Annotated in this window: 56 protein-coding genes (1 of these 56 running past the window's edge); 18 read left to right on the top strand and 38 right to left on the bottom strand. The window is 40.1% G+C overall.

Annotated features, from left to right (window positions below; all coding sequences use genetic code 11):
- Positions 1–159: 159 nt before the first annotated feature.
- A complete protein-coding gene (locus J1G40_RS14905; RefSeq protein ID WP_265243455.1) occupies positions 160–708 on the bottom strand; it encodes a YybH family protein in 549 nt (182 codons plus the stop codon).
- A 118-nt stretch (positions 709–826) separates the two neighbouring features.
- Here J1G40_RS14905 and J1G40_RS14910 point away from each other — a divergent pair, with 118 nt between their 5' ends.
- Positions 827–1,012, top strand: a complete 186-nt coding sequence (locus tag J1G40_RS14910) for a hypothetical protein (protein WP_265243456.1) — start codon at positions 827–829, stop codon at positions 1,010–1,012.
- A 117-nt stretch (positions 1,013–1,129) separates the two neighbouring features.
- Here the strand turns inward: J1G40_RS14910 and J1G40_RS14915 are convergent, their stop codons facing one another.
- The 6 genes from J1G40_RS14915 to J1G40_RS14940 all read right to left on the bottom strand — a co-directional run bounded on the left by J1G40_RS14915 (position 1,130) and on the right by J1G40_RS14940 (position 7,637).
- Positions 1,130–2,278, bottom strand: coding sequence for a tyrosine-type recombinase/integrase (locus J1G40_RS14915; RefSeq protein ID WP_265243457.1), 1,149 nt, complete (start codon positions 2,276–2,278; stop codon positions 1,130–1,132).
- A gap of 128 nt (positions 2,279–2,406) precedes the next feature.
- A complete protein-coding gene (gene guaB, locus J1G40_RS14920; RefSeq protein ID WP_265243458.1) occupies positions 2,407–3,879 on the bottom strand; it encodes an IMP dehydrogenase in 1,473 nt (490 codons plus the stop codon).
- 64 nt (positions 3,880–3,943) lie between these two features.
- Positions 3,944–4,447: a hypothetical protein gene (locus J1G40_RS14925; protein ID WP_265243459.1), complete on the bottom strand. Its 504-nt coding sequence runs from the start codon at positions 4,445–4,447 to the stop codon at positions 3,944–3,946.
- A complete protein-coding gene (locus J1G40_RS14930) occupies positions 4,447–4,983 on the bottom strand; it encodes an FMN-binding protein (protein ID WP_265243460.1) in 537 nt (178 codons plus the stop codon). The genes J1G40_RS14925 and J1G40_RS14930 overlap by 1 nt, the downstream gene beginning before the upstream one ends.
- 430 nt (positions 4,984–5,413) lie before the next feature.
- A complete protein-coding gene (locus tag J1G40_RS14935) occupies positions 5,414–6,592 on the bottom strand; it encodes a porin (RefSeq protein ID WP_265243461.1) in 1,179 nt (392 codons plus the stop codon).
- Between the two features lie 178 nt (positions 6,593–6,770).
- A complete protein-coding gene (locus tag J1G40_RS14940) occupies positions 6,771–7,637 on the bottom strand; it encodes a hydroxymethylglutaryl-CoA lyase (protein ID WP_265243462.1) in 867 nt (288 codons plus the stop codon).
- A 171-nt stretch (positions 7,638–7,808) separates the two neighbouring features.
- On the opposite strand from J1G40_RS14940, the gene J1G40_RS14945 reads away from it, so the two are divergent.
- On the top strand, positions 7,809–8,231 hold the full coding sequence (locus J1G40_RS14945; protein WP_265243463.1) for a Dabb family protein: 423 nt from the start codon (positions 7,809–7,811) through the stop codon (positions 8,229–8,231).
- A 243-nt stretch (positions 8,232–8,474) separates the two neighbouring features.
- Here the strand turns inward: J1G40_RS14945 and J1G40_RS14950 are convergent, their stop codons facing one another.
- The 4 genes from J1G40_RS14950 to J1G40_RS14965 all read right to left on the bottom strand — a co-directional run bounded on the left by J1G40_RS14950 (position 8,475) and on the right by J1G40_RS14965 (position 14,308).
- On the bottom strand, positions 8,475–9,515 hold the full coding sequence (locus J1G40_RS14950) for a quinone-dependent dihydroorotate dehydrogenase (RefSeq protein WP_265243464.1): 1,041 nt from the start codon (positions 9,513–9,515) through the stop codon (positions 8,475–8,477).
- Between the two features lie 77 nt (positions 9,516–9,592).
- Positions 9,593–10,048 (bottom strand): hypothetical protein, encoded by a 456-nt coding sequence (locus J1G40_RS14955; RefSeq protein WP_265243465.1) that lies wholly within the window; start codon positions 10,046–10,048, stop codon positions 9,593–9,595.
- An 83-nt stretch (positions 10,049–10,131) separates the two neighbouring features.
- Entirely contained in the window at positions 10,132–11,361 is a 1,230-nt protein-coding gene (locus J1G40_RS14960) for a pyridoxal phosphate-dependent aminotransferase (protein WP_265243466.1), read from the bottom strand.
- A gap of 88 nt (positions 11,362–11,449) precedes the next feature.
- Positions 11,450–14,308, bottom strand: a complete 2,859-nt coding sequence (locus tag J1G40_RS14965; RefSeq protein ID WP_265243467.1) for a TonB-dependent receptor — start codon at positions 14,306–14,308, stop codon at positions 11,450–11,452.
- Positions 14,309–14,447: 139 nt separating this feature from the next.
- Here J1G40_RS14965 and pepT point away from each other — a divergent pair, with 139 nt between their 5' ends.
- Both pepT and J1G40_RS14975 read left to right on the top strand, forming a co-directional pair.
- The gene (gene pepT, locus J1G40_RS14970) at positions 14,448–15,683 is read left to right on the top strand and encodes a peptidase T (protein ID WP_265243468.1); all 1,236 of its coding nucleotides are present in this window, start codon (positions 14,448–14,450) and stop codon (positions 15,681–15,683) included.
- Positions 15,680–16,276, top strand: a complete 597-nt coding sequence (locus J1G40_RS14975) for a YdeI/OmpD-associated family protein (RefSeq protein WP_265243469.1) — start codon at positions 15,680–15,682, stop codon at positions 16,274–16,276. The genes pepT and J1G40_RS14975 overlap by 4 nt, the downstream gene beginning before the upstream one ends.
- 130 nt (positions 16,277–16,406) lie before the next feature.
- Here J1G40_RS14975 and J1G40_RS14980 read toward each other — a convergent pair whose 3' ends face one another.
- The 5 genes from J1G40_RS14980 to nusB all read right to left on the bottom strand — a co-directional run bounded on the left by J1G40_RS14980 (position 16,407) and on the right by nusB (position 20,307).
- Positions 16,407–17,027 (bottom strand): hypothetical protein, encoded by a 621-nt coding sequence (locus J1G40_RS14980; RefSeq protein WP_265243470.1) that lies wholly within the window; start codon positions 17,025–17,027, stop codon positions 16,407–16,409.
- Positions 17,028–17,072: 45 nt separating this feature from the next.
- Positions 17,073–18,419, bottom strand: coding sequence for a Gfo/Idh/MocA family protein (locus tag J1G40_RS14985; protein ID WP_265243471.1), 1,347 nt, complete (start codon positions 18,417–18,419; stop codon positions 17,073–17,075).
- 101 nt (positions 18,420–18,520) lie between these two features.
- Entirely contained in the window at positions 18,521–18,808 is a 288-nt protein-coding gene (yajC, locus tag J1G40_RS14990; protein WP_265243472.1) for a preprotein translocase subunit YajC, read from the bottom strand.
- A 21-nt stretch (positions 18,809–18,829) separates the two neighbouring features.
- Positions 18,830–19,312: a DUF1573 domain-containing protein gene (locus J1G40_RS14995; RefSeq protein ID WP_265243473.1), complete on the bottom strand. Its 483-nt coding sequence runs from the start codon at positions 19,310–19,312 to the stop codon at positions 18,830–18,832.
- Positions 19,313–19,359: 47 nt separating this feature from the next.
- On the bottom strand, positions 19,360–20,307 hold the full coding sequence (gene nusB, locus J1G40_RS15000; RefSeq protein ID WP_265243474.1) for a transcription antitermination factor NusB: 948 nt from the start codon (positions 20,305–20,307) through the stop codon (positions 19,360–19,362).
- A 179-nt stretch (positions 20,308–20,486) separates the two neighbouring features.
- Here nusB and J1G40_RS15005 point away from each other — a divergent pair, with 179 nt between their 5' ends.
- From J1G40_RS15005 to J1G40_RS15015, 3 genes are all read left to right on the top strand, one after another.
- Positions 20,487–22,241, top strand: a complete 1,755-nt coding sequence (locus J1G40_RS15005; RefSeq protein ID WP_265243475.1) for an ABC transporter ATP-binding protein — start codon at positions 20,487–20,489, stop codon at positions 22,239–22,241.
- Between the two features lie 77 nt (positions 22,242–22,318).
- Positions 22,319–22,690 (top strand): PUR family DNA/RNA-binding protein, encoded by a 372-nt coding sequence (locus J1G40_RS15010; protein ID WP_265243476.1) that lies wholly within the window; start codon positions 22,319–22,321, stop codon positions 22,688–22,690.
- A gap of 163 nt (positions 22,691–22,853) precedes the next feature.
- On the top strand, positions 22,854–25,376 hold the full coding sequence (locus tag J1G40_RS15015) for a M14 family metallopeptidase (RefSeq protein WP_265243477.1): 2,523 nt from the start codon (positions 22,854–22,856) through the stop codon (positions 25,374–25,376).
- A 22-nt stretch (positions 25,377–25,398) separates the two neighbouring features.
- On the opposite strand, the gene J1G40_RS15020 is transcribed toward J1G40_RS15015, so the two are convergent.
- On the bottom strand, positions 25,399–26,367 hold the full coding sequence (locus J1G40_RS15020) for a 1-acyl-sn-glycerol-3-phosphate acyltransferase (protein ID WP_265243478.1): 969 nt from the start codon (positions 26,365–26,367) through the stop codon (positions 25,399–25,401).
- A 71-nt stretch (positions 26,368–26,438) separates the two neighbouring features.
- Positions 26,439–27,380, bottom strand: coding sequence for a bile acid:sodium symporter family protein (locus tag J1G40_RS15025; protein ID WP_265243479.1), 942 nt, complete (start codon positions 27,378–27,380; stop codon positions 26,439–26,441).
- Positions 27,381–27,498: 118 nt separating this feature from the next.
- Here J1G40_RS15025 and J1G40_RS15030 point away from each other — a divergent pair, with 118 nt between their 5' ends.
- Positions 27,499–28,056 (top strand): thioredoxin family protein, encoded by a 558-nt coding sequence (locus J1G40_RS15030; RefSeq protein WP_265243480.1) that lies wholly within the window; start codon positions 27,499–27,501, stop codon positions 28,054–28,056.
- A gap of 218 nt (positions 28,057–28,274) precedes the next feature.
- Here J1G40_RS15030 and J1G40_RS15035 read toward each other — a convergent pair whose 3' ends face one another.
- Positions 28,275–28,820 (bottom strand): YfiT family bacillithiol transferase, encoded by a 546-nt coding sequence (locus tag J1G40_RS15035; RefSeq protein WP_265243481.1) that lies wholly within the window; start codon positions 28,818–28,820, stop codon positions 28,275–28,277.
- A 135-nt stretch (positions 28,821–28,955) separates the two neighbouring features.
- Between J1G40_RS15035 and J1G40_RS15040 the strand changes: the two genes are divergently transcribed.
- A complete protein-coding gene (locus tag J1G40_RS15040) occupies positions 28,956–29,594 on the top strand; it encodes a peroxiredoxin (protein ID WP_265243482.1) in 639 nt (212 codons plus the stop codon).
- Between the two features lie 51 nt (positions 29,595–29,645).
- Here the strand turns inward: J1G40_RS15040 and J1G40_RS15045 are convergent, their stop codons facing one another.
- The gene (locus tag J1G40_RS15045; protein WP_265243483.1) at positions 29,646–30,473 is read right to left on the bottom strand and encodes a hypothetical protein; all 828 of its coding nucleotides are present in this window, start codon (positions 30,471–30,473) and stop codon (positions 29,646–29,648) included.
- Between the two features lie 374 nt (positions 30,474–30,847).
- Here J1G40_RS15045 and J1G40_RS15050 point away from each other — a divergent pair, with 374 nt between their 5' ends.
- Complete coding sequence (locus J1G40_RS15050; RefSeq protein WP_265243484.1) at positions 30,848–31,042, top strand: cold-shock protein; 195 nt, start codon at positions 30,848–30,850, stop codon at positions 31,040–31,042.
- Positions 31,043–31,597: 555 nt separating this feature from the next.
- On the opposite strand, the gene J1G40_RS15055 is transcribed toward J1G40_RS15050, so the two are convergent.
- The 3 genes from J1G40_RS15055 to J1G40_RS15065 form a co-directional block, all read right to left on the bottom strand.
- A complete protein-coding gene (locus tag J1G40_RS15055; protein WP_265243485.1) occupies positions 31,598–32,530 on the bottom strand; it encodes a peptidylprolyl isomerase in 933 nt (310 codons plus the stop codon).
- Positions 32,531–32,684: 154 nt separating this feature from the next.
- Complete coding sequence (locus J1G40_RS15060; RefSeq protein ID WP_265243486.1) at positions 32,685–34,079, bottom strand: M20/M25/M40 family metallo-hydrolase; 1,395 nt, start codon at positions 34,077–34,079, stop codon at positions 32,685–32,687.
- 2 nt (positions 34,080–34,081) lie between these two features.
- Positions 34,082–34,960, bottom strand: coding sequence for a PPK2 family polyphosphate kinase (locus tag J1G40_RS15065; protein WP_265243487.1), 879 nt, complete (start codon positions 34,958–34,960; stop codon positions 34,082–34,084).
- A gap of 191 nt (positions 34,961–35,151) precedes the next feature.
- On the opposite strand from J1G40_RS15065, the gene J1G40_RS15070 reads away from it, so the two are divergent.
- A complete protein-coding gene (locus J1G40_RS15070; protein ID WP_265243488.1) occupies positions 35,152–35,847 on the top strand; it encodes a hypothetical protein in 696 nt (231 codons plus the stop codon).
- Positions 35,848–35,885: 38 nt separating this feature from the next.
- On the opposite strand, the gene J1G40_RS15075 is transcribed toward J1G40_RS15070, so the two are convergent.
- The 10 genes from J1G40_RS15075 to J1G40_RS15120 all read right to left on the bottom strand — a co-directional run bounded on the left by J1G40_RS15075 (position 35,886) and on the right by J1G40_RS15120 (position 45,536).
- Positions 35,886–37,049 carry a sigma-54-dependent transcriptional regulator gene (locus J1G40_RS15075; protein WP_265243489.1) on the bottom strand — a complete coding sequence of 388 codons (1,164 nt, stop codon included), beginning with the start codon at positions 37,047–37,049 and terminating at the stop codon, positions 35,886–35,888.
- Between the two features lie 10 nt (positions 37,050–37,059).
- Positions 37,060–37,932 (bottom strand): DUF6268 family outer membrane beta-barrel protein, encoded by an 873-nt coding sequence (locus tag J1G40_RS15080; RefSeq protein WP_265243490.1) that lies wholly within the window; start codon positions 37,930–37,932, stop codon positions 37,060–37,062.
- A gap of 1 nt (position 37,933) precedes the next feature.
- Positions 37,934–38,830, bottom strand: a complete 897-nt coding sequence (locus J1G40_RS15085) for a mechanosensitive ion channel family protein (RefSeq protein WP_265243491.1) — start codon at positions 38,828–38,830, stop codon at positions 37,934–37,936.
- Between the two features lies 1 nt (position 38,831).
- Positions 38,832–40,169 (bottom strand): ABC transporter permease, encoded by a 1,338-nt coding sequence (locus J1G40_RS15090; protein WP_265243492.1) that lies wholly within the window; start codon positions 40,167–40,169, stop codon positions 38,832–38,834.
- Positions 40,162–41,097: an ABC transporter ATP-binding protein gene (locus tag J1G40_RS15095; protein ID WP_265243493.1), complete on the bottom strand. Its 936-nt coding sequence runs from the start codon at positions 41,095–41,097 to the stop codon at positions 40,162–40,164. The genes J1G40_RS15090 and J1G40_RS15095 overlap by 8 nt, the downstream gene beginning before the upstream one ends.
- Positions 41,098–41,461: 364 nt before the next feature.
- Entirely contained in the window at positions 41,462–42,577 is a 1,116-nt protein-coding gene (gene dnaJ / locus J1G40_RS15100; RefSeq protein ID WP_265243494.1) for a molecular chaperone DnaJ, read from the bottom strand.
- A 9-nt stretch (positions 42,578–42,586) separates the two neighbouring features.
- Positions 42,587–43,156: a nucleotide exchange factor GrpE gene (locus J1G40_RS15105; RefSeq protein WP_265243495.1), complete on the bottom strand. Its 570-nt coding sequence runs from the start codon at positions 43,154–43,156 to the stop codon at positions 42,587–42,589.
- A 150-nt stretch (positions 43,157–43,306) separates the two neighbouring features.
- Positions 43,307–44,254 (bottom strand): TIGR01777 family oxidoreductase, encoded by a 948-nt coding sequence (locus J1G40_RS15110; RefSeq protein ID WP_265243496.1) that lies wholly within the window; start codon positions 44,252–44,254, stop codon positions 43,307–43,309.
- A 115-nt stretch (positions 44,255–44,369) separates the two neighbouring features.
- Positions 44,370–45,032, bottom strand: a complete 663-nt coding sequence (gene mnmD, locus J1G40_RS15115) for a tRNA (5-methylaminomethyl-2-thiouridine)(34)-methyltransferase MnmD (RefSeq protein ID WP_265243497.1) — start codon at positions 45,030–45,032, stop codon at positions 44,370–44,372.
- Positions 45,033–45,536: a DUF4920 domain-containing protein gene (locus J1G40_RS15120; RefSeq protein WP_265243498.1), complete on the bottom strand. Its 504-nt coding sequence runs from the start codon at positions 45,534–45,536 to the stop codon at positions 45,033–45,035.
- A 108-nt stretch (positions 45,537–45,644) separates the two neighbouring features.
- On the opposite strand from J1G40_RS15120, the gene J1G40_RS15125 reads away from it, so the two are divergent.
- Positions 45,645–46,709, top strand: a complete 1,065-nt coding sequence (locus J1G40_RS15125) for a branched-chain amino acid aminotransferase (protein WP_265243499.1) — start codon at positions 45,645–45,647, stop codon at positions 46,707–46,709.
- A gap of 38 nt (positions 46,710–46,747) precedes the next feature.
- Here the strand turns inward: J1G40_RS15125 and J1G40_RS15130 are convergent, their stop codons facing one another.
- Positions 46,748–47,134, bottom strand: a complete 387-nt coding sequence (locus tag J1G40_RS15130) for a nucleoside triphosphate pyrophosphohydrolase family protein (protein ID WP_265243500.1) — start codon at positions 47,132–47,134, stop codon at positions 46,748–46,750.
- 648 nt (positions 47,135–47,782) lie between these two features.
- Between J1G40_RS15130 and crcB the strand changes: the two genes are divergently transcribed.
- The 4 genes from crcB (at position 47,783) to J1G40_RS15155 (ending at position 51,210) form a co-directional block, all read left to right on the top strand.
- Positions 47,783–48,154 carry a fluoride efflux transporter CrcB gene (gene crcB / locus J1G40_RS15140; RefSeq protein ID WP_265243502.1) on the top strand — a complete coding sequence of 124 codons (372 nt, stop codon included), beginning with the start codon at positions 47,783–47,785 and terminating at the stop codon, positions 48,152–48,154.
- 278 nt (positions 48,155–48,432) lie between these two features.
- Positions 48,433–48,771, top strand: a complete 339-nt coding sequence (locus J1G40_RS15145) for a P-II family nitrogen regulator (protein WP_265243503.1) — start codon at positions 48,433–48,435, stop codon at positions 48,769–48,771.
- Positions 48,772–48,798: 27 nt separating this feature from the next.
- Positions 48,799–50,049 carry an ammonium transporter gene (locus J1G40_RS15150; RefSeq protein WP_265243504.1) on the top strand — a complete coding sequence of 417 codons (1,251 nt, stop codon included), beginning with the start codon at positions 48,799–48,801 and terminating at the stop codon, positions 50,047–50,049.
- A gap of 111 nt (positions 50,050–50,160) precedes the next feature.
- Positions 50,161–51,210, top strand: coding sequence for a porin (locus tag J1G40_RS15155; protein WP_265243505.1), 1,050 nt, complete (start codon positions 50,161–50,163; stop codon positions 51,208–51,210).
- A gap of 77 nt (positions 51,211–51,287) precedes the next feature.
- Here the strand turns inward: J1G40_RS15155 and J1G40_RS15160 are convergent, their stop codons facing one another.
- Entirely contained in the window at positions 51,288–51,941 is a 654-nt protein-coding gene (locus J1G40_RS15160; protein ID WP_265243506.1) for a DUF1684 domain-containing protein, read from the bottom strand.
- 163 nt (positions 51,942–52,104) lie between these two features.
- Between J1G40_RS15160 and J1G40_RS15165 the strand changes: the two genes are divergently transcribed.
- Positions 52,105–52,857, top strand: a complete 753-nt coding sequence (locus J1G40_RS15165) for a DJ-1/PfpI family protein (protein ID WP_265243507.1) — start codon at positions 52,105–52,107, stop codon at positions 52,855–52,857.
- Here J1G40_RS15165 and J1G40_RS15170 read toward each other — a convergent pair.
- Complete coding sequence (locus J1G40_RS15170; protein WP_265243508.1) at positions 52,844–54,265, bottom strand: alpha/beta hydrolase; 1,422 nt, start codon at positions 54,263–54,265, stop codon at positions 52,844–52,846. The two genes, J1G40_RS15165 and J1G40_RS15170, sit on opposite strands and share 14 nt — an antisense overlap.
- 143 nt (positions 54,266–54,408) lie before the next feature.
- A complete protein-coding gene (locus J1G40_RS15175) occupies positions 54,409–54,861 on the bottom strand; it encodes an Lrp/AsnC family transcriptional regulator (protein WP_265243509.1) in 453 nt (150 codons plus the stop codon).
- A gap of 177 nt (positions 54,862–55,038) precedes the next feature.
- Here J1G40_RS15175 and J1G40_RS15180 point away from each other — a divergent pair, with 177 nt between their 5' ends.
- Positions 55,039–55,416, top strand: a complete 378-nt coding sequence (locus J1G40_RS15180; RefSeq protein ID WP_321160202.1) for a hypothetical protein — start codon at positions 55,039–55,041, stop codon at positions 55,414–55,416.
- Positions 55,417–55,556: 140 nt separating this feature from the next.
- Here the strand turns inward: J1G40_RS15180 and J1G40_RS15185 are convergent, their stop codons facing one another.
- On the bottom strand, positions 55,557–57,671 hold the 3' portion of the coding sequence (locus J1G40_RS15185; RefSeq protein ID WP_265243511.1) for a methylmalonyl-CoA mutase family protein. 1,344 nt of this gene lie beyond the right edge of the window; 2,115 of the gene's 3,459 nt are visible here — the last part of the coding sequence; the start codon falls outside the window, past its right edge — the gene reads right to left on this strand; its stop codon occupies positions 55,557–55,559.

A 57,671-nucleotide genomic window follows, 5' to 3' on the forward strand; every position in this document is an offset into this window, starting at 1 on the left:
CTCCTGTAAAACCTAGAGTACCTAAAGATATTTGCGCAAGAGTATTTAGTAAATCAGAATATTCCATTACATAATTTAGTTTATGACCTACAACGTCTCGTGTATGGTGCGTATCCCGAAGGGTATGCACTATACACATTGTTGTACCACGTATTTTTTTCAGTCATTTACTTGAACTAACTTTCCTTCTGGCATACTCATATCTCGATGTCCGCCAATTACAAGCCACTTGCCATTTTGCTTTACCATAAAATCACTCCATCTTAAAGTCCCTCTAAAGGTATTTCCCTTTGTTGGTCCATCAGGCATATCCTCACCATAATAAGTGAATGTTTCAGTATGTGTATAGTGTGCAATAGCTGATTTACCACCATCTAGTATTTCAATTTCTATGGGGGTAACCTCCATTTCTAAACACTCTTCTTCCGCCTTCATAATTTCCCAAAATTTGGCCATTCCTTCCTTTGTTGTCAATTCATTTTTTCTTGACTCCCATTTCTTCCAATCGGGATGGTGATAAGCCATATAAGTTTCAAAATCATTGTCCTTCCACGATTTAAATCTACCTTCAATTGCATCCCATACCTCTTTTTCAAGCTGTTCTTGACTTAACTCTTGGCTGTTGGTGGTATCTGATGTCTTTTCGGTTTCATTGCATGAATACAATAAAACAATCGGAATAATGATAAAGGAAAATAAATATCTCATGTTTCTATTTTTATGTGGTACAACGGTATTGTATATAAAAAGTGCGTCTTTTTAACGCACAATATTTTCAGTCGTGACTGATTGTTAAAAATAGGGGAGATCTCAAAGGTAGCGAAATTTGACGCATTTTTTATATGCTTTGTTACCCAATGGGGCGTTGCGATACCCTCGGGTTGAGGTATTGCCAACCCAGGCTGCCCCCACACAAACACGAGCCCCATCCCACCAGGTAAGGGAAGATGACCGCTGGCACCTGACAATAAGAACGGTTGACGAGCTCACAGCAATGACCAAACTCCCATAAACGGAATTTTCCGAGTAGTGATATTTTTCAGATAGCAATTATTGGATGGATTAGTTCGGAACAGAAAACGCCCTCGTGGGTAACTTGTTATATGCGCACTAAAATAGCACTTATCCCTTAGAAGTTTTGGGATAAGCGGATGTTTTTATTCTCTTTTTGGTTTTGTGTTATATCTTTTAAAACAAGGTCTAATGGGCTTTCTATTTGCAAAAGGTCTTTCTTACACACATGCGTATAGATCATAGTGGTTTCTGGTTTGGCATGACCAAGCAATTCTTGTATATAGCGTAAATCTATCCCCCGTTCCATCAAATGCGTGGCATAAGAATGCCTCAAAGTATGAGGTGTTACTTTTTTAGTGATTTTAGCTTGTCTGCAACTGCGTTTTAAGAAGGCTCTGATGCTGCTTGCACTATAGTTCTGCCCCTTTGCACCCTCTACAAAATACTTCTGTGGCCTGTAGCTGATTAAATAATTTTGTAAAAGTGGTATAAAACTTTTGGCCATAACCACATTTCTATCTTTCCTCCCTTTTGCATTTCTTATCAACACCTGGCCCCTGTCTACATCTATATGTCCTAGTTCTAATTGCAACAACTCCCCTATACGCAAACCACAGGAGTACATTAATGCAAGAACTGCACGGTGCTTTAGATTAGTAGTACTTCTTAGCAGGTCTATTATTTGTTGGGCACTAAGTACCTCGGGCAACTTTTTACTCTTTTTAGGGCGTGTTAGTTCATCGCCATTTATACTACACATAGGATAAAAAACCGCCAAATGTTTTAAGGAACTTATCAATTGCCGGTGTGTACTGATAGCAATTCTTTTGGTCTTTACAGTATATTGCACAAATAAACGTACCTCATAGTTTGTCACTACATCAAGGGGTTTCGGATGAATAAATTTTAAAAACTGCCAAACAAATCCCCCATAAACACTTATGGTGCTATGGCTATAACGTTTACCTCCCAGATAATCTCTGTAGGAAGTATTTAATAGAAGAGCGTCTTTTGAAGGGAATGCTAATTCTTGTTTTGACGTAAACTCCTCTTTAAAAGCCACATCATACCCCTCTTTTTTTAGATAAGCACTTAAGGCGACCTCAGAATGGCTTGAAAATGCAATATAAAATGCCCGATGTGTTCGGCTCCACTTAACACCAGGATATTTTTTTATGTACTCCTTTAGCTTATATGAATAATCAAAAACAATTTTGAGCTGCTCGGTCTTCCTGTGCTGAAATCGTTCAAAAGAAATAGTCATGGTCAAAAGAATTAACCAGACAAAATAGGGCGGTCCACTGCAATGAATCTGCAGTATTGATACTGTTTACTGCTCACTGTTTACTGCTAACTGATTATTGTTTATTGCTAATTGCTTATTGATTATTGTTAGCGGCTATAATTCGGAGATTCCTTGGTAATGGTAACATCGTGAGGGTGGCTCTCATTAATGCCACTTGCAGTGATTTTTACAAAGCGTCCGCCCTCCTGAAGGCTTGCAATATCCTTGGCCCCACAATAGCCCATCCCGGCACGCAGGCCTCCAACAAATTGGTGGATGCTTTCATAGAGTTCGCCCTTATAAGGTACCCGGCCCACTATCCCTTCAGGGACCAGTTTTTTAATGTCGTCTTCAACATCCTGAAAATAGCGGTCTTTACTCCCCTCTTTCATGGCCTCTACAGAGCCCATTCCGCGGTACGACTTAAACTTTCTGCCTTCGTAAATAATGGTTTCACCCGGAGATTCTTTGGTCCCTGCAAGCAAAGACCCCAGCATTACTGTATCTGCCCCGGCAGCTATGGCTTTTGGGATATCACCTGTATAACGGATCCCGCCATCTGCAATTACCGGAACCCCACTGCCTTTAATGGCCGCAGCAACTTCTAGCACGGCAGAAAACTGCGGAAACCCTACCCCGGCTACTACCCGGGTGGTACAGATAGAGCCTGGCCCTATACCTACTTTTACGGCATCAGCACCCGCATCTACAAGGTATTTGGCCGCTTCGCCAGTGGCAATATTACCTACTATTACCTCTAGCTCAGGAAACTTCTTTTTTACTTCTTTTAAAACAGCTACCACACCCTTGGTGTGCCCATGAGCAGTATCTATTACTATGGCATCTACTCCTGCCGTAACCAATGCCGAGGCCCTGTCTATTGCATCTGGGGTAACCCCTATTGCCGCTGCCACTCTAAGGCGGCCGTAGGTATCTTTACTAGCAATTGGTTTTTGGGTAAGCTTGGTAATATCTCTAAAAGTGATCAGGCCAACCAGCACATTGTCTTTGTTGACCACCGGTAATTTTTCGATTTTATTTTCCTGTAGAATGTCTTCGGCCTCCCCAAGTGAAGTGCCCTCTGCTACAGTTACCAGGTTAGCAGAGGTCATCACCTCCGCAATGGGCCGTTCATTATTCTTCTCGAACCTCAGGTCCCTGTTGGTTACTATGCCCAGTAATTTCTGCTGGTCATCAACAATAGGAATTCCTCCTATGCTAAATTCCTTCATATTGGCCTTGGCATCCCTTACTACTGAATCTAATGGCAGGGTTACCGGATCTATGATCATCCCGCTTTCTGCCCTTTTTACCTTACGCACCTTCATAGCCTGGCCCTCTATGCTCATATTTTTATGCAAGACCCCTATACCCCCTTCCTGGGCCATGGCAATGGCCATCTGAGATTCTGTCACCGTATCCATAGCCGCTGAAACAATGGGTACATTGATGGTAATATTGCGTGTAAATTTTGTTGCTATTCGAACTTCTCTGGGTAGTACTTCGGAGAAGGCCGGCACAAGGAGTACGTCATCATAAGTGAGACCTTCTCCCAGAATTTTGTTTAGGTGGGCTTCCATGGCAATTAAGGATTAATTGCGTGCAAATATAGTACTTTTTAAGGCAAGTACGGCACGTTATACATTAAGGTGTTTTAAGCGCAGATTTCTTCATCAGCTCTAACACTACCAGTAGCGTGGCAACGGCAAATGTAATGGTCATCAAAAACCCTGAAAAAATCACTACATACTTCATCCACAACATCCCCGTCCAGAGCAAATAGATGCCCCCGAATGTAAACACCACAGAAAAAAATGGTTCCAGTGTCAGGAACAATTTTACTTTTTTGGGCAGCTTTGTGAGCCATACCAGTATGCCTAACAGGAAAAAGATAAAAGACATAGACAAGATGTGGGTATGGATAATGGTGAGCATTTCCCTTTCACTCTTTTTAAATTTCATTACCGCGGCCTCTTCGTCTTCCTCGTTACCCAAATAATTCTCTTCTATGCCCTGGACGTCCGTAGAACTGGTCTGACTAACAAATAATAAGCCGGTATAAAAACCAATAGAAAGTACAATAACAAAGGCCCCAATAAACAACTTAATCCCTTTGGGGAAAGTCTGAAGCAGGCCGTCGTATTCCATTAAATTACCTTGTTTTCGTGAAGTATGCCCACGGTCTGAAGCAGCTTATCCATAGAAATGGTCATGGACCTGACAGAAATAGTAGCCCCGCTAATAGCATCTATATTGGTTTCGTGGTCTACCCGGTCTCCCCCGGTTTTTCCAAGGAATTGTTTTAACCATCTTTTGCTGCCAATTTCTCCTCCGTATTCCTCCCTGTAGATTAAAACTTTAGAATGAATTACTTTGAGTTCCGCATCAAATATCACCAGGTAATCAAACTGTGCAGTCTTACTGGGGGCTTTGTCTACAAAGGCATAGCCCAATAACCGATCCTCTTCGGATAATCTGAAGAAATTGTCTTCATTAATTTTTGAAGGGAGCTGATTATTTAGACTAACGGGTACTGTTACAGCTTCCATTGCCACAGTGGTAGTCTCAAATACCTTGGCTATCTCCTTATTTACTTTTTTCTGAATATTCTTAGGCAATCCAAACCCAAAAAAAAGCAAACTAAGCAGTACTAAAGCGATTGATATTTGGTTTCTCTGCCGCATGAAGCAAATGTATTAATTTAGATTAAATCTTAATAAGGAAAAGTTACTTTTTTTGTCATTTCCATGTCCTCGTGTTCCGATAAAAGCCTTATGGCATCAATACAAGAAAAAAGTCAAATACAAACTACCCATTTTTATTGACGCCAAGAGACTATACAATACTAGTTGGCTCATCGAGGTTTGTTTAAAATGCTACCAAAAATATGCCTGTTGTCAAAGACTTCAATTGCGGTAAAACCTTTTTCCGAAGGCAGGGAACAAGAGCGTTAAGAATTATTGAAGCCTTGGACGCCATTGATTTTAAAGGTACGGTGTACCTTTAAAATTATGGGCGAGATGATGCGGCAGACTCCATTAACAAAGTGCTCAAAGAATTTATTCTTTTCTTTTTTGGTGGACATTGCAAAAAAAGAAGAATCTCGGCAACTACCTAAAACCATACCCCTATCCCAAAATTTAGTCGGTCCTGTACATCATCCCCATCAAGAGCATTACTTCTAAACTGGTAATCTCCCTTAATTACCACTCCAGGAGCAATATGATAGGTGAGGCCTGTAGTTACATCTGTTCTGTCATAGGCCTGGTTCTCTTGAAGGGCACCTGCAGTACTGGCATGTGTATCAAACTGCTCATACCGAACAAAGGCAAACAGCTTTTGTGCATTGCCGATAGGTAAAAGATTAAAGGCTCCTTCAGCATACCAGCCCTGTAAGGCGCTTCCCAGATCTCTCCCGGTTAGGGTGTTGTACGCCTCTGTGTCCGAAAGCGATGCATGAATAAATTGTCCCCGGGCAGTAAAGCGCTGGTACGCATATCTGGCGTCCAGGCCTAACATAGCTATACCAATATTGGCACCATCTATTTCCTCTACCTCGTCTGCAGCCTGGGTGCTGCCAAAATAGGTAGAGAAGCCCAATCGCAATCCGGGGATACCGTAATAGTCTAACTTGGTAGAGAGGGTAGGGCTGTCTATAGTAGATTTGATGGCTTTTTGCCGCCCGCCTCTAAGGCCATTAGATCCTTTTAAAAACCCGGAAATACCTCCTTCACCATCTGCCTCAGTAGATTTAAAACCATTAAAAACATAGGCCTGGTACCCCAGAGAAATATCATTAAACCTTCCGTTAACCCCTATCCCGATTTCTCTCCAGGTAGTAGGTACAATGGCGTTATCCATTGCGGGGCGCTCTGTTCCGTTAAAGGTGGTGGGTTCGTGAAATTCGTTAACAATCCCCATGGGAACCAGCATTAACCCACCCCTAAGGCTTACATTAGCCCCTACATTGTAATTAACAAAGGCCTGCTCTACAAAAACCTCCTCCACATGTTCAAATTCTACTTCTGTAACAAACTGTGTTTTCTCATTAAACCGATATCCAAACAACAGCACCAGGCGTTGTACATCTAGCTCCCCATTATCTCCTTCGGGCTGGTTATATAAGATTTCCCCATAGGCGCCCACTGTAACTGCCGAGGCATAGTTACCGGACAATAAACGCTGGGCAGCATTAATTTGCTTTTGTGGGTCTAACATTATAGAATCTGTCTGGGTCTGGCTGTAGGTAAAAACAGAAAAAAGAAAGGCGAATACTAGAAATGACTTGTTCATAAATTGGTTGTTATGCTTATTTAGACTTAATATAAATAAATGAAGATTGAGGAGGCAAATTTAAACGCAATTTTGAATTCTGCAAAGTTTATTTAAAATAATTCTAAATAAATATTCAGATTTAACAATTGCCTTACTTATGACCCCTTAAGTATTGTGGTCATTGCTTCAATACCCCCTAATGATATTTAGAAAATAAGGCGGATGCCTTGTTATATGCCGCCTCAAAGACCATCCAGTTCACACCTGTATCTGCTTTTACAGAAGTAAAATAGGAAAGCATCTTCTCTGTAGGCATGTTCCCGGTGAGTTCGTCTTTGGCCATAGGGCAACCGCCAAAGCCCTGGACAGCGCCATCAAATCTCCGGCAACCGGCTGCATAAGCCGCAGCTATCTTTTCGTGCCATTTGGAAGGCGTGGTATGCAAATGTGCCCCGAATTCTATTTTCGGATAAGCCGGGATCAGGTTGTTAAACAGGTATTCTATAACATCGGGAGTAGAAGTACCTACAGTATCGGATAAGGATAAAATATTTACCCCCATCGCCGCGAGTTGCTCTGTCCACTCCCCCACTATTTCCACGTTCCAGGGATCTCCGTAAGGATTCCCAAACCCCATAGAAATGTATGTGACCACCTCTTTGTTGGAAGCAGCAGCTATATCCAAAATGGCCTTCAGTGTATCTACAGATTGGGCAATGGTCTTGTGCGTATTCCGCATCTGAAAATTTTCGGATATAGAAAACGGATAGCCTAAATAATTTATAGCTGCGTGCGTACTCGCCTCCTCTGCCCCTCTTACATTGGCCACAATAGCCAGTAATTTACTTTGTGTCTCTGACAGATCCAATTGCGCCAAAACCGATGCGGTATCAACCATTTGCGGGATGGCCCTGGGCGAAACAAAACTTCCAAAGTCTATAGTATCAAAGCCACAATTAAGTAAAGACTGGAGGTAAACTACCTTCTCTTCGGTAGGAATAAATGCCTTTATGCCTTGCATGGCATCTCTGGGGCACTCTATAATCTTCACCTTTTCTGACATAGCACGGTTTACTCTGGCACGATAAATTTACCACTATTTCTTCGATAATAACAGCTAAACCGCAACCCCAATTTGTACATTATTCCCCGTCTTTATTGCGGGCATATTCTCTCAATATCTGCAAAAATTTGACATTAATTCATTTTTCTTATCTTACGAAAATTTTTAACCATGAAAGCCACCAAATTTATCATCATGGCCATACTGGCCTTAGCCTCTCTGGGGTTTATATCGATGAACATAGAAGAAGAACCATTCCCATCAGTTCCTGAACCAAACATTATGGCAGACAGTGTTTTAAGACATGTGGTATTATTTAAATTTAAAGAAGGTACCGCTCCGGAAAAGATCACAGAAATTGAAAATGCCTTTGGGGCACTCCCTTCTAAAATCTCGGAAATCGCTGACTATGAATGGGGAATTAACAATAGTCCGGAAGGGCTCAATAAGGGGTTAACCCATTGCTTTTTTGTTACTTTTAAGTCCGAAGCCGACAGGGAAATTTACCTTCCTCATCCAGATCACCAGGCTTTTGTACAACTCTTAGGCCCCTCACTGGAAGATGTCACCGTTGTAGATTACTGGACCAAATAAATGCAATTAGCAATTAGCAATTAGCAATTAGCAATTAGCAATTAGCAATTAGCAAAATTACGTAATGTCCGTATTTACACGTTAATTCCATTGCTCATTGTTTATTGTTTACTACTTACTGTTTACTGAATTCTGATTACTGATTACTGCAATCCGCCGCATCATCTCGCAGCCTTTTTTAATTATCCACAGGATAATCAAAAAAGATCTCGTGTTTATTGTTTATTGTTTATTGCTTATTGTTTATTGTTTATTGGCTAAAATCGCCTTATTTATCCTCTTGATCAATCCCGGACCTTCATAAACAAATCCTGTCCATAGTTGCACAAGGTCTGCACCAGCCGCTAACTTCTCTAGCGCGTCCTCGGCAGAATGTATGCCACCCACCCCTATAATCGGGAAGGATTTATTGCTCCGCTCAGCTAAAAACCTAATCACTTCCGTGCTCTTCTTTGCTAAAGGTTGCCCGCTAAGCCCTCCTTTTTCCTCTGTAAGTAGTGCGTTCGACTTAAGATTATCCCTTTCGATGGTGGTATTGGTTGCAATAACACCATCTATAGCTGTCTGGTTTACAATCCATATGATATCCAGCAATTGGCTGTTGCTCAGGTCCGGAGCAATCTTCAGGAGAATGGGCTTTTCTTTGGTGTTGAGTTTTTGGGCCTGTTTGCGGTTCTCTACTTTAAGCTGACTCAATAATGCAGCTAAAGGTTCCTTATCCTGCAATTCTCTAAGTCCCGGGGTATTGGGAGAACTCACGTTGACCACAAAATAATCTACATGCTCAAAAAGTGCATCAAAACAAATGAGGTAATCTTTTGTAGCCCGTTCATTAGGGGTAAGTTTGTTTTTCCCAATATTGCCGCCAATAAGTACCTTATGATCTTTCTTTAACCTTTCCACGGCATCATATACCCCTCCATTGTTAAACCCCATTCTATTTATGATAGCCTTATCAGGTTTAAGCCTGAAAAGCCTTTTTTTAGGATTCCCTGCCTGTGGTTTGGGAGTAACTGTGCCTATTTCAATAAAGCCGAAACCGAAATGGGATAATTCATTATACAATTTGGCATCCTTATCAAAACCGGCCGCAAGACCTACGGGGTTTTTAAATTTCAATCCAAAAACCTCGCGTTCCAGACGCTTGTCTTCAAGAGCGTACATGCTTCTGAATAAAGGCGCAAACCCAATTTTTGAAAAGAATTTAATCAGTTTAAACGAAAGATGGTGTACTATTTCCGGATCTATAAGAAAAAAGAGTGGTCTGATGAGGGACTTGTACATTGCTAAGGAGAAATTTAGGCAAAAATACAAACTTCAAAAGAGTTATTCTTCTTTAAATGTCAATTTGTAAACCGGCCTTAATCAGGATTCTCCGGCTGGGGCTCGGCCTTAGCTGTAATAGATGGAGTAATAGGTTTGCGCAGCGCTTCATTGCAAAGCTCCGCATAACGCTGGTATTGCTTGGGGTTAAACAAGCCAAGCAATTTACTATCATAGCCTTTTGAAATTGCCAGCATCTTATCTTTTAAGACCTTGTATTTTTTTGCAAGTGTCTCAAGATCTTCCTGGGTACTCTGAGGGTGTTTCTCTAATAGCACCTTAATCTCATCTTCAATTAACTTGTTCTGTGTTTGAAGCTCCCCAATCCACATTTCCATGGTATTTTTTTGTTCTTCATTCAGTTGAAAAACCTGTATCAACACAGCTGTGTCTTTCCCCCCAATACTAAGTGTACAATCTGGTAATTGAGCACTGGCATTTATGCCGGTAAAAAGTGCAGCCATAATTAATCCGAATGCAAATGATTTCTTCATGTAATAGCCTTTATCGAAATATATCCTCTATATATAAACTGCATTAATCTTTAAAAATTATGTATTTCTCTTCCAATTTATTACTATCCCAAACCGGAAAGCCAGCTACCTATTAATTGAATTCCGGTAACCGTATTTACCGCATCTCTTTCCAAATTAAATATACTATCCGCTGCCGGCACATTAAAATCTACATAAGCCAATCTGGCCACCAATTGGTCCTGTTCAAAACCAAAAGCTGTCCCGGGTAGCAATGCCACCCCGGTTTCTAGTAATAATCGGCTGCAAAGCTCAGTAGAAGTTGCAATTCCTGCCTTGTGCAATCTTTCTTTATGTCGGGAAAAGTCCGGGAATAGATAAAAACCTCCTTCCGGAGGATGTAGAGCAATATCAACAGCTGTTAAACCATTATAACAATAATTACCCACCTCCTTATAGATCCGGATCTGCCTGTCTACATAATCCATAGATGCTTTAAACCTGCCATAAGCCACTTTGGCTGCCATTTGAACGGGTACCGGGGCACAGGAATAGGTTTCAGAGGCTATTCCGATCAGCGCTTGTTTAAATTCCGGTTCGATGTTATCATATAACATGGCCACACCTAATCGCCATCCTCCTGCACCACACCATTTGGACAAACCTGTTGTAGTAATTGTTTTCTCCGGATAATAGGTTGCAAAAGATGCATGAGAACTACTATGGTCTAACAAACCATATATCTCATCAGAAATTACCAGGATATCCAGTTGCCTTGCGACAGCTGCAATTGCTTTGAGTTCCTCTTCGGTATAAGTAAGCCCGTCCGGATTGCCCGGGTAGTTCAGAATTAGAATTGAAGCCTTGTGCTTTTTGGACTGGGCGGCTTTTAGTAGAAGTTCTCCGTTAATTCTCCATTTTTCATCAAAAGATGTTGGAACTTTAATACTATTATGTCCGGCCAGTTCTGCCTGCGGTTCATAGGATACCCAGGCCGGGGCAGGAATAAAAACATCGGCTTTCTCGAAAGCCATTAGCACGGCATACAACAAGATTTTTGAACCCGGTGCCACTAATATATTATCCGGGCTAGCCTTTAATCCGTTATGGGCAGCATGGAATTTTGAAATATGTGCCCTGAGCTCAGCATCACCCTGAACAGAGGAATATTCCTTGCGATCAACCGCATCTTTCAGTGCCTGCATAACCGGCTCCGGGGGCAAAAAGGGCGACTGTCCAAAACCAAATTTGATTACTTTTTTGTTCTGAGACGCCAACTTTTTGGATTGGGTATTAATCAGCAGGGTCTGTGATTCTAATATTTGCCTGAACATCTACAATACTTATTATCGCTATTATCTAATCAAAGCTAACAAAAAAAGCCGCCTTTTCAGGCGGCTTTGCAATAGGTAATTAGATTATTTAGTTGAGTTTAAAGCTTAACCTTGCAAACAGGTGTCTACCATTGGTTCCAAATTGTACAGATCTTCTGGAATATACAAACCTTCCGCTAGATCTGAACGCCGGGTCGTTCTCATCCGGGTACACATCAAGCAAATTGTTTGCTCCTACCACCAGTCTCAAATTATCAGAAACATTATATCCAATGGTCAGGTCGGTAATAACTTTCCCTCCAAAGGTAGTATCCACATTTGGATCATTATTGTTGGTAGCTTCCATTACCTCACCAAAATAACTGTTTCTTAAAAAGAAATTCCACTTGTCCCCTACAGTAAGGTTATTGGAAAAGGTACCCTTGGTAGTAGGCACGGCCGATTCCAGATAAATTCTACTGGTAGGATCAAAATAAGTATCTGATAGTCCGGCATTAGCCACAGCTGTTGGCACTTTTACACTCTCCACTGAAGTTTCAGAAAAGGTGAATGCCAGGATATTATCTATCCTAACATTATCCGATATATTGGCAGAATGATCAAGAACTATATCCAAACCTTTGGTCTGCGTATCTACACTATTGGCAAAGAAAGCCGCCCTGCTTGCATTGGCCTGAGCAAATAAGATAGCAAGTTCAGGATCTCCCCCGTCATCGAACTGACCTGTCAGGATAACCCTGTCGTCTATATTAACCAGATACCCATCCAGGGTAATCTTAAGATTGGCAGAAGGAACATTTGCAGTAAATCCTGCAGTTAAACCAAATGAGGTTTCTTCTTTCAGGGACTCAATACCTAAAATTCTGGCTACCCTGGAAGTGTTTGGAAATATCCCAACCTCATTGGGAACACCATCAACAAACAAAGTAGAAGTAGAATTAAAATGAATTTGGTGTAAAGAAGGCGCTCTAAAACCGGTTTGTAAACCACCTCGAATGTTAAAATTATCGGAAGCTTTAATTCTTGTCGCAAGTTTAAAATTAGTAGTTCCACCAAAATCAGAATAGTTTTCGTAACGCACTGCACCACTCACTAAAATAGACTCGGTAAAATCTGCTTCAATGTCAAAATACCCTGCAACCGAGTTTCTGAATGCATCTACCTCGTTTTCTGGTTTGAACCCCGGAAATACCTGTATCCCTCCTGGCCGGCTACTTCCAAAGAAATCTGTAGGAACTACAGATGAAGGGTCGGTAGGATCGTGTACATTACCTTGTATATTATACTGTGCATAGGAAGATTCTTCCCCTGCTACGATGGCGTAATTCTCTACCCGGTACTCTGCTCCAAAGGCAATGTTTAAGCCCGCCATTACATCGTCAAAAAACTTATTTACATCAAAGTTAGTGGTATTCTCGCTATAATTAAATCCACCTGAATCGGCTTCAAAGGGCGTAGAATTGGCCAAAGATGCGTTGTTAGAATTGGTTATTCTATAAAGAAAAGAGTTCTGCCCGAATGTGTTACTAAAGTCAACATTCCACCCGTCACCTACTTCTCCTTTAATGCCTATAGAGGCTGATTTATCTGTGATATTTGAGTTAATTTGTGGTAAAAAGCCATTTATATAGGCCGGGGTATACGCCCTTGATTGATAGGGTAAACGATAAAATCCGGTTGCAAAACCATTTTTGTATCCAAGACCTCCAAAACCATATAGTTCAGATTTTTCGCCTAATGGAATAGACATATTTGCAAAAAATTGTGCCCCTCTCAATTCAGACTGGCCAACATTCATATTGTAATCACTTCTCACCTGGCCCCGGGCTCCTAATTCTGCTTCTGTAACATCAGCACCCAATATGGTCCTTAAGTCGTCCTGTGTTTCTCCGCCGGTCAGGCTTACACCTGCTGCACCAGCATATTGAAAAATATCTGCAAAATCGTCGTCTAATAATAAGGAGGTGTCATAACCGTCTGCGGAGGCAACTCTTTCTATTGAGTTATAGGCATTAAAAATTTGCCCTTCCCATTCTTGCATTCTGTTGGTCAGGCCGCGGTAATTGAAATTTCCGGTGAAATTAATATATCCGCCATCCTCTCCAATTGGCAGCCCATAATTGAGGCCCAAATTTATTTTTTCGCCGTCCACACTTTTAGACGGGCCGGCTTCACTTGTAAAGTTAGCCCCTGTGGTAACATCTACCTCTAGTTGATCTGTAGTGTTCTTTAAAACAATATTGATAACCCCGGCAATGGCATCAGACCCGTATTGGGCTGCCGCGCCATCGCGTAAAATTTCAATCCTCTTAATAGAATTGGCTGGGATAGCGGTCATATCTGTCCCTACTGCTCCCCTTCCAAAGGTACCATTCACATTCACCAGTGCCGTTTTATGCCTGCGCTTACCATTTATAAGCACCAACACCTGATCAGGGCCCAAACCTCTCAGGGAAGCCGGGGCAATATGATCTGTCCCATCAGAAATAGATTGTGGATTAGATGAGAAAGAAGGTGCCGCATAATTAAGGATTTCAGTAACCGTTATCTGTGGTGATGTCTGTGCCAATTCGGAAACGTCCAGGACGTCTACTGGAACGGGGGTATCAGTTGCTACCCTGTTAGGGTTTCTTGATCCAATTACCACCACATTGTCCAGGGACAATCCTGATGTCAGGACAATGTTCATCACAGAACTGTCTATGACAACAGTTTTAGTCTCGTAGCCAATGTAGGAAACGACCAGGGTATCACCAACTGCCGCATCATCTATGGTAAAATTTCCATCAAAATCGGTAGTTGTACCCACATTTGTACCTTGCTTTACTATAGATGCTCCAACGAGAGGTTCCCCATCAGTATCCGTAATTGTACCCGTAACCTGGGCAAATAGGGCCCCGGAGGTAAGCAAAGCAAATACAATACTTAAAAAGTAGTTTTTGTTCATAAGGTTTTGTTTTGAGTTAAATAATTCTAATAAGGTACATAAATATTTTTATAGCGAATTACTTATGTTAACACTCCGCGGCCTATTTACAGGCGTTTGCTTACTAACATTGTCGTAAATTTGAAATAAAACAACTTTAATGAAAGGTATTATTGAGCGGTTTATTAGCTATGTCAAAATAGATACCCAAAGCGATCCAAATTCCAACACTACCCCCAGCACTGAAAAACAGTGGGATTTGGCAAACAAACTGGTAAAGGAACTAAAGGCGATGGGCCTGCAGGAAGTCAGCATAGACGAAAATGCCTATGTCATGGCAACCTTAGCCGCTAATAGCACGGCAGACATCCCCACCATAGGGTTTATCTCTCACTTCGATACCACTCCTGATTTTTCGGGCACCAATGTAAAACCTCGAATTATTGAAAATTATGACGGGAGCGACATCGTATTAAATGCTGACAAGAACATAATTCTTTCCCCCGATTATTTTGAAGAACTACTTTTCTACAAAGGACAGACACTTATTGTTACTGATGGTACTACCCTCCTTGGTGCCGATGACAAGGCAGGGATAACCGAAATCATGGAGGCCATACAATTTTTAATTAACCATCCGGAGATAAAACATGGGAAGATCCGCATAGGGTTTACCCCCGATGAAGAAATTGGACGGGGAGCTCACAAATTTGATGTGGATAAATTTGGGGCGGCCTGGGCCTATACCGTTGACGGGAGTAGAATTGGGGAATTGGAATATGAAAACTTTAATGCGGCGGTTGCAAAAGTAAAGGTCGTTGGTAAAAGCGTACATCCCGGACATGCAAAAGGCAAAATGGTAAATGCCACAACCATCCTGAACAAATTCATCTCCCTGTTGCCAGAAAATGAAGTCCCTGAACACACCTCGGACCGGGAAGGGTTTTATCATATTTATCATCTAAAGGGTGAAATTGAACATGCTGAATTGGAAATGATCATCCGGGATCACGACAAGCAAAAATTTGAAGAGCGCAAGCAATTGTTAAACACCCTGGCTGGCCAGATAAACGAAGTTCATGGCCATAACCTTAACCTGGAAATTAAGGATCAGTACTACAACATGAAAGAAAAGGTAACCCCTGTCTTCCACATTGTAGAAATTGCAAAAGAAGCAATGGAGGCCTTGAATATCACACCAGTAATTCAGCCCATAAGAGGGGGTACAGATGGCTCACAACTAAGTTATATGGGCCTTCCCTGCCCCAATATTTTTGCGGGGGGGCATAATTTTCATGGCAAATACGAATTTATAGCGGTGGAGAGTATGCAAAAGGCCGTTGAAGTTATCGTAAAAATTTGCGAACTTACTGCTGCTAAATACAGTGAGTCATGAGTGCAGAAAAAATTGAGGCGTACTTTGCCAAAGAACATCCTTTTAAAGAAGGGATAGCCACTTTAAGAAAAATTGCCCTGAAAACCAATATGGGTGAAACACTAAAATGGGGATCTCCCGTGTACACTGTAGATGGCAAAAATGTACTTGGGATTCTTGCTTTTAAAAATCATTTTGGCATTTGGTTCTTTAACGGGGTGTTTTTAAGCGACCCTAAAAATGTACTCGAAAATGCCCAGGAAGGAAAAACCAAAGCCATGCGGCATTGGAAATTTACAGCCAATGATGCCATTGACCAGGCAGCAGTATTGGCCTATATAAATGAGGCTATTGAAAACCAGAAGAAGGGCCTGGTGGTAAAAGCTGAAAAAAATACGAAGAAGATTATAGTTCCGGTATTGTTAAAGGAAGCTTTTGCCAAAAACAAATCAATGCAGTCCAAATTTGAGACGCTCTCCCCAGGCAAACAAAGAGATTATTGCGAATTTATCAGCACGGCAAAACAGGAAAAGACCAAATTAACTCGTCTTGAAAAGATTACGCCTATGATTCTTGATGGTGTTGGGCTTAATGACAAATATCGTAAATGCTAAGGACCCTTTGCTGGTGCGGCTATATATCGGTCAAGGCTATGATTTGGCCTTATGGGACTTATGTAGGAACTTTTTGAAGTTATCATTATGCTGGGGCTGAATTATCAATAGCAGGATGAAAATTCATTTTTTAAGTGTATAACGAAATTGCCCAGGCCGTATAGAACCAGGCCAATCCGGCCCAGCTTATTGGATGAATTCTTCTTAATGTTTGCCAATCATAGATAAAGAATGAAGCAAAAAAAGTATGCCATACCAGAACATAGAAAAGCTCCCAATTGTCTACCAGAAACACCTCAGAAACCCTACCTATTATGGGTTCTATAGGCAATACTATAGCCCAGAAAACAAACCTTTTATGTTTTGTGGCATTTTTTCTGTGTAAATATGCCAACAAGATAAAAGTAGCAAAACTTAGCATGAGCAGCCTGTTGGCCTTTACAAAGGGTTCCATAGCTTCCCATCCCTTGAATATTGCTATAAAAATATAGAGAGTGCTCACAAAGACAGCTATTGCCAGAATAAAACCAACCCTTCCCCATTTCATATGAGCATTAATCTTTTTTCTAAGAATGAAATAGGACTGGGCCAAAAATGTCCCAAACCACGCAAACATCAATAATCCATGGATAATAAACTTTGGGTCACTGTTGCTTTCCTGGCCGATATCGGTAATTAAATTATCTGAGAATGCGATGAAGGAAAGAATTAGAAGTAAGGAACTCACAACGGTGAAGTAATATTTCTTCATTCCTTAAATTATTAATGTAGTCCAAAGTGGGTCCCCATAACAAGCCTATTTAGGTAATTCCCATCCATTGTGATAGCTAGCTTCTGTAATTTTATTGGCCGCAGCATCTGTAAATTTGCCCTTTTCCTGATCCCAATAAACTCTGTTCCCGGTTTTGTAGGCTACATTGCCCATATGAGAAACCAGGGCCGTTTCATAACCCACTTTTATCGGGGCATTTAGCTGGGAGGCATCCCGGCTTTTAACCGCTTCGATAAAATTAACCGTATGCAGATCTAAACCGCTACCCTTGTTCTGCTGTATCGGCAACCTTTCCATCTTGGGTATCCCGTCTTTTCCCCAGCCCTGAAATTCCTTTTCCGGAATTACCTCCCATCCACCTCTGTCTAACACAAGGGTTCCGTTATTACCAATAAACGCAATCCCGTGATTACGTCCGTAATTACCTCCATCTATCCCGGTTGCGTGTTCCCATAAAATGGAAAAGTCATCATATTCAAAAACCGTTTGTAGTGTATCAGGAGTTTCGGAGGCATCTTCGGGGTAGGCAAATTTGCCCCCAATAGCCATAACAGATTTAGGAGTACCCGCTTTCATACCATAAAGGGCATAATCTATCAGGTGTACGCCCCAATCTGTCATTAGCCCGCCCGCATAGTCCCAAAACCATCGGAAATTAAAATGAAATCTATTTTGGTTAAAAGGCCGCATAGGTGCCGGACCAAGCCACATGGCATAGTCAACGCCCTCCGGACTGGCCGTATCTGCCAATATAGGTACGGGTTTCATCCATCCCTGGTACGCCCATGCCTTAGCCAACCTGATTTCTCCCAACTGACCCGAATGCACAAAATTAATAGCATCTACAAAATGCGGCTGGCTCCTCTGCCATTGGCCAATCTGTACCATACGATCACTGGCATTAACAGCATTGAACATAAGATTACATTCCTGAATGGAATTGGCAATGGGTTTTTCGCAGTATACATCTTTCCCTGCTTTGATGGCGTCTGTCAGTTGTAAACAATGCCAGTGGTCCGGGGTACCAATTACCACCACATCAATATCCTTATTCTCCAGTAATTTCCTGTAGTCATTATACCATTTAGGCTTTTTGATCCCCGCTTTTTCTAATTCAGCGGTACGGCGCTCCAATACTTTTTTATCTACATCACACAAGGCTACTACACTAACTTCACTTATTTTAAGCAAGGAAACAAGATCGGAAAAGCCCATTCCATTGCATCCTATCAGGCCTACGTTTATACGGTCATTAGGGCCTACCTTTTTTCGAAGTACAGCCAGCAGCTCTGTCGGGAATAAAAAGCTGGCTCCTGTACCCATAATAGCAAGGGAACTGTGTTTTAAAAATTTTCTTCTGGATCTGCTCATAATTACGCCTTTTTATAGAGAGTTAATATACGTATTTATGACAATGGTATAAAAAAAAACACCGGTTAAACCGGCGTTTTATTATTTAGGTATAAGCTGTACTATTTCTCCTTGGGAGCATTTAACTTCCTGCTCATTTCCATGGAGATCGCTGAACGGTCAAATTTAAGTCTGCCCGCCATAGTCTCTATGATACAAGATAAGTCTTTGTCGTTCAGATCAATTATTTTCCCGTGTAAACCACTTTTGGTTATTACTTTATCTCCTTTTTTAAGTGCCGCAGCAAATTTCTTTTCATCTTTCTGACGTTTCATTTGAGGGCGTATCATAAAGAAGTACGCCACTGCAAATATCAAGATCATAGGAAGAAACTGTCCTATATCGTTCATAGTGTTCTGTGTCTTTGGTTATTACTTTACCGGCCCTATCGCAGCGGTACTTGCTCCAGTTTTTGGATTTACAAATGCCTTAATCCTGAGAATCTCAGAACCTTTTTCAGTATTGGCGCTAACCGTTATACTTTTGGTCACCTGATTTTGACCGGAACCGTTAAATTTCACCAAAAGTTCTCCTGATTCTCCGGGAGCAATTGGCGTATTTTTGGGATATTCCGGCACCGTACAACCACAGCTACTGGTTGCATTTGTAATTATTAGTGGTGCATTACCTGTATTGGTAAACTTAAATTTGGTTTCTTGAGCAGCACCTTGTTCTATAGTACCAAAATCGTGTTCGGCCTTATCAAAACTCATCACTGGCAGATTCTTGGCTGCAACATCTCTTTCGGCCGCCACCTCAACATTGGCAGCATTTATTTTGTTAGAAGCCTTCTCTTTACAGGAAACTAACGAAACGATAGCTACCAGACTTAAACCTAAAACTATTCTTCTCATTTTTGATTGTTTTATCTATTTAAACGGCAAAATTAAGGAATAATTATTTACAATAGGCCGCGACCTGATTTTTTAAGTTTTCCTTCACTCTTGTATTCGCGTACTAATTTGTCCAGAATACCATTGATAAAAATACTGCTTTTGGGGGTAGAATATTCCTTGGCAATCTCTAAATATTCATTTATTGTTACCCTTTCCGGGATAGATGAAAAGTTAAGCAATTCACAAATTGCCATCTTCAATAATATGGCATCAATATCTGCAATACGGTCCTTATCCCAATTGGGGGTTTTACCCTCTATCTCCTTCACCAATTCAGCATTATTCAGCAAGGTTTTAGTAAGCAGTTTTTTAGCAAATTCCAGATCATCCTTATCCTTTAACAATCTGGGTACATAAAATGACGAAGATTGCTTTTCCCTGGCTTTTTTAAATTGCTTTAGGATAAAGGTATTTACCAGCGGTATATCATCTACCCAGGTAAGTTTATCATCCTCAAAATACTCATAGATCTTGTCGTTAGGAGCAATGACTTCCTTAAAGAGGTCTTCCAGCAGCTCCCTGTCCTCCTCAAAGGAGCTTTGGGCACTGGACATGTATTTGTCATAAAGGCTGCTTTCAACGATTTCCTTATATACAATTTTGACATACTCCTCGTTCAGGTACCAGTTGTTGAGTTTGCGCTTGTTTAACTCATTTTCCAAAAGTTCGTTCCGGACGATTTGCAGCAAAGCTTTGTTGTTCAAAAATTTCTCCTGATCGGGGTATTTGTCAGCCGCGGTAGACATGTATTTTGTTGAAGCATGGGATACATGTTTCCCGGCCATTTTATGCAATTCTTTTAAAAGACTAAGAATCAGCAGATATAAAGTAAAAGTATTATCGATACTCACCTTTAAAAATTTCTCCTGCTTTTCCAGTGAATTATCAGCAGACTGGGTCAGGGCATAAATGCATTGCATAACTTTTACCCTAATTTGTCTTCTTGTTAGCATTTAAAAGAACTTTATTTTTGATTGCATCTTAATGAGCTGCAAAAATAACAATCTATTTTTAAACCTCCAGCATTAATTAAATACGTTATCTTATAAGTTTTATAACATTTCCTTTGTTACCAATCTGCTATCTTTGGCAAATTGTTTAATACACCATATCCGCTTAGCCAGCCAACTACATGAAGGAGCTTAAACATCTCAATAAATATTTCAGGAAATATTGGTCTAAATTACTGGTGGGTATTGTAATTACCATCATTGCCCGCATTTTTCAGCTGGTTATGCCCTCTTACGTTAAAAAGTCTATCGAGGTAGTAGAAAACTTTGTGGCGAATACCATTGACGAATCGGTTGCCAGATCGCTCCTCACAGAATATATTCTGATCATCGTAGGTGCAGCTTTGCTTTCCGGATTTTTTACATTTCTGATGAGGCAGACGATCATCAATGTATCCAGATATATAGAATACGACCTTAAAAATGAGGTATTTGATCATTATCAATTCCTGAGTCTGAACTTTTACAAGAAAAACAGAACAGGGGATCTTATGAACCGTATTAGTGAAGATGTAAGTCAGGTACGCCTGTATGCCGGCCCGGCTATAATGTATGGGATTCAGACTTTAACCCTATTTATCTGTTTAATTCCCCTTATGTTTATAAAGGCCCCAACAATTGCCTTCTATTCATTACTTCCATTGCCTATTCTCTCTGTGCTTATCTACCAGATCAGCAGGATTATCCATAAACGAAGTACAAGGGTCCAGGAATACCTTTCTACCCTGTCTACCTTTGCACAGGAATCTTTTTCGGGCGTTTCCGTGATAAAGGCTTATAGTCTGGAACCTCAATTAAATGAAGAAGTGAAGGTGCTGGCCATAGAAGGAAAAGATAAAAGTATGGACCTGGCCAAGGTTAATGCCTGGTTTTTTCCTTTGATGATCTTGCTTATTGGTATCAGCAATATTTTTGTGATATATGTAGGGGGCAAACAATATATAGATGGCGAAATAGCCTCAGTAGGGACCATAGCCGAGTTTATCCTTTATGTAAATATGCTGACATGGCCAGTGGCGATTGTAGGTTGGCTTACCTCTATTGTACAACGGGCAGAAGCTTCTCAAAAAAGAATAAATGAATTTTTAAAAGAAGCACCTTCAATCCAGAATACGGTTGTCCGCCCTACCCCTATTAAAGGTGAAATTGAATTTAAAAATGTAACCTTTACCTATGAAGACACACTGATTACGGCATTAAAAGATATTTCCTTTACGATTAAAGAAGGGGAAACAATAGCATTTATAGGGAAAACCGGATCTGGAAAATCTACTATCCTGGACCTGGTAGCAAGGCTCTATGATGTAAGTTCCGGTACTATTTTAATAGATGGCACCCCTATTAACGAGTTAAACATAAACAGTTTACGCTCTTCCATCGGAGCAGTCCCCCAGGATGCCTTTTTATTCTCCGATACCATAAAGAACAATATCAAATTTGGGAAAGAAGATGCCACAGATGAAGAGATTTTCACGGTTGCCAAGATGGCGGTGGTGCATGACAATATTCTTGGTTTTGCCAACCAATACAATACTATTTTGGGAGAAAGGGGGATCACCCTAAGCGGGGGTCAGAAACAACGGGTATCTATTGCGAGAGCGCTGTTGAAAGACCCTGAGATTTACCTGTTTGATGATTGTTTATCTGCCGTGGATACCGAAACGGAAGAGGCCATTTTGAACAATTTAAAAAAGGCCTCCAGAAACAGAACTACGCTGATTGTGAGCCATAGAGTTTCTTCAGCTAAAAACGCCGATAAGATCATAGTATTACAGGACGGAGCCATTTTACAAGAAGGCACTCATGATAGTTTACTAGCCAAGGGAGGCTACTACAAGGACCTCTACCAACACCAGCTGTCCGAGAAAGAAAACTAGAAAAATGTTGCTTCCTTAGCTTTTTTTTTACACTTTTGATAAGAAGTTATACACTAATCTTAACTATTATTAATAAAATGGCCGATAAAGATTTAATGGATCAGGAAGAGATATTCTCCAAGGTTTTAAGAGCCGGAAGGAGAACTTATTTTTTTGATGTCAGAAGCACAAAAGCCGGTGACTATTACCTTACGATTACGGAAAGTAAAAAGTTCACCCACGATGATGGCTCATTTCACTACAAGAAACACAAGATTTACCTTTACAAAGAAGACTTCCAGTCTTTTAGGGAAATCATGTCTGAAATGATGGATTATATCATCGATGAAAAAGGTCTGGAAGTTATTTCGGAAAGACATCAGTCCGATTTTAAAAAGGAGGAGCCAAGCTCAAACGGAGAAGCAAAATCTACCGATAGTTTTACCGATGTAGATTTCGACGATATTTAATTGTTGTTACAATTGTTAATTGACAGGCCTTTGATTTCGAAGGCCTTTTTTTATGCTTATATTTAGCCTTCTAAATGCTAAAATTAGCCTTCAGGTCTCTTGGTCTTAGTCCGGGGTTTAATTAACTTTAGCACCCTATTGAATTCAAAAAACATTTTATCCGATGAGAAAAATACTCTTGCTATTACTGGGCTTGATGTCACAATTACTACTTGCACAAGCAACGGTTGACCTCAACTATTATCTGCCGCAGCACATTACTTATAACCAGGATATTCCTAAACCCTCAGAGATCGTTGGCCATGAAGTAGGAGAATGGCATATTACCCATGATAAGCTTATGTTTTATATGCAAAGCCTGGCCAAAGCAAGCGACAGGATATCCATAGAAACCAGGGGTCATACTTTTGAGGGACGACCAATTTTACTACTTACCATCACTTCCCCAAAGAATCACAGCAATCTAGAACAGATACGAAAGGAGCATTTGTCTCTTTCAGAAAGCTCTGGCAGTTCGGCTAATATCCAATCCATGCCTATAGTAGTTTATCAGGGTTTTTCTATTCATGGCAATGAACCCAGTGGGGCCAATGCGGGTCTTGCTTATGCCTACTATCTGGCGGCAGCACAAGGTGCAGAAATTGAGGAGGTTTTGGAAAATGCTGTAATTCTGATGGACCCTTCATTTAATCCTGATGGCCTGCAACGATTTGCGTATTGGGCAAATACAAACAGGAGCATTCATCTTAATTCTGACAATAATGAGAGAGAATATCACGAAGTATGGCCTGGTGGTCGAACTAATCATTATTGGTTTGATATGAACCGCGACTGGCTGCCGGTTCAATTGCCTGAAAGCAGGGCACGTATTAAAACCTTCCACAAATGGCTTCCAAATATTCTGACAGATCATCATGAAATGGGCACCAATTCTACTTTCTTTTTTCAACCAGGGGAACCCACCAGAGTGCATCCCCTGACTCCAAAAGTAAATCAGGAACTTACTACGGAGATTGGCACCTACCACGCGAAGGCCCTCAACAAAATTGGATCGCTCTACTATTCAGAGGAAAATTATGACGACTATTATTACGGCAAAGGTTCAACTTTTCCAGATGTAAATGGAAGCATAGGCATCCTTTTTGAACAGGGAAGTTCCAGAGGACATATACAGGAAAGCGAAAACGGGACACTTACATTTCCTTTTACCATTCGTAATCAGTTCACTGCTGCCCTCTCTACTATTGAAGCTGCAAAAAACATGAGGACTAAGATTCTTGGCTATCAACGCGATTTTTATAGCAGTACAAGAAATGAAGCCGCTAAAAGCAAGACTAAGGCTATCGTTTTTGGCGACAGTAAGGATGCTGCCAGATCCTGGCATTTAGCTGAAATCTTAAAACGTCAGCACATTAAAGTCCATGAACTTGCAGCAGACACCAGACTGGGTAAAAATTCTTATACCAGAGGAAACAGTTATGTCATCCCCATGGATCAGAAGAATCACAGGATGATAAAAGCAATGTTCGAGAAACGAACCACGTTTACAGACAGTCTATTTTACGATATCTCTGCCTGGACATTTCCACTGGCATTTAATGTTGATTATTCAGAGACATCTTCTCTTGCAAATGCAGGTGCGGAAATAGATAATCTAAAGCCATTGGAAGGCAATGTGAGCCAAATGAGTAACTATGCCTACCTGTTCGAATGGCATGAATATTATAGTCCTGCAGCACTTAATAAAATAGTGGAAAATGGTTTACGGGCTAAGGTGGCCAAAAGCCGGTTTTCATTAGATGGCATTTCTTATGATTATGGCACCATAATGATACCGGTGCAAAACCAGAAAATGGATGCTGCATCACTATACAATTTTTTGAAGGAAATTGCCAGGGAAAACAATCTTCAGATAAAAGGAGTAAATACCGGGCTAACCAAAGGCATAGATTTAGGGAGTAATGAATTTGATCCGATTAAAAAGCAAAAAGTGGCCCTGCTTGTTGGAAAGGGAGTACGTTCTTATGATGCGGGTGAAATTTGGCACCTGTTCGATACCCGTTACAATATGAAGATCACAAAAATAGATACGGATTACTTTAAAAACACGGATATAAGTCAGTATACAGACATCATATTACCCAGTACAGGGCAAGCCAGCCTGGATAAGAGGGCGGCTGGGAAACTCAAAGAATGGGTCAAAGAAGGAGGAACTTTAATTGGTTATCGGGCCATAGCCAATTGGTTTGAAAAAAACGAATTCATGAAATTGAAATTTAAAAAAGATACCCTGGTTGCCAGAGATATCAGTTTTGAAGAGCGGGGAGATTTCACAGGGGCGCAGGTCACCGGAGGAGCTATTTTTGAAGCGCGCCAGGACAGGTCTCACCCTATCAATTTTGGCTATAAGAATGATAGAATTGCGTTGTTCAGAAATACAAATATTTATATAGAACCGGATAAGAACAGCTACAATAACCCTATACAGTATACCGCAAATCCATTGCAAAGTGGATATATTTCGGAGGAGAACCTGGCGATGCTAAAGAACAGTGTTCCTTTCCGGGTTCGCCGAATGGGCAAAGGAAGGGTAATACTATTTACAGACAACACCAATTTCAGGGCATTCTGGTACGGCACCAACAAATTACTTATGAATGCCATCTTCTTTGGGCAGATGATGTAAGCGCCAAATGTTGCGATTGTATTTACCTCAGTTTTATATACATCAGGTTAAAGATGAACACCAACAGTGTAAGGCCTGCGGCAGTGAGAAAAGAAAACAGCAGCGTAGCAAAGAGTACTAACAGCAAGTAGTATATCGGATAAAACAGAAATGAAAAAAGAAAGCGATAGGTACTTACAAACTCTATTTCACTTATTTTTTTCCTGACGATCCCTCTCCAGATAAGAAGGGCAGGTAAATTAAAAAGTTGAAAAAGGCCATCCCATATTTTAAAAAAAAGATTTTCATTTGTTTTGATGGGTTTGGTGGATTGTTGTGTGTTTAACCCCTCAATCAGTGCATTACAAGCTACAGGATCTAAATAATCTGGCTGTAAGCCGTCTAAAATTGATATTGTCTCTTCATAAGGGTATTGTTCCCCTACATGTGTTGTCAGTTGCGCTATGGCCGATGAAATACGGGCTCTTATTTCTTTAGAAGCAGTTCTTAAGTCCTTAGAATTGTATAACTCTTTTAAATTCAGGGCTGATCCGGCATAAAAAGCAGCGCTATCAGGGAACCCGGCGGCATTTTTGTAATTTACCCCTACGGGAAGCAATTGGATATCTATTTTGGGGTTTTTATCAAGTGTGTGAAACAAAATCCTGGTAAATCCAGTACTCAGGGGTCTGACTCTTCGCTGTATATTATGATTGGCTTCCGGAAAAATTAAAATGGATTGATTGTTCTGGAGCAAGTGCGCACAAGTCTCAAAAATCTCCTGGTTTCTACTCAGGCTATCCCTGCCATCTCGCAATCTATAAATAGGTATCATCCGTAGCAATCCAAAAAGTGCCTTGAGGAAACTATTATTAAATACGTCGGAGCGCGTTAAGAAGTATGGGGCCTTTTTGCTATATGCCGCAATAAGTAAGGCATCCATAAGTGCGTTCTGATGATTGGCCAGCAACATGGAAGCCTGATGCTCAGTGAGCACAGAAAAGCCATGCATTTTCACCTTTTTGTAGTAACAAAACAAGGCGAATTTAATCAGCTGTTTTATGCACCAATAAAGGATCTTTTTCAAACCAGTTCTTCTTTTTTTATGGATTTAGCCCCCCAAAACATTCCTATCAGCAAACCAGATACCAGGTGCCATATACCCCAAAATGCCGCTAACAGGGCCATGCCGCCGAGGCCTTCAAAAAAAGTAAATATAAGAAGAAGACCCAAGCCAGAATTCTGAATCCCGGTTTCTATGGTTATTGTCCTTGTATCCTTTCTGGAGAGGCCCAATAACCTTGAAAATGAATAACCGGTGGCAAAGGCAATGAAATTATGAATTATTACAATCCAGAAGACATACAAGACGTACTCCGCAAATATGGTCTTGTTATTATACAAGGCTATAAATATGAGAGCAAAAAAGAACAGCAAGGAACCCTTTTTAAAGAATTTTGCCAACTTTTTTGCCAATACTGGTTTAATCTGATGCACCCACATGCCTAACAAAAGAGGTACACCTAATAGCAAGGCTACGAGTTTTACCATTTCAAGCGGTGAAATGGATATCTTCTCTAAAATCTGTGCGGTAGGCTCGTAAAGGCTTCCCCAAAACCCAAGGTTTAATGGGGTCATTATTACCGCTAGAAGGGTTGCAATTGCCGTCAGACTTACAGACAAGGCCGTATTTGCTTTGGCCAGGTGGGAAATAAAATTGGAGACATTGCCCCCCGGGCAAGCGGCTACCATAAACATTCCAATAGCAAAACTCGGTAGGGGGTTTATAACAGAAACTAAAATAAAAGTAACCAGGGGCAACAGAAGAAACTGACAAATTACTCCTGCAAGCACCGGTTTTGGGTTGCTGATCAATCGCTTAAAGTCCGAAACTGATATTTCCAAGGCTATCCCGAACATCACCATGGCAAGCGCTAAATTTAGCACCCAAAGTGTTTGAGTATCAAAATTAATATGCACGCTATCTATGGCGGCATCAAGCAATTGTCTCTCCTTTAAAATCAATATTTATCAGGCCATATGTTCAGCCATACTCCCAAGATAATGAATCAAATGATAAAGCAATTAGAAGGGTGGAAATAACTTCTCTATTTACTATTATCTTTGTATAAAATTCAATACCATGGCAAGAACAGCAAGTAATATGCTTCCCCTGGGAACTTCGGCTCCAAACTTTAGTTTACCTGACACTGTTTCAGATCGGATCATGAACCTGGAAGACTCAAAAGGCAGTGCTGGCACCTTGATCATGTTTATTTGCAATCACTGTCCTTTTGTAAAACATGTCAATCAGGGTTTGGTGCAATTGGCAAAGGACTATGAGGAAAAAGGAATTGGTTTTATAGCAATTTCGAGCAATGATATAGAGAATTACCCACAAGATGGCCCGGCATTAATGAAGGTTAATGCAAAAGATGAAGGATTTACCTTCCCGTATCTCTATGATGCCACCCAGGAAGTTGCCAGGGACTACGACGCGGCTTGCACGCCAGATTTCTTTTTATTCAACAGCGAATTAAAATTGGTTTACCGTGGTCAGTTAGACGATTCCCGCCCTGGTAATGGTCTTCCCGTTACCGGCGCAGATCTAAGAAACGCTCTAGACCAAATGCTGGCGGGCATGCCCGTAGATGCTGATCAGAAGCCCAGTATAGGTTGCAATATCAAGTGGAAAATGTAAAATGAAAATGAAGCGGTAATTTTTATCAGTAGTACTGCAATAATCTGATCACTGTTTATTGATAACTGTTTACTTTATCCAGCCGCATCATCGCGCAGCCTTTTTCAATCATCCACAGGATAATCAAAAAAGATCTCGTGTTTACTGATTACTGATTACTGATTACTGATTATTGATTACTGATTATTGATTATTGATAACTGATTACTGTTTACTGTTTACCCCCAGCCTTCCCTATCCAAAAGGTTTTGAATGTGTGTATAGTGATGGTTTCCATGCCAGACATATCTTCCAATATTTTCTTCCAGTGTGCTTTCAGTATTCCCTTCGGGATGTAAAAAGGACCTTTGGAGTTCTTCCTTAGAGAGCCCTCTAAGCAGGTACACCAGTTTAGCATGCACGGCAGACAGGTGTGCCAAAGAAAGTGCTATGGGTGCCGTCCTGGTATCAAAAAGACCAGCCCATCCTTTTTCGTCATATGCCTTGATCATGGGGGTATCTTCTGTTAATGCCCATTTAAAGCGCGTATAACTATTATGATGACTGTCTGAAATATGGTGAATGGTTTGCCTGACCGTCCAGCCCCCTGGCCTGTATGGCGTATCTAACTGGTCCTCCTTTAAATCTTTGACCAAAGCTGTTAATCTGCCAGGCAATTCCTCTAATTGCACTATCCATTCCTGTAGTTGCGAATTCGTAATTTCTTCAGGAATTTCAAAATGTCCGATTGGGTAGCGAAGTGCTTCTATATTATCTATATCCATAAAACAAAAATAACGAAGTTGCCAGGAATTACTAGAGTAAAAATTAATACACTTTTAACCTTATGATAGCTACTAACCAAAATACAATCTACTACATTTGTAGGACAAGTAGATTAACTATAAAATAAGAAACGTATGGCAACAATAAGACTGGGCGATATAGCCCCAAACTTTACGGCAGACAGTTCTGTTGGAACACTGAATCTTTACGAATACCTGGGGGACGGATGGGGAATTTTATTTTCTCACCCGGCAGATTTCACTCCGGTTTGTACTACAGAATTAGGCACTGCTTCTAAGTTTAAGGAAGATTTTGATAAGCGCAATGTAAAAATGCTGGCGCTGAGTGTAGACGGTGCGGCCTCGCATAATGAATGGATCAAGGATATAAACGAAACTCAGAACACCCTGGTGAATTTCCCAATCATTGCAGATGAGGACAGAAAGGTTTCAGATCTTTATGATATGATACATCCCAATGCAGACAGCACACTAACAGTGCGTTCTGTATTCATTATTGCCCCGGACAGGACTGTGAAATTAATCATTACCTACCCTGCATCAACGGGAAGGAATTTTCATGAACTATTAAGAGTAATAGACTCTTTGCAGTTAACGGCCTATCACAAAGTTGCCACTCCAGCAAACTGGGAACATGGTCAGGATGTTGTTGTGAGTCCGTCCATACCAACGGCAGAAGCGAAAGAAATATTTGAAAAAGGCGTGGAAGAGATCAGGCCCTATCTCAGGATGACCCCTGATCCTACTGCATAAATAGCATAAAAAAAAGAGCGCCGAATTGGCGCTCTTTTACTATCTGCACTTCTAATATTTCGCCAATTCAGGGACTCTGGTATAAATTGCTTCTCCGTGTAATCCGGTGAAATATTTATTCCTCATCTCCCCCATTTTCTTTTTGCCTTCATCTGTTGACCAGTGTGCATTAAAGAGTTCGTCGTTCTTGTCGTATAGATTGTCTAAGTCGGCCATGCTATTTACATAAAAGGCTTCTACAAATTCTGTCCCATCCGCTCCGTAGAAATGAGAGTTCGGATAGTACCCCTGTATGTATTCGTTTTTATGAAGTACATTCTCTGCATACTCCTTAAAGGTGGCCATAAACTCTTCACCTGATCCATCTTGCGGGAATTTAAAATGGCTGGTTCGAAGTAAAAGTATTTCTGCATCACCTCCTCCATAGGGTTTGGCATGTTTCATGGTTGAATAAATTTCATCAGAGTGAAAGTCAGAATAATAGGCATTCCTTTTTTGAAAATATGCCTTTCTTTCCTCCTCATCGGGCCAACCTTCTTTTACCAACTCACCTGTTCTTTTTTTCGCCTCTTCAATCGCCTCCCAGGAGGCATAAGAATTTACTGCCAAAAGTTCTCTATTGTCCGGGGTAAATCTGTGCATGTATAGCCCGGAACTCATAATCAGATCATTCTTTGCTGTCACCTTATCATAATATTCCTTCTCCACAGCTTTCCAGGTATCCATATTAAAATTTGGGTTATCCATGTTCCAGTGAATGGTAGTTACGGCCACATATTTTGGCCTTGATGGGGCCTCTTCATCCTGGGCAATAACACCCGAAGAACAGAGTAATAATAATGCAGTGAACCCTGTCAATACGTACTTGTTTTTTTTCATAATTGGTTGGTTTATATGATTAAATAATAGAAAATTTAAACTCAAAATACCCATGGGCCGGGGGATTGGCTATTTATCCCATTAAATAGGTAAAGGGGGGAAGTGTATCAATTTACTTAATTTTTTTTAACAAAAAGCAAATTATTCCGATTGGTAAATTAATCTTTAAATCTTGTAAGTTTTCCCTTTCAAGAATGCCAATCCGATAGTTGAAAACATGATGAGTTGGCCTTAATGTCATACAAATTATTCCATAGAACTATTTATTCCAAACTTTCACACAACAGCTTCAAAATCAAATATTAATAGGAAAAACCATCATTTTAAATTAATATATCGTACTTTTGCACTTTATTAATATTTTAATTTTTATTATGAGTAAAGGAACAGTAAAATTCTTCAATGATTCAAAAGGTTATGGATTCATTACTGAAGAAGGATCAGACGAAGATCACTTTGTACACATTTCTGGCTTAATTGACGAAGTACGAGAAGGTGATGTTGTAGAATTTGAACTACAACAAGGAAAAAAAGGATTGAACGCCGTAAATGTGAAAGTAGTAGACTAGGTACGCAACGATTTAATTTTTTTTAGATAAACCCTGATGAAATCATCAGGGTTTTTTATTTTCCTCTACTTCGGCTTTCTCTCATTATACTTCCAATTTCGATCAATAATCTTTAACTTCGCGATGTCTGATTGGTTCATACGACAGAATTTTCCTCCTATTTTTGTAAGGCCCATCAGCTTTTCGAGCATTAAATAGTAAGCAGAAATTTACCACCCCACGGTTAGACTGATTATTAAAATGTCCCTTATGGGGTATTCTATCTTCATTATAACCAAAATACGGACGGGATGATCAGCTTTATAGGAGTTGGTGATTCTAGCGCAGTTGTTGAAATTTATGTTATTAGGTAGGGTAACTACCTAAGTAAATTGTTATAACAGTGAAGCGGTGTAATCCCCATACACGCTTTTAAATAAAATGCGATGGTAATTTTTCTTTCAATTATGATCATATTGATTGTAGCTAATTTAGTACTGTTTCTTTCTTTAGACGGTTCTAAATAAAAAACCCTTGCAAGAATACAAGGGCTTTTTGTTGTATGGTATATGCGTGTTATTTTATGCCCATCAACTCTACATCAAAGACCAGCGTTGCATTTGGAGGTATAACTCCCCCCGCTCCGGCGGCGCCATATCCTAAATGAGAAGGAATAACAAAGCGTGCTTTATCTCCCACTTTCAACAGATTAATCCCTTCATCCCAACCAGGGATAACCTGGCCAACACCTAGTTGAAAATCTATGGGTTCATTACGCTTATATGAAGAATCAAAAACCTGCCCCTCGGCCAGGGAACCTTCATAATGTACAGATACGGTCTGTCCTGATTCTGCCTGGGGACCATTCCCATTTTGAATGATCTTATATCTTAGGCCGCTTGCTGTCTTGTCAAAACCGGCTGCTATTTTATCTAATGCCGCTTCCGCCCTTTTGATCTCTTCTGCAATTCTTTTATCTCTGGAACTCTTAAATGTTTGAAATGCCTCCAGAGCATCCCAATTTTCTGCTTCGCTCCCAACCCTTACAATCTTTATGGAGGTAATTTCATCTCCCTGGGCCACAGCATCTACCACTTCCTGTCCTTGCTGTACATGTCCAAAAACAGTGTGTTTATTATCTAACCATGGCGTGGGAATATGGGTAATAAAAAATTGACTTCCATTGGTCCCCGGTCCGGCATTCGCCATAGATAATACCCCTGGTTCTGAATGAGTAAGATCCTGATGAAACTCGTCGTCGAACTTATATCCAGGATCCCCGGTTCCGGTGCCTTGTGGACAACCTCCCTGGATCATAAAATCTGGAATAACCCTGTGAAATTTTAGCCCGTCATAATAAGGTTCTCCAGCAGCACGGGATGTATTATCTTGTTTTCCTTCTGCGAGTGCTACAAAATTCCCAACCGTACCGGGAGTTTTATCATAAGTTAATTTAAGTAGTATTTCTCCCTGAGTTGTAGTAAACTTAGCGTATAATCCGTCTTCCATTTTTCTTTTTTTAATTGAGCGGCAAAGGTAGGGAAATTTAGAGAATCGCTGCCACTAAATTACCAGCCTAAAACGGCTTCAACAAAGGTCTAAGATCATCCTTGAATTCTCTTAAAGAAGTGGTTAATTAATATGAGTTCCTGCTGTGCTGCTATTATTCTGTAACCCTGCCCTGAGCTAGAACTCCATACTTGTCTATCAGATACACCAGGCTGGTCATTGCCGCTGCTCCCAACTCCAATTCCCTTTTATTGACATGCTCGAAAGTGTCATTTTCCGCATGATGATGATCAAAATAACGCTGTGAATCCGGACGTAATCCTGATAAAACAATATTCCCATTTTTCAGGGGTCCAATATCCGCACCACTGCCCCCTTTAACGAATGAGTGAACCTGATAGGGTTCAAAAAGCGGTTTCCAGGAAAGTATCCTTTGAAAATTGGCATCTGAACAATCGAAGGAAAAGCCCCTGGGGGTGAATCCGCCGGCGTCACTTTCAAGTGCAAATACATGATTTTCCCCTTGGTACTTAACTGTTTCAGCGTATTTTGTCGCGCCACGCAATCCATTTTCTTCATTCATAAAAAGCACCACCCGGATAGTGCGCTTGGGCCTATAGCCTGTACTTTTTAACAGCCGCAACACCTCCATACTTTGAACACATCCTGCACCATCATCATGAGAACCATCACCCAGGTCCCAGGAATCTAAATGTCCGCCTACTACGATAACTTCATCCGGATAAGTGGTTCCTCTGATTTCTCCAAGGACGTTATACGACCGGACTTCATCCAATTGCTTGCAATTTTGTTTAAAATAAAACTTAATTTCAGGATTTAACTGCAGGGTAGTGCTTAAAAATTCTGCTCCGTTGGTACTTATAGCTGCTGCTGGTATACGCTTATCCAATGCCGTATCACCATAGCTCATAGAACCGGTATGGGGGTAATCATCTAATCGTAAGGTCATCGACCTGACTATTATGCCAACTGCGCCGTATTTGGCAGCTTCTTCCGCCCCGGAATACCGCTGGTCCACACAACCGGAATACGCCTGAAATGTATTGATAAGTGCTGCGTCCATTGGCCTGTTATAAAAAACGATCTTACCCTCTATTTTATCACGTCCCAGTTGTTGAAGCTCATCAATACCTTTTACCTCAACGATATTTGCTTTTAGTCCTCCTAAAGGTGTAGCTACAGAACCACCCAATGCGGAAATAGGAAGATTGTTGGTTACCCCTGGGGCTGTTTCCAGATAAGCAAATTCCGGTGTTCCACGCACCCATTTTGGGACCATCACCGGCTGTAACCAAACCCGGTCTAAGCCCAGAGAATCTAATTGCTTTTTTGTATAATCAACTGCCTGCTCGGCCTGAACAGATCCTGATAATCTGCCTCCAATCTGATTGGAGAGATAATTTAACCAGTCGTAAGCCATTCCATTGGTAAGCGATGCGGTGTATATTTCTCTGATTTGTTCCTTATCATCGGTTTGTGAATATGCGGAAAATGATAAGAGTAATATTAATACGGTAATCTTCTTCATTATTATTCTTTTTCCAATTGTGCCCTGTAAGTTTCCAGATTAGCCTTTATTTCATCATCCAGTTCAGGTTCTTTGATATCTGAGTATTTTTTTAGCTCTTCCAGCAAAATTGAGGCCACAATTACACGGGCGGCCGGTTTGTTGTCTGCCGGAATTACATACCATGGAGCCCTGGCTTTTGTTGTTTTGCTGATTGCCTCTTCATAGCATTCCCGGTAGATATCCCAAAGTTTACGCTCCTTCAGGTCTCCGGGAGAAAATTTCCAATGTTTTTGTTCCAGGCGTAGCCTCCTTAACAACCGTTGCCTTTGTTCTTCCTTAGATAAATGCAAATAAAATTTGAAAATAATGGTCCCGTTCTCTACAATATGATCTTCAAAATTATTGATCTGATCATAACGTTTGTTCCAGAACTCTTTATCTATATCCTCCACCTTGTGGATCCCCGGTATATTCTCTCCAAGGATATATTCCGGGTGTACTTTTGTTACCAAAACATTTTCATAATGCGTACGGTTAAATGCACCAAATTTCCCTTTGGCCGGGAGAGCGATATAATGTCTCCAAATGTAGTCATGATCCCGTTCGAGCTCTGTGGGCACTTTAAAACTATGTACTTCCACACCGTTGACGTTGCAATCTTTAAAAACTTCGCGGATAAGGCTGTCTTTCCCGGCAGTATCCATCCCCTGCAGACAAATTAGAACCGCATACTTGCCATGAGCATAGAGTGTATTCTGGAAATCTCCAAGGTTCTTTCTAATCTCTCTTAATTCCTTTTTTAGTTCTTTCTGTGTGGACCCCAGGTCCTCAAAAGTGGCATGCTTGGATAGTTTTAGTCCGGGTTGGGCCAGATAGGCCTTACTTCTTACTTGCTTCATAGGTTGAATATAGAATAAATTGTCGGTGATTTCCTATCCACAGTTCAAAAAAATATCCGTTTACCTTTTAAAAATTGCTGTTTGACGTATTTACGCCATTTTCACCTCCGTTAATCGAAAAAATAGGGTTTAGCCCACTTTGCTATGTATCTTTACCCTGCCTAAATTTTACATAATCAACACATTACGCTATGAAAACACATCATCTACTTTTGTGTATTTCCATATTTTTCATCTTTTCCTCGTTTGATGACAACAAGGCATGTGAATATGCAGGCTCCAATATTGGCTATGTCAGGTCACAAACTCAGAAAGCTTTGGAGGCCGAAAATATTAATTCTTCCAGGTTCTATGCTTACAAGGCACTAAATGCCATTGTTAAGTCTAAAAAGCAATTTGAAGACTGTGGTTGCGACGCTGCTTTGAAAAGTATTTATAAAGGACTTGATAATCTAAAACTGGCTACCAGAGTGGCATCTCTTGACGGCACAAAGATCTTATTGAACCGGGCATTGGAAAATACTCTAATAAGCCTGGATGAGCTAGATGAGCACGAACTTATGCACAATAGCGAATATTCTAATGACCTCCTGGCTATAAATACCACAGACGCTGTGAAAGCCAAATTAAGTATGAAACAACCTCGGGGTAAACTTCTTGAAGAAAAAATTGATAGGTCACTAATTAATTTTCAAAATTCCCTGGATGAAGTTGTTCGATCTGTAGAATGCAAAGAAGCATATGCATTTGCAAACAGAATTTTCAATCATTGCGAGCAGCAGTTACTTAAGCCAGATCTTACAGAGGCCAAGAAATACTATAATCTCAGGACAAAAGAAATTACGGCTGAAGCGCTAAAGAAATTACAGCACTGCGCACAAAAATAAACGGCATTGTTTATGCATACTCGCCCTGTAAATCCAGTCTATTTACTGGCGAATAGTTTTACATCATCTTCAGAGACTTCCGCATTACCAAGAATAATGAGTCTTTCAACTACATTGCGCAACTCCCTGATATTTCCTGTCCAGTCATAGCTTTTTAACAAAGTGATGGCCTTTTTCGAAAATTTCTTCTGAACCGTTCCTTGTTCGGCCGCTATTTTTTTGGCAAAGTGTTCTATAAGGATAGGGATATCGTCTCTTCTGTCATTTAATGCAGGAACTTTGATCAGTATTACAGCCAGACGGTGATACAAATCTTCTCTGAATCTTCCCTCGGCAATCTCCTTGCTTAAATCTTTATTGGTGGCAGCTACCACCCTGACATCCACTTTTATGTCTTTATCAGTACCTACACGCGAAATTTTATTTTCCTGAAGGGCTCTTAATACTTTGGCCTGGGCCGAAAGGCTCATATCTCCAATCTCATCCAGAAATATAGTCCCCTTATTAGCGGCTTCAAACTTACCAGCCCTGTCGCGAACCGCCGAAGTAAATGCCCCTTTAACATGTCCGAAAAGCTCACTTTCTATGAGTTCGGAAGGAATTGCAGCACAATTTACCTCTATAAACGGCCCACTGCTGCGTTCGCTTTTTTGATGAATCCAATGCGCCACCAACTCTTTTCCAGTACCATTAGAACCAGTAATGAGTACTCTGGCATCAGTTGGCGCTACTTTGTCAATTATATCCTTAATATCGCCAATGGCCTTGCTTTCACCTACCATTTCATAATTCTTACTCACCTTCTTCTTAAGAATGGTATTCTCAACAACCAGCTCCTTGCGGTCCAAAGCATTACGTACGGTGGTAAGCAGCCTGTTCAGGTCTGGCGGTTTGGAAATATAGTCAAAAGCACCAAGCCTCATAGTGTTTACTGCGGTATCCAGATCTCCATGACCGGAGATCATTATAAAAGGAATTTCCGGTTTTAATTTTCGAGCGGCCTGGAGCACTTCAACTCCATCCATTTTTGGCATCTTAATATCACAAAGCGCAAGATCATAGTCGTTCTTTTTAATCATGTCCAGTCCCCTACTCCCGTCTTCGGCTTCTTCTACTACATAGGTATCATTTTCTTCACTAAGGATCTTAACCAAAACCCTTCTGATAGCGGATTCATCTTCAATTACTAAAATTTTAGACATATGTTTCTCTTTAAAAAATTGCAATTTTAAAACCTGTTTTAAAGTACAGGCTACCTTCTTCGCTCAAGATAAAAACATTATTCCTTTTATCATCGCGTAATAATCCTTTTCGGCTCAGGGTAAATCCTGCAAGACCGTAAAACGACATGCTCTTAGTTATGTTATATTGGTAACCAAAAGCGCCCACCAGTGCCGAAAGTGATATGGACGAACCTATTTCATCATCCGGTAATAAAATATCATTTTGGGCATTTACAAAATACCCATCCAATAATAGTGCCGTTTGTAAAGTGTGCCTTTTATTTATGTGATATTTAAAATTCATTCTGGGGATACCCAGGGTATAAGACCAGTTGGGGTGAAACCTTTTATAATAGCTAATTAATGGAAGCGGTACCGGCAGCCCTGTTGTACTGTTATAGGTTAGTCCTAAGATCAGTCTAAACGGCTTTTCTATATCCTTTCTTTCTTTCCAGAGGGTAGCTGTGAGGTTTAACCTTAAATCGTCTATAGTAATACTCTCCACAAGATTTGAGGCTATCCTTGGGCTTACAATTCCGACAAATCGCCAATTATCATTCCATTTGGTAATGTAACCCAGATTAAGGTCTATAATATGCAAGGTGTTTAATTCCTCTAGATCAAATGGAAGTGCTGCAGAACTATCAAAATCTATTAGATTGTATTCCGCCCCTGTAACCAGATATTTATCTGTTTTTAGTTTAAATGGAATATTTACCAGAAAACGATAACGGGCGACATCTATATCGGTTGTGGTTTTAGGCAGTACCGTATACTCTGCCCGAAGTATATCTGTACTTTGGGAGAAGCAGAAGAAACCAAACAGAAGATTTATATAAAGAAAATGGGTCTTTTTCAACATATTACCCCTCCTGAACGTTTGGTGCAGTTATTATATTGCTATGTTTAATAGGTTGTGATGCATATAAATGCACATCTCTCTGCGGAAAAGGAATAGTAACGTTGTTTTTACGGAATTCGGCATCTATCATATACCGAATATTGCTTTTTATTTTTGGGTCTAAAAAACTATCCGTTATATAAAAATGAACGGAAAACTGCAGTGCTGAATCCCCGAAATCATCGAAGAGAACAAAAGGTTTCGGGCTTTTTAAAACACCATCATGACTGTCAACACATTGCATCAGAATATCTGTAACCAAATGTACATCACTGCCATAGGCCACTCCTACTCTAATGGCCTCTCTTGTGGTATTATGATTCTGTGTATAGTTATAAATAGAATCTGTCAGGAATATGTGGTTTGGAATTACAATCACCTTGTCATCTCTAGTAATTGCCCTGGTGGTTCTTAATCTTATTTCAAATACCCGTCCTACCTTATTATCTACTTCTATAATATCCCCTACATGCAACGACTGATCCATGATCATCATTATCCCCGAGATGATATCCTGGAATAAATACTGCAGGGCAAAACCGATACCAACAAACAAGGCTGCCGAGGCAGTGAGTAAAACGGTTAAATTTACTCCCGAGGAATGTAAAACTGTTATAACAATTAATATATATAACAGGTATTTAAAAAAGCCAAAAATACTTACGAATTTATTCTTGTCTTCCACCGGTAATTTGGCAGTTACCAGTTTATGGATCAACTTTAACAGGTAAGTAGTTACAATTAATGCAACTATCACTGCTAACAGGGTGCCTACAGTAATATCTATATTTTCACTATCAAAAATGTTATAAGACAAAAACTTCTTAATGGAGCTAAGGATATTCTGTAATTTTTCCATATTAATATTTTAGCCATTTAAACAATTCTCTGTAAGTGGGTTTTTTGCCGTACATCAATATCCCAACTCGGTATATTTTGGCAGCGAGCCAGACAATTCCTATAAAGGTAATGATCAAAACAGCAATGGAGGTAAGTAATTGCCAAATGGGAACCCCTCCCTCGCCTATTCCGCCGGGAAGACGCATCAACATCACAATGGGGGAGGTTAGCGGGAATAAAGAGAACCCAACCGCTATAGGGCCATGTGGATTGCTAAAAACAGAAAAGAAACCAACGTAAATGGCAAGCATTAAAGGTAGAATTATCGGAAAAATAAATTGCTGCGTATCTGTTTCATTATCAACAGCAGCACCAATGGCTGCGTAAATCGAGCTATAGATCAAATAACCCAGAAGAAAGTACACCACAAAAAAACTAATGAGCATCAGCCACGGTATTTTATAGAGTTCTTCTGCATATAGCTGCATGGTATCCGTAGCAGCAGGAGTTGCCGTCATCTGTGCAACAGTATCAGAAGGTAGAGTAGCCGCCTCACTAAGCCCGGAGGGGTCTACCCCAAAACTGTATACCACTACTAGCAGCAGCAGTGAGGCAGAAATAATCCAAATTCCAAATTGCGTTATGCCCGCCAGGGAAGTGCCTATGATCTTTCCCAGCATCAATTGAAAAGGCTTTACAGATGAAATAATTACTTCAATAATTCTGCTGGTCTTCTCTTCAATAACACTTCGCATTACAAAGCCGCCATATATAATTATGAACATCATAATGAGGTAGCCAAAACTACCCCCGATGATTGCCTTTATTTCATTGAGTCCTTTGAGATTTTGCTCTCCTGCAAAGGTTGCGGTCTTAATTTCAAATTTATTGTCAATGGCCGCGTACTCTTCTGCGGTGACCCCAAGATCTATAAGCTTGCGTTGACGAAGGCGCTCCTGAAATATATCTTCTAATTTATCTACAATCGCGGTACTGGGAGCTTCTTTAGTATAGAAAAAGGCGTTTCCGGCCACGCGTTCCAGCTCACTATTGTCAGGAATATGTAACAGCCCGTAAAAACCTGAACTAAGGGTAGAATCTCTAGCTTCCTCGATAGATATACCTTTAAAATTGATATAGGCAGTGCTTTCCGTAGTTGCGAAATCTGTACTGAAATAATCGCTTTGGTTCAATACGGCAATTATTCTTATTTCACTATCGTTGATCTTGGTCAGATAAGCTATGAGCACAATCATCCCTACCATAAGGATGGGACTCAAAAATGTCATAATGACAAACGATTTATTCCTGACCTTGGCCAGGTATTCTCGTTTTATGATAAGTCCTAATTTATTCATCTGTACTTTTTGTTTGAACCGTTTGAATAAAAATATCGTTGGCCGATGGTATGGTCTCTATAAAACTGTGCACCTTGGCTTTCTCAGATACATAGGTCAGAAATTCCCTGGAATCCTCAGATGGAAGCTGTACCAGAAAATCTATTTGTTGATCCATCCGATCCATAACCGCCTCCGTGACCAAAAACTTATCCGACAGCTCCGCGATAAAACGCTCCCTGCCCTCTACCTCTAACCCTACTTTATAAATATTGTTTTTGTATTGATTTTTAATGTCAGAAAGTTTCCCGTCAAGTATTTTCTCGGCATTGTGCAAAAGGGCAATATGCTCACATAGCTCTTCAACACTTTCCATACGATGGGTAGAAAATATGATAGAGGCGCCATCATTTTTAAGGTTGATTATCTCGTCTTTAATAATATTGGCATTAATAGGATCGAAACCGCTGAATGGCTCATCAAATATGAGCAGTTTTGGCTGATGTAATACAGTGACGATGAATTGGATCTTTTGGGCCATCCCCTTAGATAATTCCTGTACTTTCTTATTCCACCAATCTCCAATTTCTAATTTTTCGAACCAATATTTAAGCCTTTTTTTGGCTTCCACCTTACTCAGCCCTTTTAGCTGCGCCAGATAAAGTGCCTGTTCCCCAACCTTCATGCTTTTATAAAGCCCTCTTTCTTCAGGTAAGTATCCAATCATGGCGATATGATGAGGCTGTAAAAGTTCCCCATCAAAAAATACCTGTCCGTTGTCCGGATATGTAATTTGATTGATGATCCTGATAAGTGTGGTCTTTCCGGCTCCATTCGGACCTAAGAGCCCATAAATACTGTTTTTCGGGATTTCCAGGGATACCTTGTTAAGTGCAGTATGTTCCCCAAATTTTTTGGTTACCTCTTTTGCGACCAAAATAGTGTTCATGCAGGCATTTTCGGCAAAGATATAGAAATGCCCCCATAAAATTTTGGGTATTTGTATTTTGTACACCAGAGAGGCATTTAATTCTTCTGCAGTAAATGAACATTAGGGCAATTAGCCGGAAAAGAATATGCTGTCTACATCGTTAAATCCATTCTCAAAAATCCCTTTCCGTTCATCGGGAATTACAAAAAATACTTCTTTAATTAAGGGTTGCACAAGCGTAGCATAACCCTATTAAAGCAAAACCCATCCTTAAAAAAGATTAAGGATGGGAAAAAAATTGCTATGAAAAAGAAAATTAATATTGGTTGCCCAATATTAAATCAAATATACGTTTTTTATTTAAAAGGCAAATTTTAATTCGTTAAGAGAACATATCCTTAACCTTTTCAAAGAAGGATTTGTCAGATTTTTCCGGTTTTGGCTCAAAATTCTCATTATTATGCATTTTTTCAAAGAATTCTCGCTGTTCCTTATTCAATTCCTTCGGGGTCCAGACATTTACATGTACTAATAAATCGCCACTGCCATATCCATTAATACTGGAGATACCTTTGCCCCTTAAGCGTAATATTTTACCAGACTGTATTCCCGATTCCAATTTAATCCGGACTTTACCTGTTACCGCATCTATTTCTTTAGAGGTCCCCAGGACAGCTTCAGAAATACTGATATAGAGATCATAATGGAGGTTATCTCCTTCGCGTTTTAATGTAGGGTGTTCCAGCGTCTCAATAGCTACCAACAAATCACCGGAAACACCATTACCAGGAGCTTCATTTCCTTTTCCAGAAACTTTTAGCTGCATCCCTTCTTCTACGCCAGCCGGAATTTTTATTGCCACCGTCTCTTCGGCAACCTTTAATCCCTGCCCATCGGCATCTGAAGGACGTTTATCTATCATCTGGCCACTACCTCCGCAACTACTACAGGTAGCTGCTGTCTGCATTCTGCCCAGAATAGTATTTGTGATTTTGGTGACCTGTCCCTGCCCATTACAGGTGCTACAGGTTTTGTATGTTACCCCGTCTGCCTGAACTTTCCTTTTAACCTTGACTTTCTTTTCAACTCCATGGGCTACCTCTTCTAAAGTGAGTTGTACCCGAATCCTGAGGTTACTCCCCTTAACTCTTCGTTGGCCGCCACCTCCAAAACCACCAAAGCCACTAAAACCACCTCCAAAAGCACTGCCAAAAATATCTCCGAACTGACTAAATATGTCTTCCATATTCATACTTCCACCACCAAAGCCGCCACCTTCAAAGGCCGCATGCCCAAATTGGTCATAACGCGCTTTTTTATCAGGGTCGCTTAGCACTTCATAGGCCTCTGCCGCTTTTTTGAAAAGCTCTTCTGACTTACTGTCGCCTGGATTTTTATCCGGGTGATGCTCAATGGCCTTTTTGCGGTATGCCTTTTTTATTTCCGCTGCGGAGGCATTCTTGTCAATTCCTAATATTTCATAATAATCCTGCTTCATCGCAATATTTTAATTTCCTACAACCACCTTTGGGTGCCTGATGATCTTATCTCCCAGTTTAAAACCTTTCTCAACTACATCAATAATTTTCCCTTTGAGCTTTTTGTTAGGCGCGGGAATTTGGGTAATCGCATCGTGTACTTCGGCATCAAAAGTATCGCCAGCCTTAATTTTTATCTCTTCTAATCCTTTAGATTTCAGCGTCTCCTTTAACTTATTTCTAATGAGTTCTACCCCCGTGTACATTTCCTTATCCTCTGATTTAGAAATCTCCAGCAGGGCACGGTCAAAATCGTCCATTACCGGTAAGAGAGAGACAATTACTTCCTGGCCAGCTGTTTTAAAGAGTTCCATCCTCTCTTTTGAGGTCCGTTTTTTAAAATTTTCGAACTCCGCAAAAAGTCTTAGAAATCTGTCCTTTTCTTTGGCAAGATCTTCTTTTAATTGCTCTTCTTCTGTAATCGTATTCATTTCCTCTCCATTATCATCAACTTCTGCTTCTTCCTGACTCAAATCATTAGTATCAACTTGCTGATCTAAAATTTCATCTGCAGTGGATGCTTTATCTTTTTTACTCATTTAGTATCACTTTTTAAAACCTGGAATTAGGATGGCAAAAGTACTGCCAATTCTTTAGAAATGTCAAAATGTCACAAAAAAAGATCCCATCGGGGTTCGTAGGATCAATAATTAGGAACAATGAAGTGCAATACCGCCTAAAAAAGGTTATTAATTGATTAAAGGATCAATATTTTCCTGTTTCTCTTCTTTACCGTAGATATGCTGCAATGCACCATTTATGTTTTGGTAATCAAAGTCGAATCCGGCTTTTTCAATTTTCTTGCTACTCACGCGTTGACTGGCAAAGAGGAGATAAGACATTTCACCAAGAACTATTTTCAACAAGAATTTTGGCACATTCGGGAAAATCAGGGGTTTTTCAAGTACGGTAGCAATTTCCTTTACCAGCTTGGCATTGGTTACCGGATTTGGTGCTACCCCATTAAATGTTCCCTCAAGATTGTGTTCTATTACAAAGAGAAACATTCTGGCCAAATCATCGATATGTATCCAGGATTGCCATTGCATTCCCGATCCAATTGGAGCTCCTATATAATTGCGAATTGGTTTTGCCATTTGGGGCAATGCGCCTCCAAATTTGGAAAGTACTAACCCAACCCTGATTTGTGCCACATTAATGTTTAGTGCCTGGAACCTGCCTATTTCATTTTCCCAGGCTTCCACTACTTCACCCAGAAAACTATTATCAACTTCCATTTCCTTTTCGGTAAAGTAGTTTATAAGCGAATCTGGGTAACGACCAATAGCAGAGGCAGATACAAAAGTTGTTATTGTGCTCCTGTCTGTACTCTCCAAACCTTTATACAATGTTCTCAGGCTATTAATTCGGCTATTTAGAATTACTTTTTTATTTGCCCTGGACCATCTTTTAGAAATACTGGCACCCGCCAGGTTAACAATTGCGCTAACGCCATTAAAGCAATCCCCATTTATCTGACCTTCTTCAGGGTTCCAGTAAAACCCCTGCTGCCCTTTAATTGAGATAATTTTATTCTTGTTTGTAGTAAGGTAATTGACATCTATATTTCTGGATCGGCACAACGCTGCTAATGCCGTACCCACCAATCCTGTTGCCCCGGTAATCAAGATCTTCATCGCTCATTTTTTGTAAAGATATTGGTTTTGAAGAGAGCCCGATACAGGTTTAATTTAGCTTTAACACTCTAAAGACCATTAAGCCCATCAGAGGTTTAAAGCACGCTTGTATAAATCAGGGTTTAGTGGCCCTGAGCATCTCCCGTTTACCGGGAGGCCCCGGAAGTCTTTCTACTTCAAATCCTACTGCGAGCATAGCTCTGCGAACGCTACCCTTTGCCGCGTAGGTTACCAGTACTCCCTGGGGACATAGGGCATTATACATCTTCTGAAATATTAATTCTGTCCACAATTCTGGCTGTACCCTTGCCCCAAAAGCGTCAAAATAAATGAGATTAAACTTATCCTTGTCCTGTATCTCTCTAAAGTCTGTTTGCCTTTTTAAAAGACCAAAATAGTCTGAAATACTGCAGGGCTTCTCCCAGGGACAGCTGTGCATTTTATCAAATTGATGTTGTTGATCCTCAGCATGAAGTAACTTAGAATAATTCAGCTGCCCTAATTCCTCAGGCAATACGGGATAGGCTTCTATACCTACATAATCTATATGAAGTTTTCTTTTCCGGGCTTCGAGCAAAGTAATAAAGGCATTTAAGCCGGTACCAAAACCCATTTCTAATATGGATAACTGCTTTTTATTAATTGCAGACAGTCCATGGTCTATAAAAACATGATAGGCTTCCTGAATAGCACCATGTTTAGAATGGTAATGCTCATCCCAATCTACTATATGAATGGTGGTTGAACCGTCTTTTGTAGTAATGATTTCCCTTTTCACCTAATTCAGGATCAACAGGCCGTCTGCTTCAAAACCAAAAGTTTTTTTCGGCGCGGTAATTTGGGCAATTTCCTCATCAGATTTCCCTGCATCTTTGGCATAATGTCTTTGGTCCTCAACACTCATTTCCTCAACAAATGCGAGGCCATTTAATACTACTTCTTTCCCCGCAATATCTTTAGGGACAAAGAACCCATAGTCCTTAAATCTTACCATGGTTTCCTGCCCGTCCTCTAACTGCACTTTCATCCAACATCCTTTTGCCTGACAAACCTCTATAACTTCGGCTTTAAACTTAGTTTTCAATGTATCCGATACCTGAAGCCCTTTGTACGTATCGGTCATTGCAACCGATAGTTGTGCTCCCGAATCATCAATCTGCTTTCCTACTGCAGTATATTTCACGGCAACAGGCTTATCTTCAATAGTCTTATCGGCTTTTACCTCTGGTTTACAGCTAACCAACACTACTAAAAACACAAGGAATATGTTAAAACTCTTCATAATTGACAATAATTTTTATTCTTATACAAAACTGGTGATTTTTGAAGAGAAAAAGAAGTCTACCCTAGTGATAATTGTTTAATTTTATTCCTGAAAATCGGATGATAAATGAACACCACAGTTAATAATATTGTTGTACATAAGGCAAAATCCTCCAAAATAGATAAGGTAGATTTTGAAAACCTGGCTTTTGGAAAAGTTTTTACAGACCATATGTTGGTTTGCAACTATAAAAACGGACAATGGGAAGCACCACAAATAATGCCCTATCAACCCATTACCCTGGATCCTTCAGCTAAGATATTTCATTATGGCCAATCTGTTTTTGAGGGTATGAAGGCATACAAGGATGAGGAAGATAACATTTGGTTATTTCGCCCATTAGAAAATCAGAAACGTCTTAATATTTCTGCTAAAAGAATTGCAATTCCTGAACTTCCGGAAGAATACTTCATGGAGGGTTTAAAGACTTTGTTGCAGCTAGACGAGCAATGGATTCCGACCACTGCCGGGAGTTCCCTTTACATTAGACCTTTTATATTTGCATCTGGTGAGGGATTCCACGCTTCTCCTGCTGACGAATATACATTTGTAATTGCCTGCGCTCCTTCAGGAGCTTACTTTTCAGGTAAGGTTAGGGTACTGATAGAAGAGCATTATTCCAGATCCGCCAATGGTGGTGTTGGCTATGCAAAGGCCGGTGGTAATTATGCTGGTCAGTTCTACCCTACACAGTTAGCTGCTGAAAAAGGGTATAATCAGGTAATTTGGACCGATGACAATAAGCATGAATATATAGAAGAGGCGGGGGCCATGAATATATTTATCCGAATAGATGACACCCTGATCACAGGACCTACCAGCGACAGAATTTTAGATGGGATAACCCGAAAGAGTATTCTGGAAATTGCCAGGGACGAAGGTATTAAAACAGAGGTGCGGAAAATAACGGTATCAGAATTGGTTGAGGCGGCGAAATCCGGAAGGCTAAAGGAAATGTTTGGGGCTGGTACGGCGGCTGTGGTATCACCAATAAGTGCCTTTGGTTACAGAGGCACAGATTATGATCTGCCTGAATTGGGAAGCAGTTATGCCGAGCTGCTAAAAAAACGAATTACAGACATACAATACAACAGGGCTGAAGATCCGTTTGGATGGAGGTATAAGGTGTGAATTTAAAAGTAGCGGCTAACCCTGCTGACATTTTTCTGTTACTTATCCAGAATGGCCTTAATATCGGGCTTAAAATAGGAGGGGCCTTTAAGGACCTTGCCATCATCTCTGTAGATGGGCATCCCGTCTATACCTAGTTTGCTCATATTACTGCGCTGAATTTCTTCAAAAACTTCTTCTATTTTATACTGCATTCCATGTTCAAGTATTGTTCCGCATAGGATATACAACATATCTCCAAGAGCATCTGCTACTTCAACAATATCATCGTTCTCTGCCGCCTCGAAGTATTCCTTATTTTCCTCATCCATCAGATTAAAGCGCAATCTGTTTTTGGACATCCCTAGGTTCGCTTTAGGGCTATTTGATACGCCTAAGCCAAAAGCATTGTGAAATTCTTTTACCGCGTCAATTTTACTTTTCATTTCCTCCGTTTTAGATTAGCTTTGCGCAAAAGTAATAATATGTTTAGCACAGGACAACTTGTATTTGCGTCGCTTTTTGTTATCGTTTTTGCAATTATCATCTTCCTGACATACAAAAGGGACAAGAAACTTCACAACAAAAATTATAAAGGTGTAAAATGGATTGGACTATTCTTTATTACATTCGTAATTATTCTATTTATTATCAAATATCTACTCAAGAATTAGCCTGAAAAATTGCTTTAACCACAAAAGTTGAGGGGTTGACAACATTATTCTGGTTTCTCACGTATAATATAAGAAAAGACGTAATTTTGCGTTGTAATGTTAAATAAATCCGGTCAATGGCATCTTTTCTCGTTATACTTTTAGCTTTAATTATTGCAAATGCAGCACTTTTAATTTTCAGCGCTGTAGATAAAAGTCGGAATATGAACTAGGCTGCGACCAGTTCCCGGGGCAATACACATATTGGACATCTCCAATTCTATTTTACATTTTCACATTTTTATACTGCTTTATAGTTTGTACCTTTAAGTTTTAAGGGTAGAAGTATCTTGTTGTTATTCTGATTAATGTTACAATTTGTCAATATACATATTGAGACATTTGAACAGGCCCTGCAAACTAAAATTTAGTAATTCATAAATGAAACAACTTTTGCTTGTTTTCCTAGGAGGTGGCCTGGGCAGTTGTCTGCGATTTCTTATCAGCAAAACCTTCAATTCCTATTTTCAACATTTTTATTTAGGGACATTTCTTGTCAATGTAATTGGTTGCCTTCTGATTGGGCTAGTGCTTGGCCTTTCCTTTAAATCCAATTACCTTACTCAAAGTCAGACGCTTCTCTTATCGACCGGATTTTGCGGTGGTTTTACCACCTTTTCTGCTTTCGCATTTGAAAAACATACCTTATTAAAAGCCGGCGAACTTTTTCACTTTTCACTTTATACACTTAGTAGTATCATCCTGGGCCTGCTTGCCGTTGCATTGGGGCTGTGGATTGCGAGATTTTTTTAGATCAGGACTTTTAAGTCTGTATACATTATATATTAATGTATATAGTTTATGTATTAAATGCACTTCAACTTTCATTATTTCCTTTTAACGAGATTATGTATTTCAAATTCTAAACTCTTGAATTATTATTTCAATATTTTTTAGATTCATTTAAGTATTACCCACAAATTTATAGGGGTAATTTTGTAAAAATGATAAAAATTTAAAATCTACCCCTATTTTTTTAGGGGGGTAATTCTTTAAAACTATATTTGCGCTTTAATCAACAAATGAAACCTATGAAACAGATTGAAGCAATTATTCGGAAATCGAAATTTGATGATGTCAAAAAAGCACTCCATCAGATTGAGGTCAATTTCTTTAGCTACTGGGATGTAACCGGAGTTGGGAACGAAAAACAAGGACATGTATACAGGGGAATATCATACAGTACATCTGATATTCAACGCAGATACTTATCTATAGTAGTTTCCGATGAATTTTTGGAAAGAACAGTAGAAACCTTATTGGAATCGGCCTACACGGGTAACGTTGGAGACGGCAAGATATTCGTATCCGAAGTCCTCCAGGCCTACCGAATAAGAACCAAGGAAAACGGCCAAGCCGGAATTAACTAAAATTTAAACTCACCAACACTTTATAATATGGAAGCAGGATTATTTACAGCAAACAACTTATGGATGATGGTTTGTACGGCCCTCGTATTCTTTATGCATATGGGATTCTCCTTTTTGGAAATCGGGCTAACCAGACAAAAAAATACCATTAATATATTATTCAAAAATGTATTTATAATATGTGTCGGACTCCTCTTATACTATATCGGAGGATTCAACCTAATGTATCCCGGAGATTTTAACGGGTTTATCGGATTTGCAGGATTTGGCCTAGAAGCGCCATTAACCGCAGACGGGGCTCTTGATTTGAGCTATAATGAAGGCTATACCTACTGGACAGACTTTTTATTCCAGGGGATGTTCGCAGCAACAGCGGCTACAATTGTGTCAGGAGCAGTTGCAGAACGGATTAAGATTGGCCCATTTATGATTTTTACAATTGTATATGTAGGCCTTATCTACCCAATTGTCGGATCCTGGCAGTGGGGCGGTGGTTTCCTATCTACTTTAGGTGGCGATGACGGCGGATTTTACGATTTCGCAGGTTCCACTTTAGTTCACTCCGTAGGAGGATGGGGCGCCTTAATAGCAGTTTACTTGTTAGGAGCAAGAATTGGCAAGTTTGGAGAAGACGGGAAGACCAGAGCTATCCCCGGACATAACCTACCCCTTGCAGCGGGTGGTGTATTGATTCTTTGGCTAGGCTGGTTTGGGTTTAACGGAGGTTCAGTACTATCGGCAGATCCGGCAGGAACTTCCCTGGTATTGGTTACAACATGCCTTGCGGCAGCCGCAGGTGGTGTTGGTTCCTTTATATTCTCAACGGTACTTTACAAGAATTACGACTTAACAATGTTCTTAAACGGAATTCTTGGAGGCCTGGTAGGTATTACAGCAGGAGCAGATCTAATGTCTCCAATGGAATCCATAGTAATTGGATTACTGGCAGGGGTTATAATTGTACTTGGTGTTGCGCTAATAGACAGATTAAAACTGGATGATCCGGTGGGTGCTATTTCTGTTCACTTAATCTGTGGTATCTGGGGCACGCTAGCTGTTGGAATTTTTGGATCAATGGCAGGCTTTGATCAATTTTTATACCAGCTGGCCGGTGTAGGTGCAGCAGCCGCATTCTGTTGTATTACAGCCTTTATCATCTTGTATGCACTTAAGGCCACAGTAGGCATAAGAGTAAGTAAAGAAGAAGAACTGGAAGGACTGGATATCCATGAACACGGTATGGATGCTTATGCAGACTTTAGAATGAATCAACATTAATAAAACTAAAAAACGGAGCGTTTGGCGGAACGCTCCGTTTAATAACCATTTCAAGAAAATCAATTTTTACCATCTAACTACTTCCATTGGGAAGTCCTTAAATATTGAAATATGAAAACGATTACAAATACAAAATACGTAAAATTTCTACTTTTTGCAGCATTATTAATCTCGAGTTTTACTTATGCTCAGGAAGAAGAAGAATCAGAAGAGCCAAAATTTTCACTAAGTGGCACAGTAGATGCCTACTACAGGGCAAACTTAAATTCGGCGAATTCAGGGGATAATTATTCAGCCCCGGGTAGTTCATTTGCAAACCTACCAGGATTTGCCTTGGGTATGGCAAATGTTATTGTAAGCTACGAAGGCGAGAAAGTTGGTTTTGTAGGGGATCTTGTTTTTGGTCCCAGGGGAACAGATGCAATTTTTGCCTCTCCCCTCTATTCGGCAACAGGTGATATTGTAAACCAGTTATACGTTTACTGGAATGTGAGTGAAAATGTGACATTTACTTTTGGAAACTGGAATACCTTTTTAGGGTATGAGGTAATTTCTCCGGCTGCTAATTTTAACTATAGCACTTCCTATTTGTTCTCCTACGGTCCTTTTAGCCATACTGGTTTGAAAGTAGATTTTGACCTGGGTAATGACTGGTCTGCTATGTTAGCTGTGATGAACCCCACAGACCTTACAGAATTTAACCCTACCGGGACTTATGCCTACGGTGCCCAATTGGGATACAGTGGTCAGTTCCTGAATTTGTTAGCTGATGATGGGGCCTTCGAAATTGATTATACCGGAGGATTTGATATTACAGATAGCTTTTTCCTCGGTATCAATGCCGCCTATTTTGACGGATCGGACGACACAGGATTTGCCGGAGGCGCCCTCTATCCACAACTAAAAACTTCTGAAAACTTCACACTAGGTCTCAGAGGTGAGTACTTTGTAGAAACAGGTGATTTTGGAGCTATAGGAACAGGGTTGGAAGATTCTAGTGTATTTGCACTAACACTAACAGGAAGTGCAACCATTGGAGATCTGATTATCAAACCAGAATTGCGTTTGGACAATGCATCTGATGATGCATTCCTGGATGCGGATGGAGAACCAATCAAGAGTCTATCATCCTTTGTTCTAGCCGCTATTTACGCCTTTTAAAATAATGTTTATAGTTTAGTTAAGTTTGGTTATTTAGTAAGTTCAAGTCGACCCCGATCTCACGATCGGGGTTTTTTTTATTTCTTAAATTCCTTCACTCCGGCAACAACAGCTGTATTTAATTCGTTTACTTTAGGCACGATCGGACAAGAATACTTTTTATTATAAGCGCAATAAGGATTATAGGCCTTATTGAAATCTATTACTATATCATCTCCGCCTGGAATAGCCAAATCTATATACCTTCCACCGCTATAGGTATCCTCCCCGTTAGTGGTATCTAAAAAAGGAAGAAAAAGATAATCTTCATAACCTTCTTCGGTCATAAGTTCCAGGTTCTGATAGATTTCCAATTCATATCTCTTGCCCTGTAACAAAAAACTGGCAATACCGTAAAGAACTTCTTCAGATTTTCTATCCGTTGTCGTAGGCATCATAAATGGTATTGCTTCTGGTGTCCTCAGCAGATTAGCTTTCACCCTAAAATTGGTATCGGGAGGAAAAAAATCCAGCCCTTTAAAATTCTTTCGATATTTATCGGGTAAGGGTGACGTTTCCGGATTTCTGAATTCTTCATTCAGAGAATGCTGAAAAGCAAGTATGTCACTTACAATATCAGAAGAATGCTCCGGAACCGCAGTAATGGTGGTCTCGTGATATCTTTTACCGTCTTTGCAATTAAATATCAACAAGCTTCCCAGAACAACAAAAACAACTAAAGATCTATTCATGTTTCATTTTTATAAATCAAAAATACAACATAGGTTTTTTTTTGGTTAGTTTTGATTACAAACAACCGCGGTAAGATTACCTATTTCCACAATTACTACTGCATTTGCGTATTATTTTTTAGCGCATTGGGGTACCAATAATTAGAAATCAACTTAAGAAGAAATGAACCCAGGTGCTTTAAAAATTCCTCACATTGTTGTTCTTGTGCTTTTCCTTGTACTGGGTTGTACCTCTAAAAGGCAAGAAAATCCTTCAGGAGATAAGGAGCAAAGATATTTCCCGGAGATTCATCCTGATAATTATAACGTGGCATTTCTGATTATGGATGGCACCTATAATACCGAATTTACTGCCCCCTACGATATTTTTCAGCATACCAAATTCCGAAAAAATATCAAAGCTATGAATGTCTTTACCGTGGCCAATACACTAGAGCCTATTGTAACCTTTGAAGGGGTCCGGATATTGCCCGACTTTGATTATACCCGTGATAGTATTCCGCCAATTGATATTCTTGTGGTTCCCAGTGCGGAACATCATCTGGATTCGGATTTAGAGGACATTGAAATGCTGGCTTTTATCAGAAAAACTGACACGTCCGCCATGTTTATGACATCGCATTGTGATGGAGCGTTTGTACTGGCCAAGGCCGGACTTTTAGACAAAGTTACATCAACAACATTTCCTAGCGATATCCCAAAATACAAAGAAATGTTTCCACAACTCAGGGTAGCAGACAGTGTGCTTTTTGTTCATGACGGCAAGTATATTACTTCGGCTGGTGGTGCAAAAAGTTTTGAAGCTGCCTTGTACTTATGTGAGTACCTTTACGGGAAGGACATTGCAGAATCATTGGCCAGGGGTCTAGTAATTAATTGGGAGCTCAATGGGTTTCCCCATCTTATTCTTCAATGATTTCATAGCGGGCATCTTTCAGGTATTCATCCACAATTTTATTGAACTCCGGAGTAATTCTCAAAAGGGCAGTGTGCTCAACTGCGTACAATTCAGTTTTATTTTTATAACCATTCTTAAGCAATTCTTCCAGGTAAAAAAGCGCTGTGCCGAAATCCTCATTCTTAGCACTAACAGAAATGATATTCAGGTAGTATTGATAATTTTGGGGATCCGTAATTGTTTTTAGCATCCATAAAAAAAGTACTGCTTCTTCATCAATTATGGACTCGGTCAGTTCAATATCAATATTGTCTTCTACCAATGCATTTAAATAGCCGATTAACCTTTTCCCCATCTGCTTTTCTACCAATTTCGCTTTGTTCTGGTATTCTCTCAGCTCTCCCATCTGATAGTTCCACCATCCCAAATTGTTGTAATTAAGGGTGGTTATATCTTCTGTCAGATTAAAATTATAGTCGTCTCTGATAAAAGATTCATTGAATAAAACTAGGTTTTCCGCCCGTCTTTGCGCCCTGTAAGTTTTATCTTTTTTCAATTCCTTTCGCCTATTAACCAGGGAGTCCACATTTATATGCGAACGATAAATCTTTATTATTTCCACCAGGCGTTCATAAGCATTGAGCATTTGCTTCTCAGAAATGAGCGAGTTAACCTTTTGCAGGTTTTGTTTCAAGCTGGTGTTGATAAAGTTTTCGTCTTTTCCAATATTACCTTTGGCCATAGCTGAAAGTGAAAATATTTCCATGGCTTTTTCCAGATACAGCTGGTCTGGCCATTGATGCCCTCCATCAAAAACCAGCAGATTATTTGGAAACTTTATTTTATTTAACGCCTGTTTCCCTTCCAGCATATTAGTATAATTAAAATCCTCTTTCCCTACAATTCCTATAAAATGGAAAGAATTCCTAGTGGTTAGAATTTCGGTATTGGGTACAGCAGATCCCAAAGAAATTACCCCATCTATCTGTTTTATAAATGTTGGGGCCAAAGCTGCTATTTTTGCACCCGAAGAAAATCCGGCCGTATACACCCTGTCATTGTTAATCGGAAGCATTGAAGCTACCTTATTAATCATTCTACTGGCTATTAAAATATTTTGAGCTATTGAAAGGCTATCCGAAACATTGTTAGAAGCAGCCAGCAAATAGTTATTTTTCTCAGCAGCTACCTTAAATAGCCTCAAGACCCTTTTGGTATTGCCTTCTAAATCAAAAACAAAAATGATTGGCCATTTACTGGATCCATTAAAACTAGAGGGAAGATACAAAGCAAAACTCTCAGGAATAGAGTCGTTAATACTAAGTGAGTCTGTAATAATTCCTTTCTTTAACTTTAGATCCTGGGCATGCATACCATTAAAAGAAATACAACCCAATAGCATTAAAGAAAATAACAGTTGCTTCATATGGTGTGAAACTATCAAAAATCCGGCCAAAATTAAATTACTACCATGGTAATATGACAAATAAAAAAATCCAGCCCGAAAACATTATAAAAATTAACTTTTAAAGATAAAGATAAATGAAATCTTAAAGCTTTCAGTTGTATTTATTCGACCCGTTTCTTTATCGGCGCATCTTTTACAACATCTGATAGAATAATATTTGTTCTGGTTTCACCGTACTGAATTAATTTATCTATGAACTGCTCTAAGTGAAACTGATCTTTTAATACTACCTCCATGATAATATTTTCATTACCAGTGATGCGATAGCAATTGATCACTTCATCTAAAGTTTTAATAAGCGTCAGAAAGGGTCGTAATTTACCCATAAATGCTTTCAGGGTGATGATCGCTTTTAACTGATACCCGGCCATAGTATGAGTTACCCTGGCATGGTACCCTTCTATGATCCCAAGGTCCTCCATTTTCTTAACGCGTTCTGCAACAGCCGGAGGCGTCAGACCCACTTCCCTGCCTATACTTGCAAAGGAAGCTCTTGAATTTTTCTGAAGGGCGTTGAGAATGCTCCAATTAAGGGTATCTATCTTTACTTTCAAAATTTATTTCTTATTATAATTTACTTTACAAAGCTAAAATACAAAAACACCAATGAATTAAAAGATATTTTCCTGAAAATGGACGTAATTTTATTATATAATTGCTGAATCAGAAAAATGTCCCACGATAGCTTAGGAAATATACCGGTATATAAACAAGCATTAGATCTTTGCTCCATGAGCAGAGAGATTGCTTCATTTGTAAGTTGCAACAAAGATCTCTTAAAACTGTATCAATCTAATAGCCTTAGAGACCATATTGCTGACTCTTTACTCACAGATGCCATCCTGATACCTCAGCAAATTGCCCAGGCAGAATCTTCAGGATCGCTGGCGGTAAGAATTAAAAGTGCCTCCTTTGTAAATGTGATGATTAGAAATATCAATTCCTATTGCAATGGTCTGGAGAGAGATGGTGTGAAGGAAACGGAATATCTCAATTTACTCCGAAGAGAAATAAGAAGTTTTCGCAAATCTTTCAAGGAATGGCGCAAATCTATTAGCAAAGGCCGCAGTGATTTAAGTTGGAATTTTAATGATTATATGGGGTATTAACCCTTCCAAATTCAAGGAACTTTTCAGATTAAGTACTCCCGGCAGACCAACTACGTCTTTACCTTTTCAGGGGTGTTTATAAAAATACTTACTCAAAAAAAATGATCACGCTATCACAGATGTTCCACGGGATAAGCGACTCACATGTTTCTTCTATATTGACCACCCACACTAAACAATGCATTGGTTATTTGTCCTAGAGAGCAATGTTTGGAAGCTTCCATAAGCTGCTCAAAAATATTCTCATTATTCACTGCAGCTTGTTGTAAGTTTTTCAATTGGGCTACCCCCTCTTTGTCCTTGCGTTTATGCAATGCTTTTAAAGTATTTATTTGAGCCTGTTTTTCTTCCTCAGTTGCCCTGATTACTTCTGCCGGCAAAATTGTCGGTGATCCTTTGGAGCTTAAAAAGGTATTTACCCCGATAATCGGGAACTCCCCGGAATGTTTTAAAGTTTCATAATACAAGCTCTCTTCCTGTATTTTAGATCGTTGATACATGGTCTCCATTGCTCCCAATACCCCTCCTCGCTCAGTTATCCTGTCGAACTCTATCAATACCGCTTCTTCTACCAATGCCGTTAATTCCTCAATAATAAAAGCACCCTGCAACGGATTTTCGTTTTTGGCCAGTCCTAATTCTTTGTTGATAATCAATTGAATTGCCATTGCCCTCCTGACAGAGTCTTCTGTCGGGGTAGTAATGGCCTCATCATAGGCGTTAGTATGTAAAGAATTACAATTGTCATAAATGGCATATAAAGCCTGCAATGTTGTTCTAATATCATTGAAATCTATTTCCTGAGCATGCAAACTACGCCCGGAGGTCTGAATATGATACTTCAACATCTGAGCTCTTGGATTGGCGCCGTATTTTTCCTTCATGGCCTTAGCCCAAATTCTCCTTGCTACCCTGCCAATAACTGCGTACTCAGGATCTATCCCATTAGAAAAGAAGAATGACAAATTTGGACCAAACTGATTAATGTCCATCCCCCTGCTTAAATAGTACTCCACATAGGTAAAGCCGTTAGATAATGTAAAGGCCAGCTGTGAAATAGGATTAGCACCCGCTTCGGCTATATGATAGCCCGAAATAGAAACCGAATAAAAGTTCCGTACCTGTTTTTGAATAAAGTATTCCTGAACATCGCCCATTAGTCTAAGGGCAAATTCTGTTGAAAATATGCAGGTATTCTGTGCCTGATCTTCTTTTAGAATATCTGCCTGTACCGTTCCTCTGACCTGTTTAAGGGTGCTTTCTTTTATCTGGCTGTATACCTCTGCTGGTAATACATCATCCCCACTCACACCAAGAAGCAGTAATCCAAGACCATTGTTTCCTTCGGGAAGCGAACCGTTGTACTTTGGCTGAGGTACTCCCTGTTTTTTAAAAATTCCCTTTAACTTTTCCTGCACCTCTTTTAACAGTCCGTTTTCCCTGATGTACTTTTCACAATTTTGATCGATAGCGGCATTCATAAAAAATCCCAGGAGCATAGGAGCTGGACCGTTTATCGTCATACTCACCGAGGTCATGGGATCTGTCAGGTCAAAACCCGAATACAACTTTTTTGCGTCGTCAAGGCAGCAGATAGACACCCCTGCATTTCCTATTTTTCCATATATATCCGGCCGGTGACCAGGATCATTTCCATAAAGTGTTACAGAATCAAAAGCCGTAGAAAGGCGTTTCGCATCCATGTCCAGGCTCACATAATGAAATCTTCTGTTGGTGCGTTCCGGACCGCCCTCACCTGCAAACATTCTTGTCGGATCTTCCCCTGTTCTTTTAAAAGGATACAGGCCAGCAGTGTAAGGAAATTCTCCTGGCACATTTTCCTGTAAACTCCAGATCAAAAGGTCTCCCCAGGCCTTATATTTGGGTAAGGTCACTTTTGGTATTTGAAGATGGGAAAGTGAGGTGGTGTGCGTTTCAATTTGAAGGTCTTTTCCCCTTACATTGAAAGTGTATTGCGGAGCTTTGTATCGGCCTACCTTTTCCTCCCAATCTATGATCATTTGCCAATTATGAGGATCCAGATCCTTTTTGATCTTATCGAACTCCTCCAACAATAATTTGATGAATTCAGTATTGGCATTAGATGAGGCCGCCTTTAATATTTCCGGCTCTTTTAACCCTTTGGTATCCACAAAAGCCTCTATTGAGGACGGATATTCCTTTTCTATTTGCGACATCAGGGTGAGAAATACACCATATAGTTTTTGGGCTACCTCGCCCTGTCCTTTTACCCA

It is taken from the genome of Muriicola sp. Z0-33 (assembly GCF_026126425.1).
Classification (GTDB): domain Bacteria; phylum Bacteroidota; class Bacteroidia; order Flavobacteriales; family Flavobacteriaceae; genus JAFMPW01.

Bases quoted from the DNA above. Each gene is read 5' to 3' on its own strand.
- J1G40_RS14905 (WP_265243455.1), bottom strand. From the start codon at position 708: ATGAGATATTTATTTTCCTTTATCATTATTCCGATTGTTTTATTGTAT.
- J1G40_RS14915 (WP_265243457.1), bottom strand. From the start codon at position 2,278: ATGACTATTTCTTTTGAACGATTTCAGCACAGGAAGACCGAGCAGCTC.
- guaB (WP_265243458.1), bottom strand. From the start codon at position 3,879: ATGGAAGCCCACCTAAACAAAATTCTGGGAGAAGGTCTCACTTATGAT.
- J1G40_RS14925 (WP_265243459.1), bottom strand. From the start codon at position 4,447: ATGGAATACGACGGCCTGCTTCAGACTTTCCCCAAAGGGATTAAGTTG.
- J1G40_RS14930 (WP_265243460.1), bottom strand. From the start codon at position 4,983: ATGCGGCAGAGAAACCAAATATCAATCGCTTTAGTACTGCTTAGTTTG.
- J1G40_RS14935 (WP_265243461.1), bottom strand. From the start codon at position 6,592: ATGAACAAGTCATTTCTAGTATTCGCCTTTCTTTTTTCTGTTTTTACC.
- J1G40_RS14940 (WP_265243462.1), bottom strand. From the start codon at position 7,637: ATGTCAGAAAAGGTGAAGATTATAGAGTGCCCCAGAGATGCCATGCAA.
- J1G40_RS14945 (WP_265243463.1), top strand. From the start codon at position 7,809: ATGAAAGCCACCAAATTTATCATCATGGCCATACTGGCCTTAGCCTCT.
- J1G40_RS14950 (WP_265243464.1), bottom strand. From the start codon at position 9,515: ATGTACAAGTCCCTCATCAGACCACTCTTTTTTCTTATAGATCCGGAA.
- J1G40_RS14955 (WP_265243465.1), bottom strand. From the start codon at position 10,048: ATGAAGAAATCATTTGCATTCGGATTAATTATGGCTGCACTTTTTACC.
- J1G40_RS14960 (WP_265243466.1), bottom strand. From the start codon at position 11,361: ATGTTCAGGCAAATATTAGAATCACAGACCCTGCTGATTAATACCCAA.
- J1G40_RS14965 (WP_265243467.1), bottom strand. From the start codon at position 14,308: ATGAACAAAAACTACTTTTTAAGTATTGTATTTGCTTTGCTTACCTCC.
- pepT (WP_265243468.1), top strand. From the start codon at position 14,448: ATGAAAGGTATTATTGAGCGGTTTATTAGCTATGTCAAAATAGATACC.
- J1G40_RS14975 (WP_265243469.1), top strand. From the start codon at position 15,680: ATGAGTGCAGAAAAAATTGAGGCGTACTTTGCCAAAGAACATCCTTTT.
- J1G40_RS14980 (WP_265243470.1), bottom strand. From the start codon at position 17,027: ATGAAGAAATATTACTTCACCGTTGTGAGTTCCTTACTTCTAATTCTT.
- J1G40_RS14985 (WP_265243471.1), bottom strand. From the start codon at position 18,419: ATGAGCAGATCCAGAAGAAAATTTTTAAAACACAGTTCCCTTGCTATT.
- yajC (WP_265243472.1), bottom strand. From the start codon at position 18,808: ATGAACGATATAGGACAGTTTCTTCCTATGATCTTGATATTTGCAGTG.
- J1G40_RS14995 (WP_265243473.1), bottom strand. From the start codon at position 19,312: ATGAGAAGAATAGTTTTAGGTTTAAGTCTGGTAGCTATCGTTTCGTTA.
- nusB (WP_265243474.1), bottom strand. From the start codon at position 20,307: ATGCTAACAAGAAGACAAATTAGGGTAAAAGTTATGCAATGCATTTAT.
- J1G40_RS15005 (WP_265243475.1), top strand. From the start codon at position 20,487: ATGAAGGAGCTTAAACATCTCAATAAATATTTCAGGAAATATTGGTCT.
- J1G40_RS15010 (WP_265243476.1), top strand. From the start codon at position 22,319: ATGGCCGATAAAGATTTAATGGATCAGGAAGAGATATTCTCCAAGGTT.
- J1G40_RS15015 (WP_265243477.1), top strand. From the start codon at position 22,854: ATGAGAAAAATACTCTTGCTATTACTGGGCTTGATGTCACAATTACTA.
- J1G40_RS15020 (WP_265243478.1), bottom strand. From the start codon at position 26,367: ATGCATGGCTTTTCTGTGCTCACTGAGCATCAGGCTTCCATGTTGCTG.
- J1G40_RS15030 (WP_265243480.1), top strand. From the start codon at position 27,499: ATGGCAAGAACAGCAAGTAATATGCTTCCCCTGGGAACTTCGGCTCCA.
- J1G40_RS15035 (WP_265243481.1), bottom strand. From the start codon at position 28,820: ATGGATATAGATAATATAGAAGCACTTCGCTACCCAATCGGACATTTT.
- J1G40_RS15040 (WP_265243482.1), top strand. From the start codon at position 28,956: ATGGCAACAATAAGACTGGGCGATATAGCCCCAAACTTTACGGCAGAC.
- J1G40_RS15045 (WP_265243483.1), bottom strand. From the start codon at position 30,473: ATGAAAAAAAACAAGTACGTATTGACAGGGTTCACTGCATTATTATTA.
- J1G40_RS15050 (WP_265243484.1), top strand. From the start codon at position 30,848: ATGAGTAAAGGAACAGTAAAATTCTTCAATGATTCAAAAGGTTATGGA.
- J1G40_RS15055 (WP_265243485.1), bottom strand. From the start codon at position 32,530: ATGGAAGACGGATTATACGCTAAGTTTACTACAACTCAGGGAGAAATA.
- J1G40_RS15060 (WP_265243486.1), bottom strand. From the start codon at position 34,079: ATGAAGAAGATTACCGTATTAATATTACTCTTATCATTTTCCGCATAT.
- J1G40_RS15065 (WP_265243487.1), bottom strand. From the start codon at position 34,960: ATGAAGCAAGTAAGAAGTAAGGCCTATCTGGCCCAACCCGGACTAAAA.
- J1G40_RS15070 (WP_265243488.1), top strand. From the start codon at position 35,152: ATGAAAACACATCATCTACTTTTGTGTATTTCCATATTTTTCATCTTT.
- J1G40_RS15075 (WP_265243489.1), bottom strand. From the start codon at position 37,049: ATGTCTAAAATTTTAGTAATTGAAGATGAATCCGCTATCAGAAGGGTT.
- J1G40_RS15080 (WP_265243490.1), bottom strand. From the start codon at position 37,932: ATGTTGAAAAAGACCCATTTTCTTTATATAAATCTTCTGTTTGGTTTC.
- J1G40_RS15085 (WP_265243491.1), bottom strand. From the start codon at position 38,830: ATGGAAAAATTACAGAATATCCTTAGCTCCATTAAGAAGTTTTTGTCT.
- J1G40_RS15090 (WP_265243492.1), bottom strand. From the start codon at position 40,169: ATGAATAAATTAGGACTTATCATAAAACGAGAATACCTGGCCAAGGTC.
- J1G40_RS15095 (WP_265243493.1), bottom strand. From the start codon at position 41,097: ATGAACACTATTTTGGTCGCAAAAGAGGTAACCAAAAAATTTGGGGAA.
- dnaJ (WP_265243494.1), bottom strand. From the start codon at position 42,577: ATGAAGCAGGATTATTATGAAATATTAGGAATTGACAAGAATGCCTCC.
- J1G40_RS15105 (WP_265243495.1), bottom strand. From the start codon at position 43,156: ATGAGTAAAAAAGATAAAGCATCCACTGCAGATGAAATTTTAGATCAG.
- J1G40_RS15110 (WP_265243496.1), bottom strand. From the start codon at position 44,254: ATGAAGATCTTGATTACCGGGGCAACAGGATTGGTGGGTACGGCATTA.
- J1G40_RS15120 (WP_265243498.1), bottom strand. From the start codon at position 45,536: ATGAAGAGTTTTAACATATTCCTTGTGTTTTTAGTAGTGTTGGTTAGC.
- J1G40_RS15125 (WP_265243499.1), top strand. From the start codon at position 45,645: ATGAACACCACAGTTAATAATATTGTTGTACATAAGGCAAAATCCTCC.
- J1G40_RS15130 (WP_265243500.1), bottom strand. From the start codon at position 47,134: ATGAAAAGTAAAATTGACGCGGTAAAAGAATTTCACAATGCTTTTGGC.
- crcB (WP_265243502.1), top strand. From the start codon at position 47,783: ATGAAACAACTTTTGCTTGTTTTCCTAGGAGGTGGCCTGGGCAGTTGT.
- J1G40_RS15145 (WP_265243503.1), top strand. From the start codon at position 48,433: ATGAAACAGATTGAAGCAATTATTCGGAAATCGAAATTTGATGATGTC.
- J1G40_RS15150 (WP_265243504.1), top strand. From the start codon at position 48,799: ATGGAAGCAGGATTATTTACAGCAAACAACTTATGGATGATGGTTTGT.
- J1G40_RS15155 (WP_265243505.1), top strand. From the start codon at position 50,161: ATGAAAACGATTACAAATACAAAATACGTAAAATTTCTACTTTTTGCA.
- J1G40_RS15160 (WP_265243506.1), bottom strand. From the start codon at position 51,941: ATGAATAGATCTTTAGTTGTTTTTGTTGTTCTGGGAAGCTTGTTGATA.
- J1G40_RS15165 (WP_265243507.1), top strand. From the start codon at position 52,105: ATGAACCCAGGTGCTTTAAAAATTCCTCACATTGTTGTTCTTGTGCTT.
- J1G40_RS15170 (WP_265243508.1), bottom strand. From the start codon at position 54,265: ATGAAGCAACTGTTATTTTCTTTAATGCTATTGGGTTGTATTTCTTTT.
- J1G40_RS15180 (WP_321160202.1), top strand. From the start codon at position 55,039: ATGAGCAGAGAGATTGCTTCATTTGTAAGTTGCAACAAAGATCTCTTA.